Source organism: Collimonas sp. GW821-FHT07E08 (genome assembly GCF_059418905.1).
On sequence record NZ_JBWKQR010000001.1, the window covers coordinates 446,135 to 502,928 of the forward strand.

Below are 56,794 nucleotides of genomic sequence, written 5' to 3' on the forward strand. Positions count from 1 at the left end.
CTCAAATGCGCACATCAGTATTTTTGACTTTGATGTTTTGTTTTCGACGTTAATGACACAGGGTACGACTTGTGAACCTCATTTCTTCGCTTGTCCCATCTCTTTTTCTTTTATTTTCATGTTGAAACAAAAAAGTATCACAATGGCAAGAATAAAATAATAGTGCGATTGTTATTCCTGTATTTGTCTAAGGGAAGGGGCGAGCCGTAATCGGAAAGCAGGTAGTAGCATTTTTTTCTTACCGATTTTCTTACCAGTTACAGCTGAAAAGAAAAAGGGCTACAAGTCAAAAACTTGTAACCCTTTGAATTTATTGGTCGGGGCGAGAGGATTCGAACCTCCGACCCCATGCACCCCATGCATGTACGCTACCAGGCTGCGCTACGCCCCGACAAGCCTGATATTATATCAGGGCTAGTTGCTTTGTTACTCACCGAGAACAGAGAAATTTTATAAAATTTTCCCACCGATTGTCAGGCGGATTGCGCAGCCCCTTGCCGAAACTCGCGTTTCCGGCGGGCGCTGTGTCGGTCCGGGCGGCGATCCTCACCAAAAAATCCTATGTCGATAAAAATCAGCCAGCAGTTTGACGCCGCCGCCATTGAAGTGGTGCGCGCGGACAGTCCTCAGCAAATCGAATTGAAAATCCGCAAGGATTCGCACGCGGATTTCACCCAATGGTTCTATTTCCGCCTGCAGGGCGCGCGCGATGAAGACTGCAGCATCCGCTTCCTCAACGCCGGCGCCACGACCTATCCCAAGGGCTGGGAAAATTACCAGGCGGTGGCCAGCTACGACCGTGAAAACTGGTTCCGCGTGCCGACCAGCTTTGACGGCCAGGTCATGACCATCAGCCACACGCCGGACTACGACAGCGTCTATTACGCCTACTTTGAACCGTACTCCTGGGAGCGCCACCTGGCGCTGCTGGGGCAGGCCGAGCAATCGCCGCTGGCGCGCGTGCTGGATATCGGCAGCACGGTCGACGGCCGCGACATGAATGTGCTGGTGATCGGCAATCCTGACGCTGCCAAGAAAGTCTGGGTCATCGCCCGCCAGCATCCGGGCGAGACCATGGCGGAATGGTTTGTCGAAGGCATGGTCGACGCCTTGCTGGACAGCGCCAATCCGCTGGCGACCAAGGTATTGCAGCATGCGGTGTTCTACATCGTGCCGAACATGAACCCGGACGGCTCGGTGCGCGGCAACCTGCGCACCAACGCTGCCGGCGCCAACCTGAACCGCGAGTGGATGACGCCGTCGCTGGAACGCAGCCCTGAAGTGTATGCGGTCAAGAACAAGATCCATGAAACCGGCTGCGACCTGTTCCTCGACGTGCACGGCGACGAGGCGTTGCCGTACGTGTTTGTGGCGGGATCGGAGATGCTGGAAGACTTCAGTCCGCAGCAGGGCGCGGAGCAGCAGAAATTCATCGACGATTTCTTGCGCGCCAGCCCGGATTTCCAGACTGAATACGGCTATGCGGCGAGCAAGTACAGCAGCGACGTGCTGACCCTGGCCTCCAAATATATCGGCCACACCTTCAAATGCGTGTCCCTGACCCTGGAGCTGCCGTTCAAGGATAACGTCAACCTGCCGGATGCGCAGGTCGGCTGGGATGGCGCGCGCAGCGCCCGCCTGGGCGAGGTGGTGCTGCAGCCGATCTTGCGGGCGTTTGAATAAACCGCAGTCTTGTTTTCCGTTGTAAAAAAGCCGGGCATGTCAGCAGACATGCCCGGTTTTTTTTCATGCAACAGCGGCTGTCAGGCCGGTTCGGCTATCCGCGCAAAGCGCCCGCTGTTGAAGTCGGCGATCGCCTGGGCGATTTCTTCCTGGCTGTTCATGACGAACGGGCCGTGGCCGACAATCGCTTCATCGATCGGCTCGCCGCTCAGCACCAGCACCACGGCGTCGTTGTTGGCTTCGATATCGACGCTGTTGCCGTCGTTGTCGAGCAATACCATTTGCGCTTCGCGCGCCACGGTTTCGCCGTTGACCAGCACGGTTCCGCGCAGCACCACCAGGGCCGAATGCCAGCCGGCGGGCAGCGACAGCCTGGTGCTGCCGCCCTGGTTCAGGCGCATGTCCCACACGTTCATCGGCGTGAAGGTATGGGCCGGACCTGCCTGGCCGTCGAACTCGCCGGCGATCACGCGCACGCTGCCGGCGTCGCCAGGCAGGGCCACGGCCGGGATGTCGCGATCGGCGATGGCCTGGTAGCCGGGCGCCGTCATCTTGTCCTTGGCCGGCAGGTTCACCCACAGCTGCACCATTTCCAGCGTGCCGCCGGAACGGGTGAAAGCTTCCGAGTGAAACTCCTGGTGCAGGATGCCGCTGCCTGCGGTCATCCATTGCACGTCGCCGGGACCGATCACGCCGCCGTGGCCGGTCGAGTCGCGGTGCTCCACTTCGCCCTTGTAGACGATGGTCACGGTTTCGAAGCCGCGATGCGGATGCGAACCGACGCCGCGTGGGCGGGTGGCCGGGCTGAACTCGGCAGGGCCGGCGTAATCGAGCAGCAGGAACGGGCTCAGCTGCTTGCCGTGGCTGGTGTAAGAGAACATCGAGCGAGCAGGAAAACCGTCGCCGACCCAATGTTGGCGAGGTGCGCTGTAGACGCCGAGGACTTTTTTCATGAACGACTCCTTGTGTAGGCAACAAAATTTGTTGCTGGTAATAGATTAATCCAAGGACAATGCGAGCGGTAGCCTGTAAAATCGGCCATCAGTGTCCTATTTGGTGAACGATGAGGTGTTTATGCAAGGCTCGTCATGCAGGATTTGAACGATCTCTACTATTACGTCCAGGTGGTCGACCACGGCGGTTTTGCCCCGGCGGGGCGAGCCCTGGGCATGCCGAAATCCAAACTGAGCCGGCGCCTGCAACTGCTCGAGGAGCGGCTGGGCGTGCGGCTGGTCCAGCGCACCACCCGGCAGTTTTCGGTGACCGAAGTCGGGCAATCTTATTACGAACATTGCAAGGCGATGCTGGTGGAAGCCGACGCCGCGCAGGACGCCATCGAACTGACCCGCGGCGAGCCGCGCGGCATCGTGCGGCTGACTTGCCCGGTGGCGTTGCTGCATGCGCATGTGGATGTGATGCTGGCCGATTTCATGGCAGCCAATCCGCGCGTGACGGTATTGCTGGAAGCGACCAACCGCCGGGTCGATGTCGTCGCCGAAGCGGTGGATATCGCGATCCGGGTGCGGCCGCCGCCGATTCCCGACAGCGACCTGGTGCTGCGGGTACTGGCTGACCGCAGCCAGTGCCTGGTCGCCAGCCCGCTATTGCTGCAGAGCCGGCTGCCGCCGATGTCGCCTGCCGACCTGAACAGCTTGCCGAGCCTGGGGCTGGGGACGGCGCAGCAAAACCAAGTCTGGAACCTGTTCGGGCCGGACGGCGCCAAGGCCGCGATCCATCACACGCCGCGTTTTGTCACCGGCGACATGGTGGCCTTGCTGCGGGCGGCGGTGGCTGGCGTCGGCATCGTGCAGCTGCCGACCATGATGATCCGCGAGCAGGTGGCGCAGGGCACGCTGGTGCATGTGCTGGACGACTGGCGGCCGCGGCCCGAGATCATCCATGTGGTGTTCCCGTCGCGGCGCGGCCTGCTGCCGCTGGTGCGGACGTTGATCGATTACCTGGTGCAGCGCTTCCAGGCTTTGGAAGAAGACTAAGCCGGCCTGGCGGGCCGGCTTGGACGATCGTTGCGGATTGCTTGCGGTTTAGTGGAAGTGCGCCGAGCCGCCGGGCGGCGTATCGTCAGGCATTTCCGGATGCACCAGGTCGCCTTCGCGGTCCGGATAGAGCGGGGTGCCGCAGTCATCGCAAAATTCCATCGCAAACAGTTCAGCATGGCGCTGGATGTCGTCGATGCCGCATTCGCGCAGCAGGCTCAGGATCTGTTCCAGCGGGGTTTCCGGCTCGGCGCTGGCGGCGTCGCTGTCGCTGGCGCGGCTGACGATTTCTTCGTTGGCTTCTTCCGGGCCGTACAGCGGCCACACCACGCCGTAGATCACTTCGTTGGTCTGGCCCAGCGAGAAGCCGATGCGATACTCGTCAACCCGGCCGCTTTCCGGCTGTTCGCTGAAACGGCCGATGCTGGCGTGCAGGTCTTTGGAGGCGATGTCGAGCGTATGCGACAGGTAGTAGCTGGCGGCGCGCAGGGAAGCAGGGCGGATCTGCAGGTCGGCTTCGCGGCAAGCGGCGAAGTACGCTTCCGGCAGCAACAGCTGGATGCCGCAGCCCGGCAGCAGGTGCGTCATGTTGGGCGTGACCTGGTTGCGCCATTGCTCCAGCGCCTGTTCCTTGTCGGCGGCGATGTGGCCGACCTGGCCATGCATCATTTGCCAGCGGAACAGCGGCATGCCGCTGGGCGCCACCAGCGCCGCCAGCAGGTAGCGGGTGTCTGCCAGGAACGGCGCGGTCTGCGGCTGGTCGGCGGGGCTGCGCACCGGCGCCGCGGTCAGCGCCGCGTGCGACAGCTGCTGCAGCAGGGCGAAGGTTTCGCTGTGGCTGCGCGGCAGCTGGTCGATCGCATACAGCGACGGCACGATGGCGGTCATGACTTCCGGCGCCAGGATATGGGCGTGCAGGTGGGCGCCGAGGGTCAGCATGACGTCGCTCGGAATCGGTCCCGAGCCGATCGAAAAACGGGTCCACGCCAGCAGCGGGATGCCGACCAGCAGGCAGTCGTATTGCTGGCCCTGGTAGTCGATGGTGCTCGATTCGCTGCAGGCTTCGACCACGTCCATCAAGGCATCGTAGGCGTCGGGCTGGGCCGGGAACAGCTGTTCCAGCGCACCGTCGATGGGTTCCTGGTGGCGTGCCTTGAAATGCTTGTTGAGCAAGGCTTCAATCTCGCGTTCCCATGCGCGCTCCTCAAGACGGCTGGAGGCTTGTATCAATGCTTGCGCCAGCTCGGCCAGGCGATGGCTGTCGGCGGAAGATTTACGGGAAGGTTTTTTTGACGGACGGCGCATAGTGGATAGAGTAAGGGCTGACAACACAAAGTCAATGTCTTACTGCGCGACCGTAGCGGATGTTTGCATCCGAGGAGCGGCAACCGAGATGCTCACATATCCTCGCTGGACATGCTCCGCTGTTCTGCGCTGCCTTCTGGCCTACGACCGCTTGCTGTGAGTTTTTCTGGGACTCAAAGGCAGGAAGACTGCAAGCTTCTATTGTAGTGGATTTAACGCTATGTGGAATAACTACCTTGGATAACCCCGCATCCTGCCCGGAAATGAAAAAACGCCGGTCTGGCCGGCGTTTGCAGGTACTTCCAGCTGCCTGCCCGCCGCTCATGCGGAAGGCGGCGGGCAGGGCAGTTGTTATGCTGCCAGCAACTGGCGCAGCACGAACGGCAGGATGCCGCCGTGTTTGTAGTAGTCGACTTCGATCGGCGTATCGATACGCAGCAGGACCTTGACTTCCTTGGTTTCGCCGTCGGCGCGATGGATCACCAGGGTAGCGTCTTGCTGCGGCTTGATTTCGCCGTCGATGCCCTTCAGGTCGAACGTCTCGTTGCCGGTGATGCCGAGGGTCTGGACGCTGTCCGTGCCGAGGAACTGCAAAGGCAAGACGCCCATGCCGACCAGGTTGGAGCGGTGGATACGCTCGAACGAACGCGCAAACACGGCCTTCACGCCCAGCAGCTGGGTGCCCTTGGCAGCCCAGTCGCGCGAGGAGCCTGTGCCGTACTCTTCGCCGGCAAACACCATGGTCGGCACGCCGTCGCTGACGTACTGCATGGCGGCGTCATAGATGGAGGTCTGTTCGCCGCTTGGCTGTTGCAGCGTGATGCCGCCTTCAACCCGGGAGCCGTCCGGCGTCGCAGGAATCATCAGGTTCTTGATGCGGACGTTGGCGAAGGTGCCGCGCATCATGATTTCGTGGTTGCCGCGGCGCGAGCCGTAGGAGTTGAAGTCAGCCTTCAGCACGCCATTGGCGATCAGCCACTTGCCGGCCGGGCTCGATTCCTTGATGGAACCGGCTGGCGAGATGTGGTCGGTGGTGATCGAATCGCCGAACACGCCCAGCGCGCGGGCGCCGGTGATGCCGGTCGCTGCTGCCTTCGGCACCATGGTGAAGTCCTGGAAGAACGGTGGTTCGGCGATGTAGGTCGATTTCGGCCAGTTGTAGACTTCGCCGCCGGCGACGCCCTTGATGGCTTCCCACAGCTTGCCTGGCGCGCCCTTGACGTCAGCGTAGTTGGCCTTGAAGGTCTTGGCGTTCATCGCGAACTTCATCAGCTTGGCGACTTCTTGCGAGGTCGGCCAGATGTCGCCCAGGTAAATGTCCTTGCCACCCTTGCCCTTGCCGACAGGCTCGGTCATCAGGTCGCGCGTCATGTTGCCGGCGATCGCGTAAGCGACGACCAGCGGTGGCGAGGCCAGGAAGTTGGAGCGGATGTTCGGATGGATCCGCGCTTCGAAGTTGCGGTTGCCCGACAACACGGCCGATGCCACCACGTCGTTCTTGACGATGGCTTCGTTCATGGCTGGCGTCAGGTCGCCGGCGTTGCCGATACAGGTGGTGCAGCCGTAGGCGGTGACGCCGAAGCCGAGTTTTTCCAGGTACGGCAGCAGGCCGGCCGCTTCCAGGTATTCGGTGACGACGCGCGAGCCTGGGGCCAGCGAAGTCTTGATGTGGGCAGGAACCTTGAGGCCGGCTTCGACCGCTTTCTTGGCCAGCAAACCAGCCGCCAGCATGACGCTAGGGTTGGAGGTGTTGGTGCAGGAAGTGATGGCGGCAATCAGCACGTCGCCGTTTTGCAGCTTGACGCCGTCAGCGTTGGTGTAAGTCGCATCCAGGTCTTCGATCTTCTTGTTGAAGCCGTTTTCTGCGATAGGCTTGCTGAACAGTTCTGCGAAGTTGGCTTTGACGTTGCCGATTTCGATGCGGTCTTGCGGACGCTTCGGGCCAGCCAGCGAAGGCGCGACGGTAGCCAGGTCGAGTTCGACCACGGTGGTGTAGTCGATATCGCCGGCCTTTGGAATGCCGTACAGGTTCTGGGCCTTGAAATAGCCTGCGAAAGCGTCGATTTCGGCTTTGCTGCGGCCGGTGCCTTCGAAGTATTCGATAGTCGCGTCGTCGACCGGGAAGAAGCCCATGGTGGCGCCGTATTCAGGCGCCATGTTGGCGATGGTGGCGCGGTCGGTCAGGCTCAGCGAGGCGGTGCCTTCGCCGAAGAATTCGACAAACTTGCCGACGACCTTGGCTTTGCGCAGCAGTTCGGTGATGGTCAGCACCAGGTCGGTGGCGGTGACGCCTTCGCGCAGCTGGCCGGTGAGGTTGACGCCGACGACGTCAGGTGTCAGGAAGTAGACCGGCTGGCCCAGCATGCCGGCTTCCGCCTCGATGCCGCCCACGCCCCAGCCGACTACGCCGATGCCGTTGATCATGGTGGTGTGCGAGTCGGTGCCGACCAGGGTGTCCGGGTAATACACCGAATCCTTCTGGTGGACGCCGCGCGCCAGGTATTCCAGGTTGACCTGGTGGACGATGCCGAAGCCGGGAGGCACGACGCCGAACGTGTCGAATGCCTGCATGCCCCATTTCATGAACTGGTAGCGCTCGTTGTTGCGCTGGAATTCCAGTTTCATGTTGAGGTCGAGCGCTTTCTTTTCACGGAAATGGTCGATCTGCACCGAGTGGTCGACCACCAGGTCGACCGGCACCAGCGGCTCGATGTTCTTGGCGTTCTTGCCGAGCGAGGCGGCAACGTTGCGCATCGCGGCCAGGTCGGCCAGCAGCGGCACGCCGGTGAAGTCTTGCAGCACTACGCGCGCCACCACGAACGGGATTTCGTCGGTGCGGGCCGCAGTCGCGCCCCAGCTAGCCAGCTGCTTGACGTGTTCTTCGGTAACCTTCTTGCCGTCGCAGTTGCGCAGTACGGATTCCAGCACGATACGGATCGACACCGGCAGGCGCGAGATGTTGACGCCGAGTTTTTTCTCCAGTGCAGGCAAGGAATAGAACTTGCCTTTCTTGGAGGCGGAAATCTTGAATTCCTTGAGTGTATTCAACGTGTTGCGGGACATGATTTCTCCTGGGTTTTCAGTTTAATTACAAGCTATGTGCCGGATCAACAGGTGCGGCAGCCGGCATGGATTCTTGCTCTGCCGATTTGCATTCGTTGGCCAGCTGATGTCCTGTTTTTGAATCAAGCAAAATGCCCTTGGCCGGGATGCCGATCCAGAGCAGGCCGTATTTGCGGTTTTCAAAGCGGTTGGCGCCGGTGGTGGTCGGCACGCGCGACAGGCGGTGCAGGGTTTTGCCCCAGCGCAGTGCGATGTGCTTGTCGTCTTCAGCGTTAGTGAAAATTGTCAGGCTGTTGCCGAGCTCGCATTTGTAATTGACGGAAACCGCAGTCTTGACGTCCGGCGTGCCTTCATCTTCGCCGTCGTCGACTTCGGCCGGCGCTGCTTTTGCCGCCGGCTTCTTGGCGGATTTCTTGACGGTTTTCTTGGCGCTGGTCTGGGCTTGCACCTGCGGTGCTGCAACTGCCAGGCTGGCGCACAGCAAAACTAAAATAGACAGACTCTTTTTCATTTCCATTGCTCCATGATGCATCCCGCTGTCTTGGCAACGCGGGGCGCGGTTATAACAAAGTTATTGCATTTTCAGGTAGTGCGACGCCGTTGTTTTTTGCCCGCTGCAGAACACTCCAGTAATAACGGTAACTGGCGCGGTCGTGCAGCGTGCCCTCGTGTTGTATCGGTCCCCAGTCCGCCTGCCGGGCTGCAAGCAGGATCTGTGCCGCAGCGGCTATTTCCGACTGCGGCGGGGTGAATGCGTTCAAGATCGGCCTGATCTGCTGCGGATGGATGCTCCACATGCGGGTATAGCCGAATTCGCCGGCGGCGCGGCCGGCATCGGCAGCGGCGCTGGCGCCGTCCTTGATGTCGGTGGTGACGTTATGCGAAGGCACCTTGCCGTGCGCATGGCAGGCCGCGGCGATTTCCAGCTTGGCGCGGGTGACCAGCGGATGGCTGAACTGCGCCGGCGAGCGCATCGCTGCGCTGGGAATGGCGCCGTAATGCGCCGAAACGAAATCCATGATGCCGAACGACAGCGACTGCACCTGGGGCAGGGCGGCGATGGCGAACGCATCGGCCAGGGCGCCGTGGGTTTCGATCAAGACATGGACCGGCAGCGCCTGCCGTCCGGCCTGGCTGCTGTGGTGTTCTATCAGGGCGATGGCGGCGCTGACTTCGGCCAGGCTCTCGGCCTTGGGCAGCATCAGGTAAGCCAGCCGGCGCGCCGCGCCCTTGCAGATGATCTCTACGTCTTGTTCGAAAAAGGCGCTGCCGCTGTCGTGCACGCGCGCGCCGATGCGTTCAAAGCGGTTGTCGGCGCCGGCGATGACGGCGGCCACCAGCTGTGCGTGCGCTGCTTCGTTGCCGGCGCTGGCGCCGTCTTCGCAGTCGAGTGTGATGTCGAATACCGGACCCAGCTCCTGCTGCAGGGCGACCGACTTACGCATGAGCTTTTCAGCGCCGGCGTAATGATCGCAGACCGGTAGCGAGACCGGCTGCTGCTTGCCTAGGAATAAGACCTGGGTAGGATGCATTGCGACTTTTTGTTGGGTGTGGCGGTAAAGAATTCTAAATTCTGTATCTGTATTCAAGCGCTGCATGGCAATGGCTGTGTTGCCATGCAGGTGCTGCGGGTGTACGTGCCTGAGGGGATTAGCCGACCAGGTGTTTCACGCCGTCACGCTCTTCTTGCAGTTCTTTCAGCGTGATGTTGATGCGCTCTTGCGAGAAGGCGTCGATTTCCAGGCCCTGGACGATTTTGTATTCGCCGTTTTCAGTAGTGACTGGGAAGCCGAACATGGTGCCTTCAGGAATGCCGTAGGAACCGTCAGATGGCACGCCCATGGTAGTCCACTTGCCGTTGGTGCCGAGCACCCAGTCGCGGACGTGGTCGATCGCAGCGTTGGCGGCCGATGCCGCCGACGACAGGCCGCGCGCTTCGATGATCGCCGCGCCGCGCTTGCCGACGGTCGGCAGGAACACGTCCTTGTTCCAGACCTGGTCGTTGATCAGGTCCTTGACCGATGCGCCGTCGGCTGTCGCGTAGCGGTAGTCGGCGTACATGGTTGGCGAGTGGTTGCCCCAGACGAACAGTTTTTCGATGCTGGCGACCGGCTTGCCGATCTTGGCGGCGACTTGCGACAGGGCGCGGTTGTGGTCCAGGCGCAGCATCGCGGTGAAGTTCTTGGCCGGCAGGCCAGGCGCCGATTTCATGGCGATGTAGGCATTGGTGTTGGCCGGATTGCCGACCACCAGCACCTTGACATTGCGCGAAGCAACGGCGTCCAGCGCCTTGCCTTGCACCGTGAAGATCTGGGCGTTGGCTTCCAGCAGGTCCTTGCGTTCCATGCCTGGGCCGCGTGGGCGGGCGCCGACCAGCAGGGCGACGTCGACATCCTTGAATGCGGTCAGCGGATCGCTGTGGGCGGTGATGCCGGCGAGCAGCGGGAAAGCGCAATCGTCGACTTCCATGATCACGCCCTTCAGCGCTTTTTGTGCTTTTTCGTCAGGGATTTCCAGCAGTTGCAGGATGACCGGCTGGTCTTTGCCGAGCAGGTCGCCGTTGGCGATGCGGAACAGCAGGGAATAACCGATTTGACCAGCGGCGCCTGTAACGGCAACGCGCATTGGGGACTTAGCCATGTTGAATCTCCAGAGAGGTGGTAGAAAAGCGATGTCTGTTGGTACGTTTGCGTAATATGTCTATTGCAGCGATGCTGCGCAGCCTCTAATGATACCGGCGAAAGCCGCGTGCGTCAGTTTGTTTTGCTTGGACAGGGAGCCGGCAATTTGCAGCTTGCATCTCTGGCATCTAGCTTGGCATCAACGCGACGGCAGCCGTCAAGTAGTGCTTATGCCCGCGAGTTTAGGCTTGGCAACATGGTATGTCAATCAATATCTTATGTCTTATATAAGACATATCATTGCGTATTTTTTGCTGGACGACAATGGGTGTTTTATGGTGAAATCTGAGCTTATGAGTTCCATCCCGCCCAATGTGAGCAATGACCCCGCCAGCCAGAGCGCTGCTGCTCCCGCATCTCCCTCAGCATCGTCCCCGACCTTCAGTCCCCTCTACCAGCAGATCAAGGCGCTGATCATGCAGCGCCTGCAATCGGGCGAGTGGAAACCGGGCGAACTGATCCCCAGCGAAGTCGAGCTCGGCAACCGTTTCAAGGTCAGCCAGGGCACGGTGCGCAAGGCGATCGACGAACTGGCCGCGGAAAACCTGCTGGTGCGGCGCCAGGGCAAGGGCACGTTTGTCGCCACCCATCACGAAGCGCGCTCGCAGTTCCGCTTCCTGCGCCTGATGCCGGACAGCGACCAGCCGCAAGTTACCGATAAAAAAGTCATCGAGCTGAAGCGCCTGCGCGCGCCGGCGGAAATCGCGCGCCTGCTCGGCATGAAGTCGGGCGATTCGGTGGTGTATGTCAAGCGCGTCATGGCGTTCGACGGCGTGCCGACCATACTCGAAGAGCTGTGGCTGCCGGGCGCGCTGTTCAAGGCCCTGACGCTGGAGCGCCTGGTGGAATACAAGGGCCCGATGTACGGCCTGTTTGAAACCGAATTCGGCACGCGCATGATCCGCGCCACCGAGCAGATCCGCGCCGCCAGCGCCGACGCCGATGCGGCACAGTTGCTGGCGGTGGAAAAATCATCGCCTTTGTTGTGCGTGGAGCGCGTGTCTTTCACTTATGGCGACAAGCCGGTGGAAGTGCGGCGCGGCTTGTATGTAACCAATCGCCATCACTACCAGAACGAGCTGAGTTGATCTGGGCAGGGTTGGCGCGCCTGCTGCCTGTCGATACCGACGACTGGTAGCAAAATGGCAAAGCACCAGGGTGAGCGCCGGTGATTATTCGCAATATTGAATAATAACTATTGGTGTGCTGCACAAAAATCGGCGAAAATTGCGGGATTGCGCTTTTGTCGCAAATTTTTAAACTGAGGAGAACCCTGTCATGTCTGAAGCCGCGAAACCCAATCGGCCACAGTTTCGTAATATAAACATTACTCAAATTGTCGGTTACCGCTTGCCGCTGGCAGGCATTATTTCGATTTTGCATCGCATTAGTGGCTTGTTGATGTTTTTGCTGTTGCCTTTTATCTTGTTCATGCTGGATAAAAGCCTGGTATCTGAAAGTTCTTTCGAATACTTCAAAGGCTTTACGTCGAACTGGTTCGTAAAGCTTGTCATCCTGGCCCTGTCCTGGGCTTACCTGCACCACTTCTGCGCTGGCATCCGCCACCTCGTCATGGATAACCACATCGGCCTGGACAAGGACAGCGCACGCAAGTCGGCTGCCGGCGTCCTGATCGTCAGCGTGCCGCTGGCGCTGATCGTTGCATTGAAACTGTTTGGAGCATTCTGATGGCTGATAACAATATTGGCGGCAAGCGTCTGGTAGTAGGCGCGCATTACGGTTTGCGCGACTGGCTGGCGCAGCGCGTCACCGCCATCGTCATGGCGGTTTATACCGTCATCCTGCTGATTTCTTTCCTGACCGCCAGCAACTTCAGCTATGAAGGCTGGGCCGGTCTGTTTTCGCACCAGTGGTTCAAGCTCGCTACCTTCGTGACGCTGATGGCGCTGTTTTTCCATGCATGGATCGGCGTGCGTGATGTCTGGATGGATTACGTCAAGCCGGTCGCCGTGCGCCTGGTCTTGCAAGTTGCCACAATCCTGTGGTTGGTCGGTTGTGCCGGATGGGCGGCGCAGATTTTGTGGAGAGTGTAATCGTGGCAGCTATTAAATCCACAATTCCTACACGCCGCTTTGATGCGGTAATCGTTGGGGCCGGTGGTTCCGGTATGCGTGCTTCGCTGCAGTTGGCGGAAGCTGGTTTGAATGTTGCAGTCTTGTCGAAAGTATTTCCTACCCGTTCGCACACGGTTGCGGCGCAGGGCGGCATCGGCGCCTCGCTCGGCAACATGTCCGAGGACAGCTGGTACTGGCACATGTTTGACACCGTCAAGGGCTCCGATTACCTGGGCGACCAGGATGCGATCGAGTTCATGTGCCGGGAAGCGCCAAAGGCCGTGTATGAGCTGGAGCACTTCGGCATGCCGTTCGACCGCAACGCCGACGGCACCATTTACCAGCGTCCGTTCGGCGGCCACTCGGCCAACTTCGGCGAAAAGCCGGTAGCGCGCGCCTGCGCCGCTGCCGACCGCACCGGCCATGCGCTGCTGCACACGCTGTACCAGCGCAATGTGCGCGCCAAGACCCACTTCTTCGTTGAGTGGATGGCGATCGACCTGGTGCGCGATGCGGAAGGCGACGTCATCGGCGTCGTGGCGCTTGAAATGGAAACCGGCGACGTCATGATCCTGGAAGCCAAGACCACGGTCATGGCTACCGGCGGTGCAGGGCGCATCTGGGCCGCTTCCACCAATGCCTTCATCAATACCGGCGACGGCATGGGCATGGCTGCGCGGGCCGGCCTGCCGCTGGAAGACATGGAGTTCTGGCAGTTCCACCCGACCGGCGTGGCCGGCGCGGGCGTGCTGATCACCGAAGGCGTGCGCGGCGAAGGCGGCATCCTGATCAACGCCAACGGCGAGCGTTTCATGGAGCGTTATGCGCCTACCCTGAAAGACCTGGCGCCGCGCGACTTCGTGTCGCGTTCGATGGACCAGGAAATCAAGGAAGGCCGCGGCTGCGGTCCGCACAAGGATCACGTGATGCTGGACCTGCGCCACATCGGCGCCGAAACCATCATGAAGCGCCTGCCGTCGATCCTGGAAATCGGCCACAAGTTCGCCAACGTCGATGCCCTGAAAGAGCCGATCCCGGTCGTGCCTACCATCCACTATCAGATGGGCGGTATCCCGACCAATGTGTATGGCCAGGTAGTGGTGCCGAAGAACGGCATCCCGAACGCGGTAGTCAACGGCTTGTACGCCATCGGCGAGTGCGCCTGCGTCTCGGTGCACGGCGCCAACCGCCTGGGCACCAACTCGCTGCTGGACCTGGTGGTGTTCGGCCGCGCGGCCGGCAATCACATTGTCGACAGCAAGCTCAAGGAACGCAGCAACAAGCCGTTGCCGGCGGATGCAGCCGACGTCGCCCTGGCGCGCCTGGCCAAGCTGGAAACCAGCACCGGTGCCGAGCGCGTGCAAGACGTGGCCGGCGATATCCGCAAGACCATGCAGCATTATTGCGGCGTGTTCCGCACGGATGAACTGCTGCAGCAAGGCTACAAGGAAATCATGGTGCTCGACGAGCGGCGCAAGCATGTTTCGTTCAAGGACAAGTCCAAGGTGTTCAACACTGCGCGTGTCGAAGCGCTGGAACTGGACAACCTGATCGAAACCGCCAAGGCCACCATTACTTCCGCTGCAGCCCGCAAGGAATCGCGCGGCGCTCACGCGCACCGCGATTATGAAAAGCGTGATGACGAAAACTGGATGAAGCATACCTTGTGGTACTCCGAAGGTAATCGTCTCGACTACAAGCCAGTGATCACCAAACCGCTGACAGTTGATACGTTCAAGCCAAAGCCGCGCACATTCTGATTTGTCGCGGCAGGGCGGTGCGCCACCTCGGTGGTAGCCGGCAACCCTGCCGCGCAATTAACAAAAAGGTATAGCCATGTCATCACGTACTTTGAAATTCAAAATCTACCGCTACGATCCCGATAAGGACGCCAAGCCTTACATGCAGGACCTGACGGTGGAGCTGCTGCCAACCGACAAGATGCTGCTGGATGCTTTGCAGCGCATCAAGGCCGACGTCGACGATTCGCTGGCGCTGCGCCGCTCCTGCCGCGAGGGCGTGTGCGGTTCCGACGCCATGAACATCAACGGCAAGAACGGCCTGGCCTGCACCACCAACTTGAACGAACTGACCGAACCCATCGTCCTCAAGCCGCTGCCTGGCTTGCCGGTGATCCGCGACCTGATCGTCGACATGACGCAGTTCTTCAAGCAATACGAATCGATCAAGCCGTTCCTGATCAACGACAACATCCCGCCGGAAAAAGAGCGCCTGCAATCGCCGGAACAGCGCGAAGAGCTGGATGGCCTGTACGAGTGCATCCTGTGCGCATGCTGTTCGACTTCCTGCCCGTCGTTCTGGTGGAACCCGGACAAGTTCGTCGGCCCGGCCGGCCTGCTGCAAGCCTACCGCTTCATCGCCGACAGCCGCGACGAAGCCACCGGCGCGCGCCTGGACAACCTGGAAGATCCGTATCGCCTGTTCCGCTGCCGTTCGATCATGAACTGCGTGGATGTCTGTCCGAAGGGCCTGAACCCTAACGCAGCGATCGGGAAGATCAAAGAGCTGATGGTGCGTCGAGCGGTATAAAAAGAGAGTAAGCAGGGCGGGACGGCTCCCGAGTCTTCCCGCCCTTGTCGTCGCGGCAGTTTTAGAACTGTTCGTCGAAAGCGCCGAATGGCGATATCAAATAGAATAAGTGGGTTCCATGTCTATCATCCATCAAGCCGATCCTGCCAACCGAGCCCGCCTGCGCTGGCGTGCGCGACGCGGCCTGCTTGAAAACGACCTGATACTCACGCGTTTCCTGGACGCAAACGAAGCCAGCATGACGGACGACGATGTCGATGCCTTTTCGCGCCTGATGGAGTTGTCCGACAACGAACTAATGGATTTGCTGCTGGTCCGTAAAGAACCGGACGGCTTGCTGGATTTGCCGCAAGTGCATGCCCTGTTAGCCAGAATACGCACTGCTTAAGCCTGTATCTTCGCTGGCGGCGACGGCCGCGGAAGAAATGGACCAGCTTGCAGGCGCGTCTTTTGTTTTTTTGATTTAGAGTCACCTTTTGATTGAGGGAAGAGCCATGACCACCGCTGATACAAAAGCCACGCTATCGTTTTCCGATGGCAGTCCATCCGTAGAATTTCCTATTTACAAGGGCACCGTCGGCCCCGAAGTCATCGATATCCGCAAGCTGTACGGCGCTACCGGCAAGTTCACTTACGACCCCGGTTTCATGTCGACCGCGGCGTGCAATTCATCGATCACCTACATCGACGGCGACAAGGGCGAGCTGCTGTACCGCGGTTACCCGATCGAGCAGCTGGCGGTCAATTGCGACTTCCTGGAAACCTGCTACCTGCTGCTGAACGGCGAATTGCCGACTGCCGCTGAAAAGGCGAAATTCGACGCCACCGTGACCCAGCACACCATGGTGCACGAGCAGATGCAATTCTTCTTCCGCGGTTTCCGCCGCGATGCGCATCCGATGGCCGTGCTGGTCGGCACCGTCGGCGCCTTGTCGTCGTTCTACCATGACTCGCTGGACATCACCGATCCGCGCCACCGCGAAGTGTCGGCCATCCGCCTGATCGCCAAGCTGCCGACCCTGGTCGCCATGGCCTACAAGTACAACGTCGGCCAGCCTTTCGTCTACCCGCGCAACGAACTGTCGTACAGCGCCAACTTCATGCACATGATGTTCTCGACTCCGTGCGAAGAGTACAAGGTCAACGACGTGCTGGTGCGCGCGCTGGACCGTATCCTGACCTTGCACGCCGACCACGAGCAGAATGCATCGACCTCGACTGTGCGCCTGGCCGGTTCCAGCGGCGCCAATCCGTTCGCCTGTATCGCTGCCGGCATCGCTTGCCTGTGGGGTCCTGCCCACGGCGGCGCCAACGAAGCGGCGCTCAACATGCTGAAGGAAATCGGTTCGGTCGACAAGATTCCTGAATTCATCGCCAAGGTGAAAGACAAGAATTCCGGCGTCAAGCTGATGGGCTTCGGTCACCGCGTCTACAAGAATTTCGACCCGCGCGCCAAGCTGATGCGTGAAACCTGCTACGAAGTGCTGAACGAACTGGGCCTGCATGACGACCCGCTGTTCAAGCTGGCGATGGCGCTGGAAAAAGTCGCGCTGGAAGACGAATATTTCGTGTCCCGCAAGCTGTATCCGAACGTCGACTTCTACTCCGGCATCGTGCAGTCGGCGCTGGGCATCCCGACCTCGCTGTTCACCGGCATCTTCGCCATGGCGCGCACCGTAGGCTGGATCGCCCAATGGAATGAAATGATTTCCGATCCGGAACAGAAAATCGGCCGTCCGCGCCAGCTGTTCGTCGGTTCGCAGACCCGCGACGTGCCGCCAATCGAAAAACGCGGCTAAGCCGGGCGTGAGCAGGCAATAGCAACACAAAAACAGCGAATCCCAGGATTCGCTGTTTGCGTTTGTGCAGGTTATGCTATGCTCTTGTTCTGTGCCGTGTCATGCGGCCGGAAGCAGTGAGAAACGGTGGCAAAAGGCAGTAAAAAGCACGTGGTAAACGTGTTTTGAAGGGCAGGCAGCACCCGAATTTAGAAAAAAGCAGTTGGCAGCAAAGAACACAGCAATAGAGCCCTTCCCCACAACTTGATGTGCAATCCGCTAACCGGTCAGGCCGTGTCGCGGAAGGTTATGTTAACCCGCTAATCTCGCGAAACGCGAAGAAAGGTGAGCAAGATGATGCAACAATACCGCTCTAATTCTTATCTCTTCGGAGGTAATGCACCGTACATTGAAGAGCTGTACGAGTCATACCTCGACAATCCCGGTTCAGTAGCCGACAACTGGCGTGCTTATTTCGACGCCATGCAGCACGTGCCAGCCGTCGACGGCACCGACAAACCTGACGTAGGCCACGCTTCCGTCATCGCCTCGTTTGCCGAGCGCGCCAAACACGGTCCCATCCGCACCATCTCCGCTTCGGCCGACGCCGAAATGGGTCGCAAACGCGTTGCTGCAACGCAATTGATTGCCGCCTACCGCTACCTCGGCTCTCGCTGGGCCAACCTGGATCCGCTGCAACGCCAGGAACGCTCCGTACTGCCTGAACTGGAACCGAGTTTCTACGGTTTCACCGATGCCGACATGGACATCGTGTTCAACATCAGCAACACCTACTTCGGCACCGAAACCGCTACGCTGCGCGACCTGCTCAATTCGCTGCGCGACACGTACTGCCGTTCGATCGGTACCGAATACATGTACATCAGCGATCCGACTGAAAAGCGCTGGATGCAAGAGCGCCTGGAGTCGACCCGCTCGGCGCCGGTATTCACCGCCGAGAAGAAAAAGCACATCCTCGACCGCCTGACCGCGGCCGAAGGCCTGGAGCGCTACCTGCACACCCGCTATGTCGGCCAGAAGCGTTTCTCGCTGGAAGGCGGCGAAAGCTTCATCGTGTCGCTGGATGAAACCATCCAGCGCGCCGGCGAAAAGGGCATCCAGGAAATCGTGATCGGCATGGCCCACCGCGGCCGCCTGAACGTGCTGGTCAACACCCTGGGCAAGATGCCGCAGGAACTGTTCGCCGAATTCGAAGGCAAGCACGCCGACGACCTGCCGGCCGGCGACGTCAAGTATCACCAAGGTTTCTCGTCCGACATCACCAGCCCAGGCGGCCCGGTGCACCTGTCGCTGGCGTTCAACCCGTCGCACCTGGAAATCGTCAACCCGGTGGTTGAAGGTTCGGTCAAGGCCCGCATGGAACGCCGCGGCGATGCCGACGGTTCGCAAGTGCTGCCGATCCTGGTGCACGGCGACGCCGCATTTGCCGGCCAGGGCGTCGTGATGGAAACGCTGAACCTGGCGCAGACACGCGGCTACGGCACAGGCGGCACGGTGCATATCGTGATCAACAACCAGATCGGCTTCACCACTTCCGATCCGCGCGATTCCCGTTCCACGCTGTATTGCTCGGACGTGGTCAAGATGATCGAAGCGCCGGTGCTGCACGTCAACGGCGACGATCCTGAAGCGGTGGTGTACGCGACCCAGATCGCGCTCGACTACCGTATCGAGTTCAAGAAAGATATCGTGGTCGATATCATCTGCTTCCGCAAACTGGGCCACAACGAGCAAGATACGCCGGCGCTGACCCAGCCGCTGATGTACAAGAAGATCGGCCAGCATCCAGGCACCCGCAAGCTGTATGCGGACAAGCTGGTGGCGCAAGGCACGATCGGCGCCGACGATGGCGACGCCATGGTCAAGGCATTCCGCGATGCGATGGACGCCGGCAAGCACACCATCGATCCGGTCATCACCAACTTCAAGAGCAAATACGCGGTCGACTGGCTGCCGTTCCTGAACCGCAAGTGGACCGACGCCGCCGACACTTCGGTGCCGGTGACCGAACTGAAGCGCCTGGCCGCACGCATCACTACCGTACCGGAAAACTTCAAGGTCCACGCGCTGGTCGAAAAAGTACTGAACGACCGCGCTGCCATGGGCCGCGGCGAACTCAACCTCGACTGGGGCATGGGCGAGCACCTGGCCTACGCATCGCTGGTGTCGTCGGGTTATGCGATCCGCCTGACCGGCCAGGACGCCGGCCGCGGCACGTTCGTCCACCGCCACGCCGTGCTGCATGACCAGAACCGCGAACGCTGGGATGCCGGCAGCTACATTCCGCTGCAAAACATCTCCGACCAGCAGGCGCCGTTCAAGGTGATCGACTCGGTCCTGTCGGAAGAAGCGGTGCTCGGTTTCGAATACGGTTATTCCACCGCGGAGCCAAACACGCTGACGATCTGGGAAGCGCAATTCGGCGACTTCGCCAACGGCGCCCAGGTCGTGATCGACCAGTTCATCAGCTCCGGTGAAGTGAAGTGGGGCCGCGCTTCCGGCCTGGTCATGATGCTGCCGCACGGTTACGAAGGCCAGGGTCCGGAACACTCGTCGGCACGCCTGGAACGTTACCTGCAGCTGTGCGCTGACAACAACATGCAAGTGGTGCAGCCGACTACCGCCGCGCAGATTTTCCATCTGCTGCGCCGCCAGATGATCCGCCTGTTCCGCAAGCCGCTGGTGATCATGACGCCGAAGTCGCTGCTGCGTAACAAGGATGCCGGTTCGCCGTTGTCCGACTTCACCAAGGGCAGCTTCCAGACCGTGATCGGCGAAGTCGACGACAAGATCGATCCTAAAAAGGTCAAGCGCGTCATCGCCTGTTCCGGCAAGGTGTATTACGACCTGGTCAACGCACGCAAGGAACGCGGCCAGACCGACGTCGCAATCATCCGCCTGGAACAGCTGTATCCGTTCCCGCACAAGGCGTTTGCCGCCGAGTTGAAGCAGTTCCCGAACTTCAACGAGCTGGTATGGACCCAGGACGAGCCGCAGAACCAAGGCGCATGGCTGCAGATCCAGCACAATATTTTTGAAAACCTGGACGAAGGCCAGAAACTCGCCTATGCAGGCCGTCCAGCCAGCGCATCGCCAGCGGTCGGTTATTACGACAAGCACTATGCGCAGCAAAAAGCGTTGCTGGACACAGCATTTTCCAAGCTCAAAGGCTTTGTTCTTACAAAATAATTGATGACTGGGCACGCCATGCATGGCGTGCCCGACGCACACCCCAATATCGGAGAATTAAATGGCTCTTCTAGAAGTAAAAGTTCCGCAGCTGTCGGAATCGGTTGCTGAAGCGACTTTGTTGACATGGCATAAAAAAATCGGCGACGCTGTCAAGCGCGACGAAAACCTGATCGATATCGAGACCGACAAGGTTGTACTGGAACTGCCGGCGCCAGCCGACGGCGTGATCGTCCAGCTGATCAAGGGCGACGGCAGCACCGTGGTTGCGGATGAAGTCATCGCCGTGATCGACACCGACGCTTCGGCCAAGGTCAGCCCGATGGAAGTGGCGGCCGTGCCTGTGCCGCAGAGCGGCAACGCGCCGACGCCAGTGGCCGCGCCTGAACTGCAATCGAAATCGGCAGCCGGCATCGCCATGCCTGCGGCAGCCAAACTGCTGGCCGAAAACAACCTGTCGGCGGCGCAAGTCGACGGCAGCGGCAAAGACGGCCGTGTCACCAAGGGCGACGCCCTGGGCGCCATCGCCAACAAGCCGGCAGCGCCAGCACCGCTGGCAGCCGCTCCAGCCAAGCCGGCCCTGCAGCAAGTCGCAGCGCCAACCAAGGCCAGCCTGGACGACCGTCCGGAAGAGCGCGTGCCGATGAGCCGCCTGCGCGCACGTATCGCCGAGCGCCTGGTGCAGTCGCAATCGACCAACGCCATCCTGACGACATTCAATGAAGTCAACATGCAGCCGGTCATGGACCTGCGCACCAAGTACAAGGACAAGTTCGAAAAGGAACACGGCGTCAAGCTGGGTTTCATGTCGTTCTTCGTCAAGGCTGCGGTTGCGGCGCTGAAGAAATACCCGATCGTCAATGCATCGGTGGACGGCAACGACATCGTCTACCACGGCTATTTCGATATCGGCATCGCAGTCGGTTCGCCGCGCGGCCTGGTAGTGCCGGTATTGCGTGACGCCGACCAGATGTCGATCGCCGACATCGAAAAGAAAATCGGCGAATTCGGCGCCAAGGCCAAGGACGGCAAGCTGACGCTGGACGATCTGACCGGCGGCACTTTCTCGATCTCGAACGGCGGCACGTTCGGTTCGATGCTGTCGACGCCGATCATCAACCCGCCGCAATCGGCAATCCTGGGCGTGCATGCGACCAAGGACCGCGCGGTGGTTGAAAACGGCCAGATCGTGATCCGTCCGATGAACTACCTGGCAATGTCTTATGATCACCGTATCATCGATGGTCGTGAAGCCGTGCTGGCCCTGGTTGCGATGAAGGAAGCGCTGGAAGATCCGGCCCGCCTGTTGCTGGACCTGTAAGCGTCAAGTCTCGCCAGGCGAGAGCGCCCTGACTCTTGTTTCCCGAGGGGAAAGTGGAGCAGGGCGCATCGTTTAGGTGGCTTGGTAAATGATGAGCGCCTTGCCACTGTGATTTTTACCCGAGCCGCAAGCCGGCTGCCTGAGTTGACGGCATACGGGCATGAGTTGGCAAGGCAATAATTCGAAGGATGGAAATGAGCAAACAATTTGATGTCGTTGTGATCGGTGGCGGTCCCGGCGGCTATATCGCAGCAATCCGCGCCGCGCAGCTGGGCTTCAATACTGCCTGTATCGATGAATGGAAAAACGCCAAGAACGGCCCTGCGCCGGGCGGCACCTGCACCAACGTAGGCTGCATCCCATCCAAGGCGTTGCTGCAATCGTCCGAGCACTACGAACACGCCGGCCATGCGTTCGCCGACCACGGTATCGAAGTCAAGGGCCTGGGACTGAACCTGGGGCAGATGCTGGCGCGCAAGGATAGCGTCGTCAAGCAGAACAACGAAGGCATCCTGTACCTGTTCAAGAAGAACAAGGTCACCTTTTTCCATGGCCGCGGCTCGTTCGTCAAGGGCGATGCCAGCGCTTACGAAATCAAGGTCGCCGGCGCTGCCGAAGAAACCATCACTGCCAAGCACATCATCCTGGCTACCGGCTCCAATCCCCGCGCCTTGCCGGGCACGCCGTTTGACGAAAAACTGATCCTGTCCAATACCGGCGCACTGGCAATTGACGCGGTTCCGGCTAAACTGGGTGTTATCGGCGCTGGTGTAATCGGCCTCGAAATGGGGAGCGTCTGGCGTCGTCTCGGCTCGGATGTCAGCGTGCTGGAAGCATTGCCGACTTTCCTCGGCGCGGTCGACGAGCAGATCGCCAAGGAAGCCGCCAAGCTGTTCACCAAGCAAGGCTTGAAAGTCAGCCTGGGCGTCAAGATCGGCGCCATCACGGCTGGCAAGAACGATGTCACGGTGGAATATGTCGACGCCGCCGGCGCAGCGCAAAAAGCAGTGTACGACAAGCTGATCGTATCGATCGGCCGTATCCCCAACACCATCGGCCTGAACGGCGAAGGCGTTGGCCTGCAGCTGGACGAGCGCGGTTTCATCGCCGTCGACGGCGATTGCAAGACCAACCTGCCGAACGTCTGGGCGGTGGGCGACGTGGTGCGCGGCCCGATGCTGGCGCACAAGGCCGAGGAAGAAGGCGTGGCGGTTGCCGAGCGTATTGCCGGACAGCACGGCCATGTGAACTTCAATACCATTCCTTGGGTGATCTACACTTCGCCGGAAATTGCATGGGTCGGCAAGACAGAACAACAACTGAAGGCAGATGGAGTAGCATACAAGGCGGGTACTTTCCCGTTCCTGGCCAATGGCCGGGCGCGCGCCTTGGGTGATACCTCGGGCATGGTCAAGTTCCTGGCGGACGCCAAGACTGACGAAATCCTGGGTGTCCACATTGTTGGTCCAATGGCATCGGAATTGATTTCAGAAGCCGTGGTGGCGATGGAATTCCGCGCATCTGCGGAAGACATCGCCCGTATCTGCCACGCGCACCCGTCCTTGTCGGAAGCGACCAAGGAAGCGGCGCTGGCGGTCGACAAACGGTCCCTGAATTTCTAAGGGAGAAGCATATGCGCGATTCGTTATCACCGTTGATATTGTCGTTAGGCCTTGCATTGTCCGGCTGCGCGACTACAGCGTCGGATAACGGCCGCGTGCAGATCGAGGCCATCTCCGACAGCCAGCAGCTGGCTGGCGCGCGCTGCGTGGTGAAAACCGACAGCAGCCGCTGGAATGTGGTCACACCTGGCAATGTCCTGATTGTCGAAGCCGACGGCGACCTGCATGTGGTCTGCAACAAGCCCGGCTACCGTACGTCTGAAGTGGTGTACCGCGCGCCGCCCGGGCTGAATTCGCCGAGCATCGGCATCGGCGCCACCGGAGGCAGCGGCGGCATAGGTGCGGTCGGCCTTGGCCTGGGGGCAAACCTGCCGCTCAGTTTCGGCGGCAAGGAAAAAGCCTACCCTAGCCGGGTACTGGTAGAGATGGGGCGGTCATAGTTGCTGGATGTACTGCCGGTTTGATGTGGGTGAGCGAAAGCTCGCCCATTTTTATTTTTAGCGGCTTAATCAAACAACACGGTTGGTTTTTTGCCAATCCGTGAAGCCGGCAAACCGGTTTTGGCTTTTCATCAAGAATTGAAAACACAATGAACGTCTTAGAGTTTTATGAACAGGCACTGACGCAACGAGGTTTCCAGGCGGACGATGCGCAACGGCGCGCGGTCGATCGCCTGCAGCAGGCTTACGATGAATGGGTCGAGTACAAGGCGCAGCGTTCCAATTCCTTCAAGCGCCTGATCCTGCGGCCGGATGTGCCGCGCGGCGTGTACATGTGGGGCGGGGTGGGGCGCGGCAAGTCGTTTCTGATGGACAGCTTTTATTCGGTGGTGCCGGTGGTGCGCAAGACGCGCCTGCATTTCCATGAATTCATGCGCGCCGTGCACCGCCAGCTGGACGAGCTCAAGGGCGTCGCCGATCCGCTCGATGAAGTGGCGAAACGGGTCGCCAGGAAATACCGGCTGATCTGTTTTGACGAATTCCACGTGTCCGACATCGCCGACGCCATGATTCTCTATAACCTGCTGAAAGCCTTGTTCGACAACGGCGTGTCGTTCGTGATGACCTCGAACTACGAGCCGAGCACGCTGTATCCCGACGGCTTGCACCGGGATCGCATGCTGCCCACCATCAAGCTGCTGCAAGACAACCTGGACGTGATGAATATCGATGCCGGCATCGATTACCGCAAGCGCGCCCTGGAGCAGGTCGAGAGCTACCATTCGCCGCTCAACGCCGATACCGACCGCGCCTTGCGCCATGCGTTTGCCGGCGTTGCCGAGACTGCCGACGAAGATCCGATAGTCGATATCGAAGCGCGCAAAATCAAGGCCCTGCGCCGGGCCGGCGGCGTCATCTGGTTCGATTTCAGCACCTTGTGCGGCGGCCCGCGTTCGCAAAACGATTACCTCGAAATTGCCAGCCGCTTCCATACGGTGATATTGTCCGGTATTCCGCAAATGTCGGCGGCGATGTCGTCCGAGGCGCGCCGGTTTACCTGGCTGATCGATGTGTTCTATGATCACAAGATCAAGTTGATCATGTCGGCCGCGGTAGAGCCGGACCAGCTGTACACGCAAGGCATGCTGGCCAACGAGTTCCACCGCACCGTGTCGCGTATCATGGAGATGCAGTCGCGCGAGTACATGGATAGCGAGCGGCGTTCCGAGGCCGACTCTATCGTATAAGTTGTATAAGTAAGGCTGTAAAGAAAATAACGTATAGAAATGGATAGGTTTACGTGGAATTTGCCCCTTTGATCCTGGCCCCTTTGTCATCGCCGCTGGCGCCCGAGCGTCGCCAGCGCCCGCTCTTGCTGGGCATGGCTGCACTGCTGCTGGCGCTGTGCGCCGGCCCTGCCGTCCTGGCCGCCGACATCGAACTCAAGCCGGTAGACCAGCCGGCCGCCGAGCTGAGTGCGCGCTACCCGCTGGAAACGCTGACTTCGGTGGAAACCGCGAACCGGGCGCTGGCCGATGTCGCCGACGCCAAGGCTGAAGTCGAGGCGCGCGACCTGGAACAGCGCCGGGCCTGCTATCAGAAATTCTTCGTCAACCACTGCCTCGACATCGCCAAGGAACAGCGGCGCCTGGCGATGAAGACCATCCGTCCGATCGACATCACCGCCAACGCTTTCTTGCGCAAGGACCGGGCCGACGAGCGCGACAAGGCGCTGGAAGTGCACGATGCCGGGCAGCCGGCCGAAGCAGCGCAGAAAGCCCAGGATCAGCAGGCGAAAGAAGTGAGCAACGCGGAAAAGGTCAAGCAGGGCGCGGCAAAGGACAAGGAAGTCGCCGCCAATACCCGCAAGCACATGGGCGAGGCCGACAAGCGGGTGGCCGAGCATAACGCCAAACTGCAAAAAGCGCGGCAGGATGAGGCCGCGAAGGCATCGGAGCGGGCTGCGAATGTCGCCGCTTTCGAGAAAAAGGCAAAGGATTCGGCAGCACGCCAGAAGGAAGTTGCCGACAACAAGGCCGCCAAGGCCAAGGACCTGGCGGCCAAGAAGGCTGCCGCCGCGCCAGCGGCGCCGGCAGCAGCAACGCCGCCGCCGGCTTCCGCTCCGTAACCCGGGCCAGCCGTGCGGCTTACACCGCGCGGCGCATCTTCTTGACGGTGTAGTTCTGCGCTTCCTTGGGCAGCGCCACCAGTTTGACGATCGCAAAAGTGCAATTGTCGGCAGCATGGCCTTCGGCGCGCTTGCGAGTCTTGGTGATCAGCATTTCAGCCGCATCGCGCGGCTTGTTCATGGCGATGGCCGCACCCAGTTCATCTTCCGTAAAGTAGTGCCAAAGTCCATCCGAGCACAGCAGGAAGGCATCGCCAGCCTTGAGGCCGGTGTAGCGGCTGATGCTGACCGTGGGCGTATCGGTGCTCGACCCCAGCGCGTTGAGCAGGATGTTGGAGAGGTTGTGCGATTTCGCCTCGCTGCGCGATAGCTTGCCTTCGCTCACCAGCTTCTCGACGTAGGAATGGTCGATGGTGTGTTCTGCGAAATTGGGCCCCTCGAAGCGGTACAGGCGTGAATCGCCGACATGGCCCCAGGTAGCCGTGCCATCCGGCGACAGCACCAGGATCACCATGGTGGTATGCGGATCCTTGTCGTTGGAAAAGCCGCTCAGCTTGATGACGGTGTGGGTCTCCAGCGCGATGTTCTGCAGCATGGTCTCGACATTGTCGATCAGCGGCGAGAAACCTTCGAAGATCTGCTTGGCGGTGCAGATCACCTGCTCGGCAGCCAGTGCGCCGCCGCTGCGGCCGCCCATGCCGTCGGCGAGTACTGCCATCATGTAACCCGGTGCTTTTGGGGCAGTGAATAATGCGGTCCGGTCCTGTTGTTCCTGGCGGTCACCGATGTGTTGGCCGGTGCCGGCTTCGATCTTGTATTGGCTCATTCGTCTGGGTAGATTAAACTGCATCCTGTTCTAGGTAATTCTGGATCCGGCGTCAAATCGCCATTCATTCACAGTAATACAGTATGAAGTTGATGGGAAATATTATACGCAGGAATGATTTTCAACGTGTTTCCATATGTTAACATTTTCCAACGCTAGAATATGACCATGATCGATCGAGAAGAAATCCTGCGCCGCATTATAGAACTTGAAGTCGAACATCGCGACCTGGATGCGGCCATTCATACCATGACAAATCAGGTCTTGCACGAAGAATTGCAGTTGCGCCGCCTGAAAAAGCGCAAATTGCAACTGAAAGACCAGATCACGCTGTTAAGAATGCAATTAATTCCCGACATCCCTGCCTGATAGCCCACCCCGTGGCTGGTAGGATAACCGTCCAGCCTCAGCTTTAAGTAAGTTACCTTGACCGAAGATACATCCCCCATTGCCGCCGAAAGCGTCGCCGCTGTAGCCGCCGCTGCGCCAGCCGGCACGCACGACGCCGACATCGATCGCCTGTTCGCCAGTACCGGCCCGCTTGGGCAGGCGGTCGGCGGCTTCCGGCCGCGCCAGGCGCAGACCGAAATGGCGAAAGCCATCGCCGACGCCATCGCCCAGCAGCGCACGCTGATTGCCGAAGCCGGCACCGGCACCGGCAAGACCTTCGCCTACCTGGTGCCGGCCTTGCTGTGGGGCGGCAAGGTGATTGTCTCGACCGGCACCAAGAACCTGCAGGACCAGCTGTTCTTGCGCGACATCCCGACCGTGCGCAGGGCGCTCAGCGCGCCGGTCTCGGTGGCGCTGCTGAAAGGGCGCGCCAACTACGTCTGCCATTTCCACCTGGAGCGCACGCTGCAGAACGGCCGCATGACGTCGCGCGAGGATGTCGGCTACCTGCGCGAAATTTCCCGTTTCATGAAAACCACTTCGTCCGGCGACAAGGCGGAGTTGTCCAATGTGCCGGAAACCGCGCCGATCTGGAACCTGGTGACTTCGACCCGCGATACCTGCATGGGCGCCGAGTGCCAGTATTACCAGGACTGCTTCGTGATGAAGGCGCGCAAGGAAGCGCAGCAGGCTGACGTGGTGGTGGTCAACCACCACCTGTTCTTTGCCGACGTCGCCTTGAAGGATACCGGCGTCGCCGAGCTGCTGCCTTCGGCCAACACCATCATCTTCGATGAAGCGCACCAGTTGCCTGAGGTCGCCACTTTATTTTTCGGCAATACCGTCTCTACCTCGCAGATCCTGGAGCTGTGCCGCGACGTGCTGGCGGAAGGCTTGTCGCATGCGCGCGACGGCGCCGACTGGGGGCAGGTGGTGCTGCCGGTGGAAAAGGCCGCGCGCGACCTGCGCCTGGCTTTTCCGCAGGACGTGGTGCGGCTGGCGGTCAACCAGATTGCTGCCTCGAGCATATTCTTCCCGGCGCTGGAAACCATGCGGGCACAGCTGCACGGCATGATCGCCGTCCTGGAAAAGCAGGCGGAGCGGGCCGAAACCATCGAGCAGTGCCGCACCCGCGCGGTCGAGCTGGGCTACAAGCTGGACGGCTGGAACAGCGCGCCTGCTGCGGCTGGCGGCAAGCCGCCGAAGAAAGCCAAGGCCGCCGACGCAGAGGACGACGAAGGCAGCGTGCTGTGGGTGGAAGCCTTTTCTTCTTCCCTGCAGCTGCACCAGACGCCCTTGTCGATAGCGCCGATTTTCAACAAGCAGCGTGAGGGCGTGGCGCGTTCCTGGATCTTCACTTCGGCCACGCTAGCAGTGAAGAACGATTTCCAGCACTACGCCTCGCAAATGGGCCTGTGGGACGAGCCGGCGCAGTCCTGGCCCAGTCCCTTCGACTATGGCGAGCAAGGTTTGCTATACGTGCCGCAGAACCTGCCGCAGCCCAATTCGCCGGACTATACCGACGCCGTCATCGACGCTGCGCTGCCGGTGATCGAAGCCTCCGGCGGCCGCGCATTCCTGCTGTGCACCACAATACGCGCGGTGAACCGCGCGGCCGAGCGGCTGCGGGCCGAATTCGAAGCGCGCCACCTGGATTTCCCCTTGATGGTGCAGGGCGAGGCCGGGCGCACCGAGCTGCTGGACCGTTTCCGCGCCGCCGGCAACGCCGTGCTGATCGGCAGCCAGAGCTTCTGGGAGGGCGTCGACGTGCGCGGCGAGGCGCTGTCGCTGGTGATCATCGACAAGCTGCCGTTCTCGCCGCCGGACGATCCGGTGCTGGCGGCGCGCATAGACGCGCTGGAATCGAAGGGCATGAACGGTTTCATGCATCACCAGTTGCCGGCAGCCATCATTAACCTGAAGCAGGGCGCCGGCCGCCTGATCCGCGACGAAACCGACCGCGGCGTCCTGATGATCTGCGATCCGCGCCTGATTTCCAAGGGCTACGGCCGCCGCATCTGGCAGAGCCTGCCGCCGTTCAAGCGGACCCGCGAACTGAGCGCGGTGCAGGCATTCTGGAGCGGCGAGACGGTCGGCAGCTAACTGTCCGCGCTTGTGAGAGGATGTGGTCTGCCGCAACACCGTCGCGCTGTCGTTTCGGCTTGCCGAGATCGGTTGCGATCGGCTAAGCTGCCCTGACGGTTTGTCATCAGCATGTAATAATCCGGCTCTATTGTCGCAGTTCGTCGCAGTGTCTAATCCCGGCCGGCCAGGCCGGTTTTTCTCGAACGCTCGTTTGGATAAAGGTAAGCAATGTTTGCAGCAGTGGATTTGGGGTCGAACAGTTTCCGTTTGCATATAGGCAAATACAATGGTGATGCGATCCGTGTCATCAAGAGTGCGCGCGACCCGATCCGACTGGCTGCCGGCCTTGACGCCAAAGGTTACCTGACCGAACAGGCGATGCAGGTTGCGCTGGATTCGCTGTCGCGCTTCCGCAGCATCCTGGCCGACTACCAGCTGGAAGCGGTGCGGGTGGTGGCTACCAACACCTTGCGCGTGGCCAAGAATGCGGCGGAATTCCTGCCAATCGCCGAACAGGTCATCGGCTATCCGATTGAAATCATTTCGGGCGAAGAGGAAGGCCGGCTGATCTATATGGGCGTCGCCAGCATGCTGCGCCTGCCGAATGAAAAAAGGCTGGTGCTGGATATCGGCGGCGGCTCTACCGAGCTGATCCTGGGGCGCGGCCAGCAGATCGAACGGGTCGAATCGTTCGGCATCGGCACGGTCAACCAGAGCCTGGCGTTTTTCGCCGACGGCCAGATCACGGCCGAGGCTTACGACGCGGCCGTGCTGTCCGCCCGCAGTCATTTCGAAGACGCCGCGCCGCCGTACCGGCCGCAAAACTGGAGCCATGCGTATGGCTCTTCCGGCACGATCCGGGCGATTGCCGAGACTATCGAAAAAAACGCCCTGGGCGACCATCGCCTGTCGTACACCAGCCTGGAAGCCCTGCGCGCGCGTTTCGTCGAGTTCGGCCACGTCAGCCGGATCGACCTGCTGGGCATGAAGCCGGAGCGCGCCGCGGTCATGGTCGGCGGCCTGGCGGTGCTGATCGGCCTGATGCAGGAACTCGGCATCGAAGTGATCCAGCCGATCGAAGCCGGCCTGCGCATGGGCGTGATGTGGGACCTGCAGTTGCGCGGCACGCGGCTGGACCGGCGCGACCAGTCGGTGCACGATTTTTCCCAGCGTTTCCATGTAGACCAGCTGCGCGCCAGCCGGGTCGCCGAAACCGCAACCTCGCTGTTCGACATGCTCAAGCCCAGCAGCGACGGCCTCAGCCAGTACCTGCACTGGAGCGCCTTGCTGCATGAAGTCGGGCTGGTGGTGTCGCAGAGCGGTTATCACAAGCATGCCGCCTACCTGATCGAGAACGCCGACCTGTCCGGTTTCACGACCCGCGAACAGCGCGCCATGAGCATGCTGATCCTTGGCCAGAAGGGCAACCTGCGCAAGATCAGCGATGCGCTGCTGGATCCGGATTTTTCCAAGGCGGTGCTGGCTTTGCGCCTGGCGGTGATGTTCCTGCACTCGCGGATCGAGATCGACCTCGACGAATTGCGCCTGAAGATGAAGAGCAAGATCGAACTCGACATCAAGCGCGACTGGATTGAAGACCATCCCACCGCGACTTACTGGATGACCAAGGAGCAGGATTGGTGGCGCGAGATCGGCGTCGATTTTGCCATCCGCAGGACCTGATTGCCTGCAGCAGCCGGCGCGGCATCAAGCCGCGCCGGTTTTTTTTGATTTGTTCCCTGATTTGTCCTATTTGCCGCTGAAGTGCGGCTGGGCTGCTTCAGTAAGTCAGTCCGCTGGACTTGTTGAACAGCGCCATGTCGACATAGCTGGAGAGGTGGTTGCTGTCGGCGACGTCGCCCACCATGTAGCCGCCAATGTCGAAACCGCCGCCGGGAATGGCGTATTCGCCCTGGCCGGCGGCGCGTTTGCCGGCCGGCAGCAGGCGCAGCCATGATTTTGCCGCGGTAAATCCCTCCAGCGTCAATGCCGACACCGGCTCGTCGCGATACTTCCGCATCATGTTCAAATGTTCCAGCTGTATCGACGAGCTGCCGATGTTGGGGTTCGGGACGACTTGCGAGAACACCGTCCACTCCACCGCCTTGCCGCCTGCCAGCTGGCGCAGCGTGGTCAGGTTGGTGAGGGACGAGCCGGCGACGAAGGTTTGCGGCGCCAGCTTGCGGAATTCCTTCAGGAATACTCCCGCATTCACGGTATCGGCGATCATGATCACGAACCCCGGCTTGGCGCTGGCCAGCTGCGCCGTTTCGCTGCGCATCCTGGCGAGATCGTTGCCGAGGTGGACCGTGCCGCTAAGCCTGATGCCGCTTTCCTTCATCTGGTCGGCCAGGCGCCGGTAAGCGTCGGCGGTGGCGGCCGATTCCTGGTACACCACGCCGACGTCCTTGATGCCGAGCTTGTCGAAATGGGAAAATATATGGCGGATTTCCTGCTGGTAGCTGGGCCGCCAGAACAGGACTTTGGCGTCTTTCCGGTAATCGGCGCCGGCCAGCGGCGCGTACAGCGTCAGGCCGCTGCGCTTGAATTCGGCGGAGTCCAGCACGGCCCGGGTGACATCGTCGCCGACGCCGCCGAACAGGTAAGAGGCGTGGGCCTGGGTGATCAGCTCGGCGACCGCTTTCACCGCCTGGTCGGCCTGGCCGCGGTCGTCGCGCACCAGGTACTGGATGCGGCGGCCGTTGATCCCGCCTTTGGCGTTGAGCACGTCGAAATAGGTCTTGATGCCCGCCACGTAATCGCGCCCGAGGTCGGCATTGGGGCCGGACAGGTCGATGGCCTGGCCGACCACGATGGCGTCGGCCGCCGCATTCGCCAGCAGCGGCAGGCACAGCGCAAGGCCGGCCAGATACTTGCACAAAAAGCGTTTCAAGTTTAAGTTCATCGGAAAGTCGAAATATGGCGGAGGAGGAGTCGCGATTCTGGTTGTAAATTGTGACGGCTTGATGAATTTGTTGTGTTTGTTGAAGCTGTTCTTGCCGACGATGGAATAATTGTATATATTATTTATACGATTTAATTTTGGAGAGTTGAATGGTTACCAGTAAAATTGTGAAACGTGTCGTCAAAAAGCCGGTTGCAGCGCCAAAAGCCGTTGCCAAGGCCAAGCCTGTTGCGCGTCCAGCTGCCAAGCCGGCGGCAAAAACCGCTGCCAAGCCAGCAGTGAAGGCAGCCGCAAAGCCTTTGCCTAAGCCCTCGCTGGCTACCAAGCCGATTGCAGCCAAACCAGCGCCAAGCATCAAGTCGCTGCCGGATTTGAAAGGCAAGGTAAAGAAAGCCAAGCTGGTGCGCGACAGTTTCACCATGCCGGCCGATGAGTACCAGGTGCTGGGCGACGTCAAGAAAACATTCTTGAAAGCCGGCCTGGAAGTGAAGAAGAGCGAGCTGCTGCGGGTCGGCGTTGCCTTGATCCGCGAACTGGGCCTGGCCAACCTGAAACTGGCCGTGGCCAGCCTGCCGCCGGTGAAGGCGGGCCGTCCGAAGAAGGAAAAATAAGACAGCCCGGCTGTACCGCGCAGTGCGCTGAACGGGGTCCGGATTTGTGCGATGGCGAAAGCCGGCGTGCAAGTCCGGACCCCGTTTTCCTATGGGCGGCATATGCGCGGCCTATCGAAAAACAGCCGCACCCAGATCGTTTTGATTGCATTTTCGACACTGTTGCTATGTCATAAAACCGAAATAAACCTGTCATTTTCTTGAAGTAATCCGTGGTTAGGCTTGTCATCGTCACAATCAGAAAGGACGATGAATGCAACTACTAACGAATCCTGGCGAAGCAAGTACGAGTGTTTCCAAGTTGACGGTTAGTCTTGCCAGTACGCCGGAAGAAGTACGCGAGGTGCAGCGTCTGCGCTACAAGGTTTTTATCGAGACGATGGGCTTGTCCGCGCTGGCCAATGCAGATGGCCTGGACAGCGATGAATTCGATTCTTACTGCGATCATCTGATCGTGCGCGACACCAACACCTTGCGCGTAGTTGGCACCTATCGCGTCATGAGCCCGCATGCGGCAAGAAGCATGGGGCGTTATTACTCGGAACAGGAATTCGACCTCGGCCGCCTCGACAACCTGCGCAGCAGCATTGCCGAAGCCGGGCGCGCCTGCATCGATCCCGAATACCGCAGCGGCAGCGTCATCATGCTGCTGTGGGCCGGCCTGGCGGCCTTCATGCGGCGCGAACGCTGCGACTACCTGATGGGCTGCGCCAGCGTCAGCCTGGCCGACGGCGGGCACAACGCCGCTGCCTTGTACCACAGCCTGGAGCCGGGCAATTTCGCTCCGGCCGAATACCGGGTCACGCCGCATGTGCCGTTTCCGGTCCATGAGCGCGAAGCCGGCCATGTAGCACAGATGCCGCCGCTGCTGAAAGGCTATCTGCGCAGCGGCGCCTGGGTCTGCGGCGACCCCGCCTGGGATCCGGATTTCCACTCTGCCGATTTTTTCCTGCTGCTGCCCTTGTCCAAGCTGGACCAGCGCTATGCGCGCCACTATCTTAAAGAAACGAGGGCGACATGAAACCAGGCGAACAGTTTCTGGAAGCTGCGTTGTTTGGCGCCAATTCCGGCGCCGGCGTTAGCGCCGGCACCGGCGCCAAGCGAGATCCGATCCGCTTTCGCACCATCTGGATTTCCGATGTCCACCTGGGAACCACCGGCTGCCAGGCCGCTCGCCTGCTGGAATTTTTGCGCGCGACCGAGTCGGACACCCTGTACCTGGTCGGCGACATCATCGACGGCTGGCAGCTGAAGCGCCGCTGGTACTGGGACCAGGTCCACAACAACGTAGTGCAAACGGTGCTGAAAAAAGCGCGCAAGGGAACCGAGGTGATTTTTGTGCCCGGCAACCATGACGAGGCTGTGCGCCAATTCATCGATCTGGACTTCGGCGGCATCCGGATTCGCGATGAATTGGTGCATACCACCGCACAGGGAAAACGCATGCTGGTGCTGCACGGCGACCGTTTCGACGGCGTGATCGCCTGCGCCAAATGGCTGGCGTACGTGGGCGACAGCCTGTACACCGTGATCCTGAAATTCAACCAATGGTTCAACGGCTGGCGCGCACGCGCCGGCCTGCCTTACTGGTCGCTCTCGCAATACCTGAAGCTGAAGGTGAAAAACGCCGTGAACTACATTTCTTCATTTGAAGATGCATTGGCGGCGGAAGCGCAGAAGAAGGGCCTGGACGGCGTCATTTGCGGCCATATCCACAAGCCGGAAATCCGCGACATCAACGGCATCAAGTATTGCAACGACGGCGACTGGGTGGAAAGCCTGTCGGCGCTGGTGGAAGAAGCCAGCGGCGAATTGCGCCTGGTGACCTGGCAGGAAATCATGCAGCAAAAGAATCCGGTGTCCGGCAAGAAGGTTAAAGAACTATGCGAATTGCCATCGTAACGGACGCCGGGCAATCGCAGATCAACGGGGTAGTCAATACTTTGCGCGCCACCAGCGCGTGCCTGCGCCATAACGGCCACGAAGTGCTGCTGCTCAGTCCCGACGATTTCCCGACTTTCGCCTGTCCCACCTATCCGGAAATCCGCCTGGCGCACAAGCCTTACGCCAGGATCGCGGCCAGCCTGAAAGCGTTTGGGCCCGACTGCATCCATATTTCGACCGAAGGGCCGATGGGCCTGGCCGCCAGGCGTTTCTGCCTGCGCCAGGGAATAGGCTTTACGACCGCCTACCATACCCGTTTCCCCGAGTACCTGAGCGCGCGTTCGATCCTGCCCAAGGCGCTGACCTACCGCTGGCTGCGCTGGTTTCACGGGCCTTCGAAAGCGGTGATGGTGCCGACGCCGCATGTGCTCAAGGAGCTGGAACAGCGCGGCTTCCGCCATCTGGTGTTGTGGGGCCGAGGGGTGGATACCGAGCGTTTCAAGCCGGTCGACGAGGACCACGCTTGCATCGCCCGCCCGTTGTACCTGTACGTCGGCAGGGTGGCGGTGGAAAAGAATATCGAGTCGTTCCTGCAGGTTGACCTGCCGGGCAGCAAATGGGTGATCGGCGACGGCCCGCTGCGCGAAGAGCTGCAGCAGCGTTATCCGGATGTGCAGTTCCTGGGCGCCAAGCCGCACCATGAGCTCACCTCGTATTACAACTGCGCCGACGTGATGGTGTTTCCCAGCCATACCGACACCTTCGGGCTGGTCATGGTCGAAGCGATGGCATGCGGGGTGCCGGTCGCCGCTTATCCGGTCGCCGGTCCGCTCGATGTGGTGGCGCACGGGCGCTCCGGGATACTGGACGAGGACTTGACCTCGGCTTGCCTGCGGGCCCTGGCGCTGGACCGGCGCGAGGTGCGAGAACATGCGCTGGAATATTCCTGGGAGTACGCTACGCAGCAGTTCCAGCAGCATCTGTTCCAGATCCATGGGGTGAAAGCGCGTCCCAATAATCTGCTGGCCGGTAGGTCACGGCCCGCTTCCGGCCTTTGACAGGCCAAGCCGTTCAGGCAAGAAAGACTACTGGCCAGCGCGTGGCGACAAGCGCCGCCTCAAAATAAAATGCCCCGTTTGGAAGAACGGGGCATTTTTATTTAGTGCGAGCCTGGCTGTTACCAGAATTTCCACCAAGGCGCTTTGACCACCTTGGTGCTGTCGGTGCCGGTGCCTCCGACATACTTGCTGTTCGGGTAGGTTTTCTTCAGCACGCGCTCAGCGTCGTCATGCAATTGCGTCAGGCCCAGGGCTTCGTAAGACTGCACCATGATATGCAGCGCTTCTTCCACCGCCGGCGCATCGCGATATTGCTGGATGGCGCTTTGCGCACGGTCGGCAGCCGCTACATACGCGCCGCGGCGGTAGTAGTAGCTGGCGACGTGGACGTCGTACTGCGCCAGCGCATTCACCAGGTATTTCATGCGCGCCAGCGAATCGGGAGCGTAGGTGCTCTCCGGGAAGCGGACTACCACTTGCTTGAAGGCGTCGAATGCATCGCGCGCCGCTTTCGGATCGCGCTCGGTGGCGTCTTCGCTCGACAGGAAGTCGAAAATGCTGATCTTGTCGTTGAAGTTGACCAGGCCGCGCAGGTAGTACATATAGTCTACGTTAGGATGGTTCGGATGCAGCTTGATGAAGCGGTCAATCGCCGCCAGCGCCTCAGGCTGCTCGCCTTGCCGGTAGTGGGCATAGGCGATATCCATCTGCGCCTGTTGCGCGTAGGTGCCGAACGGATAACGCGATTCCAGCTTTTCAAAGTACTTAATTGCCTTATCGTAGCCGCCGCTGTTCATTTCATCCTTGGCCTCCGAGTATAATCGGGGAGCGGACCAGTTTGCGGTTTCATCGACTTTGTCTGGCAATAAGCCACACGCAGATAAGGATAGAGCGAATGCGACAGCAGCTAGTTTTAAGAGTCTTTTTTGCATAGTGGTTTGCAAGATTGCGCGTGTTTACGTGTATTAACAACGATTGATTATAGCTGATGGGACTTCAAGTGATGTCATTTACCAAGCCAAATTTGGCTGAAAGTCTGCCTGACGCTGATTTAGAGGCCGATATCGACTATGTCGACGACGGCGTCGACGATGGCGACGCGGCTACTGCCAGCGCGCCGATAGTACTGCAATTGACTCCGGATGTCTGCGGCACGCGCCTGGATAAAGTGGTTTCAACCCTGGTGCCGCAATATTCGCGCAGCCGCATCCAGCAGTGGATAGAAGCCGGGCACGTTACCGTCGACGGCAAGCCGGGCACCACCAAGATGACCACCTACGGCGATGAAACCGTGGTGGTGCTGCCGCAGCCGGCGCCCGACGAAAAGGCGTTCACGCCGGAAGACATGGCGCTGGATGTGGTTTACGAAGATGCGGCAATTATTGTCATCAACAAGCCGGCCGGACTGGTGGTGCATCCCGCCGCCGGCAACTGGTCCGGAACCTTGCTCAACGGCCTGCTGTTCCGCTGGCCGGCGTTGGCAGGAGTGCCGCGCGCCGGCATCGTGCATCGCCTGGACAAGGATACCAGCGGCCTGATGGTGGTCGCCAAGACGCTGGAAGCGCAGACCGACCTGGTGCGCCAGCTGCAGGCCCGTACCGTCAAGCGCCAGTACCTGGCGCTGGTGTGGGGCACGCCGCAGCTGAACGGGACCGTGGACAGCCCCATGGCGCGCCATCCGCGCGACCGCATCAAGATGGCGGTATCCGACAGCCTGATCGCCAAGCCCGCCATCACTCACTACCAGCGGCTGGCGACCGGTTTGCTGGACAGGCGTCCGGTCAGCCTCATGGGTTGCCGCCTGGAAACCGGGCGTACCCACCAGATCCGCGTCCACATGCAGTCGCTCGGGTTTTCGCTGGTGGGCGACGCCTTGTACGGCAAACAACACCTGATGCCGGCTTTCCCGCGCCAGGCCCTGCAGGCGTCGCGCCTGGGCCTGATCCATCCGAGCACGGGCAAGGCTTGCGAATGGCATGCGCCGCTGCCGGAGGATTTCGCGGCGCTGCTGGTGCGCGCCGGCATGAGCGTGCCGGAATGACGATCGCGGTTTTGTGAGTTAAACGGAAAGAAGGAGCCTTCGGCGCATGCAATTGATCATTCCGGACTGGCCCGGGCTGCCGCCGAATATCGGCGCTTTTGCCACCTTGCGCAGCGGCGGCGCCAGCCAGGGGCCGTATGACGACGGCAGCGGCGGCGGCGGCCTCAATCTCGGCAGCCATGTCGGCGACCTGCCGCCCGCGGTCGAATCGAACCGTGCGCAACTGGATGTCTTGCTGCCGGCGTCGCCGCTGTGGCTGGCGCAAGTCCACGGCCATCATGTGGTCGACGCCGGCGCTGCCGTCGCCGGCGTCGAAGCGGATGCCGCCATTGCCACCCGGGCCGGCGTAGTGTGCACAATACAGACCGCCGATTGCCTGCCGGTCTTGTTTGCCGATATGGACGGCGCCGTGGTCGGCGCCGCGCATGCCGGCTGGCGCGGACTGCAGGGCGGGGTGCTGCAAAATACCGTGGCGCGCATGCGCGCCGCCGGCGCCGGGCCGATTGCCGCCTGGCTGGGCGCCGCCATCGGTCCCGAACGTTTCGAGGTCGGCGCCGATGTGCTGGCGGCATTCGCCGACGCGGCGCCGGCTGGCCAGGCAAGGCAGCAGGCCGAAGCCTGCTTTGCGCCGATCGCGCAGCGGCCGGGCAAATACCTGGCCGACATTTATCAGCTGGCGCGGCTTGCGCTGCGCTCGGCAGATGTGCAGAATGTTTACGGCGGCGGATTGTGCACGGTCAGCGACCGGAGTTTTTATTCCTACCGCCGCGACCATGTGACCGGCCGCATGGCTTCGCTGATCTGGCTGAAATGACCGGCGCCGCTTATGGTTTGGCTGATTCCGGTTTTTCTTGCGAAGCAGGTGTCTCGGCGGTTGCGGCGGCGGCAGCTTTTTGCTGTGCCGCCAGCCTGTCAGAATTTTCAGTGCGCTGACGATTTCTCTTGCGTTTCGGCGTGCCCATCAGGTATAAAACAATTGTCAAAGGAAAAACACCGTACAGTAAAAAAGTCATCACGCCGGCAACTGGAGTAGCCTCTGTAATTGCCATCATGAAGACAACGTAAATCCATGCGATGGCGACGATATGCATTTTGGTTCCTGCTCTAGAGTCAATCCGATAAAAGATACACGAAAATAAGCCAAAACAACGGTCACCGCATGAATACGCCTAATTTTTCCGTCTTCGATCCTGCCGCATTGTCGCAACTCTCGCAGCAATTCAGTCAAGCCTTCAATCCCCAGTTCCTCCAGCAGCTCGGCCATATAGCCGACCCCGGCATGTTCCTCGGCTTCAATCCAGCCGCGCAAAACCAGAACGGCGCGGCGGGTTTCGGCGAGCTCGGCATTTCGCTCGATCCGGCGGTGCTGGAAAAGCTGCAGGCGGAATACACGGAGCAGCTGTCCGCGCTGTGGAAGGACATGCTGGCAGCGCGCATACCGGCCATCGCCGACCGCCGTTTCAGCGCCGCGGCCTGGCATGACAATCCGCTGCATGCGTTCAATGCAGCAGCCTACCTGCTGAATGCCCACTTCCTGAACGCGATGGTCGAAGCGCTGGACGCGCCGCCCAAGCTCAAGCGCAAGATCAGCTTTACCGTGCAGCAGATGATCGACGCCATGGCGCCTTCCAATTTTCTCGCGACCAATCCGGCGGCGCAGCAGAAAATTGTCGAAACCAATGGTGAAAGCCTGACCAAGGGCATTGCCCAGATGATCGCGGACATGCACAAGGGCCGGGTGTCGCAGACCGACGAATCGGCCTTCGAGGTCGGCAAGGATGTGGCCACCACCGAAGGCGCGGTGGTATTTGAAAACGACCTGTTCCAGCTGATCCAGTACACGCCGCTGACCGCCAAGGTGTACCAGCGGCCACTGCTGATCGTGCCGCCTTGCATCAACAAATTCTATATCCTCGACCTGCAGCCGCAGAACTCGCTGGTGCGCTATGCGGTGGAACAGGGGCACAGCGTGTTCCTGGTTTCCTGGCGCAACGCCGATGAATCGATGGCGCACGTCACCTGGGACCAATATATCGTCGATGGCGCAATCCGTGCGATCCAGGCGGTGCAGGAGATAAGCGGCCAGGACCAGATCAACACGCTCGGTTTCTGCGTCGGCGGCACGATCCTGTCGACCGCCCTGGCAAAGCTGGCGGCGGAAAAAAACAATCCGGTCGCCAGCCTGACCTTGCTCACTGCTTTCCTGGATTTCAGCGATACCGGCATCCTCGACGTATACATCGACGACCTGCAGATCCGCATGCGGGAACAGGCCATCGGCCAGGGCGGCCTGATGCCTGGACGTGAATTCGGTTCTGCGTTTTCCAGCTTGCGTCCCAACGACCTGCTGTGGAATTATGTCGAATCGAACTACCTGAAAGGCGAGCAGCCGACGCCTTTCGATCTGCTGTACTGGAACGCCGACAGCACCAATTTGCCGGGCCCGATGTTTTGCTACTACCTCCGCCACATGTACCTGGACAATGCGCTGAAGGAGGCCGGCGCGCTGACGGTAGGCGGGCAAAAGATCGACCTCGGCAAGATCGATGCGCCGGCTTTCATCTATGCCTCGCGCGACGATCATATCGTGCCCTGGACCTCGGCCTATGCCTCGGTTTCCCTGCTCAATCCTGGGAAACCGAAACAGAACCGCTTCGTGCTCGGCGCTTCCGGCCACATCGCCGGCGTGATCAATCCGCCGGCAAAGAAGAAGCGAAGTTATTGGACCGGCAACGCAGCCGGCAAGGCAGGCGCCGTGGATGCCGAAACCTGGATGGCGGCGGCAGTTGAGCATCCTGGCAGCTGGTGGACTGAATGGACCGGATTTTTATCCGAACATGCAGGAAAACAAGTGGCCGCGCCGCGCAAATTGGGAAATACTCAGTACAGCGTCATCGAACCTGCGCCGGGCCGGTATGTCAAAGTCAGGGCAGAATAAAACACAGCGAGAAGACTGTAGGGGAAGTTGTAGTCACGAAGCAGATGGATTTTTTGAATCGTTTTTTTGAAGGAGACAAGAGATGGCAAAGCGAATCGTTTATGTGACAGGGGGAATGGGCGGCATCGGTACCCCAATTTGTACTCGTCTTTGCACAGATGGTTTTACCGTGGTAGCCGGCTGCGGGCCGAATTCCACGCGCAAGGATAAATGGCTGGCCGACATGCGCGCCAAGGGTTTCGATATCCATGCTTCGGAAGGCAACGTCTCCAACTGGGAATCGACCAAGGCAGCGTTCGACAAGGTCAAGGCGGAAGTCGGCGAAGTCGATATCCTCATCAATAACGCCGGCATTACCCGCGACGGCCAGTTCCGCAAGATGTCCAAGGCAGACTGGGACGCGGTCATCGACACCAACCTGAATTCGCTGTTCAACGTTACCAAGCAGGTCATCGACGGCATGGCGGACCGCGGCTGGGGACGGATTGTCAATATTTCATCGGTCAACGGCCAGAAGGGCCAGTTCGGCCAGACCAACTACTCGACCGCAAAAGCCGGCATCCATGGATTTACCATGGCGCTGGCGCAGGAAGTGGCGACCAAGGGCGTTACCGTCAATACCGTGTCGCCGGGTTATGTCGGCACCGACATGGTGCGTTCGATCCGCCCGGACGTGCTGGAAAAAATCGTTGCCGGGATCCCGGTAAAGCGCCTGGGGGAACCGGAAGAAATCGCTTCCATCATCTCCTGGATCGTGTCGGAAGAAGGCGGCTACGCCACCGGTTCCGACTTCTCGCTGAACGGCGGCCTGCACATGGGCTGATGCGGTTTCCCGCATGGATTGCGAGTCCATGCGGGTTATTGCCATGCTTGTTTGTACTGCAATGCAATAAAACTCCCTGCACTGTCTTTGCACATGCATATAATGGAGATGTACTGTAGCAAAACGTCGATTGCTAAAGTAACAAATATAAAATGCGTTATGGGCGCAGCAACCTGGGACTGAAATGACTACACCAAAAAAAATGTCTGAACGTTTGATCAAGAAGTATCCGAATCGTCGCCTCTACGATACGCAAACCAGTTCATACATTACCCTGACGGACGTCAAGCAGCTGGTGCTGGACAACGAAGAGTTCGTTGTGCTGGACGCCAAGACCGACGACGACCTGACACGCAGCATCCTGCTGCAGATCATCCTGGAAGAAGAGTCGAACGGCACGCCCATGTTTTCCAGCGCGGCGCTGTCGCAGATCATCCGCTACTACGGCCACGCCATGCAGGGAATGATGGGTTCTTACCTGGAAAAGAACATCCAGGCTTTCATCGATATCCAGAACAAGCTCACCGAGAATTCCAAGGGTTTTTACGAAGGCAAGCCTTTCAGCCCGGAAATGTGGGCGCAGTTCATGAATGTCCAGGGGCCGATGATGCAGGGCATGATGAGCAACTACATCGAACAGAGCAAAGGCCTGTTCATCCAGATGCAGGAGCAGATGCAAAACCAGACCAAGAACATGTTCGGCACTTTCCCGTTTGCGCCGCCGCCGCCGGACAAGACAAAAAAATAATCATTGAGGCAAGCCCCGCGACAGGTTTTTACGAACCTTGCAGGGTAACCATGGCGGTGGAAGGGGTACAATAGCGACTTTGCTTTGACCCCATCTCCCGCCATGCCCAACGTCATCTCCGCCGCGCCAGCCGCACTCCCAGCATTAGCCGCCCCCAAAGTCGGTTTTGTATCCCTTGGTTGTCCCAAGGCGCTGGTCGATTCCGAACAGATCCTGACCCAGCTGCGCGCGGAAGGTTATGAAACTGCCAAGTCGTACCAAGGCGCCGACCTTGTAATCGTCAATACCTGCGGCTTTATTGATGCCGCAGTGCAAGAGTCGCTGGACGCCATCGGCGAAGCGCTGAGCGAAAACGGCAAGGTCATCGTGACCGGCTGCCTGGGCGCCAAGAAGGATGCCGACGGCGACGACATCATCCAGAAGATCCACCCGAAGGTGCTGGAAGTGACCGGCCCGCATGCGGTCGGCGAAGTCATGTTTGCCGTGCACAAGCACCTGCCCAAGCCGCACGCGCCGTTCTTCGACCTGCTGCCGCCGCAGGGCGTCAAGCTGACGCCCAAGCATTTCGCTTACCTGAAAATATCGGAAGGCTGTAACCACCGTTGCAGTTTTTGCATCATCCCGTCGATGCGCGGCGACCTGGTGTCGCGCCCGATCGCCGACGTCATGCTGGAAGCCGAGAACCTGTTCAAGGCCGGCGTCAAGGAACTGCTGGTGATTTCGCAAGATACCAGCGCCTACGGCGTCGACGTCAAGTTCCGCATGGGTTTCTGGAACGGCAAACCGGTCAAGACCCACATGACGCAGCTGGTCACCGCGCTGGGCGAACTGGCGGCCCAGTACGGCGCCTGGGTGCGCCTGCACTACGTTTATCCTTACCCGCACGTCGACCAGATCATCCCGCTGATGGCGGAAGGCAAGGTGCTGCCTTACCTGGACGTGCCGCTGCAGCATGCCCATCCCGATGTGCTGAAGCGCATGAAACGCCCGGCCAGCGGCGAAAAGAACATCGAGCGGATCCAGGCCTGGCGTGCGATGTGCCCGGACCTGACCATCCGCTCCACGTTTATCGCCGGTTTCCCCGGCGAAACCGACGCCGAGTTCGAATACCTGCTGGATTTCCTGAAAGAGGCGGAAATCGACCGCCTCGGCTGCTTCGCCTATTCGCCGGTGGAAGGCGCCACCGCCAACGCCCTGGACAATCCGGTGCCGGAAGAACTGCGCGAAGAGCGCCGCGGCCGCGTGATGCAGCTGCAAGAGGAAATTTCCAAGAAACGCCTGCAAGCCAAGGTCGGCAAGACCATGCGCGTGCTGATCGATTCGGTCGACCGCAACGGCGGCGTTGGCCGCTCCAGCGCCGATGCGCCGGAAATCGACGGCGTGGTGTACGTCAAGCCGCCGTATGAACCGCACAAGAAGCTGGTGGTCGGCGAGTTTGTCGACGTCACCGTCACCGCCTCCGATGCGCATGATTTGTGGGCCGCTGCATGATGGCAGGGAAGGTTGCTGTTGCACTGACCTTGCTGGCTGGTTTTGCCGCTGCCCCGGTGCTGGCGGATAACGGAAGTATTGCCGGCGCGCCGCTAACCGTGATTGCGGCGCAAGACCGGTTCGCCACGCCGCTGACCTTGCGCGGCACGCTGGGCGATGCCCAGATCGAAATGCATTTGCGGCAGAAACCGGATCCGAGCGAAGGCATCCAGGGCAGCTATGTGATTGCCGGCCAATCCGCTAAAATCCTGCTGGCCGGCGAAGCGGACAATGCCGATATCCTCATGGAAGAATCCGTCAACGGCAAGGACGTTTCCGGCGAGTGGGCTGGCAAACTTGTCGGCAATACTTTCATCGGCACCTGGTCCACCACCGACGATGCGGTGACCAAGCCTTTCGCCTTGACCATCCAGGCAACCAGAGCCGTCAAATAAAACCATCATTGAACATGGCAAAGAAGAATCCTCAAACCGCATTGATGCACAGCGACTACACCGCGCCGGCAGGTTTTGATGCTTTTCCGGTAGCGATCCACCACGCCTCCACCGTGCTGTTCAAGAATGTCGCGGCAATGCGCGCGCGCGAGTGGCAGGAAAAAAACAGCTATACCTACGGCCTGCACGGTACGCCGACTTCCTTCACGCTGGAAGCGCGCCTGGCGGAAATCGAGGGCGGCCAGCATTGCCTGCTGGCGCCTAGCGGGCTGGCGGCGATCACCATGGTCGACCTGGCCTTGCTCAAGAGCGGCGACGACGTGCTGTTGCCGGACAACGTGTACAACCCGAATCGCGAGCTGGGCAACTGGCTGTCCAAGGATTTCGGCATTACCGCCCGCTATTACGATCCCATGGTCGGCGCCGGCATCGCTGGCCTGATCCAGCCGAACACCCGCCTGGTCTGGACCGAGGCGCCGGGTTCGGTCTCGATGGAAGTGCCGGACCTGCCCGCCATCTGCGCCGCGGCGCACGCCAAGGGCGTGCCGGTGGCGATCGACAATACCTGGTCGGCCGGCCTGGCTTTGCGCGCTTTCGACCTGGGCGTCGATATCGTCATGCAGGCGCTGACCAAATACCAGTCGGGCGGATCGGATGTGCTGATGGGCGCCGTGATCACCAGGGATCCGGCCTTGAACCAGAAGCTGCAGATGGCCCACATGCGGCTTGGCTTCGGCGTCGGCATGGATGACGCTTACCTTGTCTTGCGCAGCCTGCCGACCATGAAATTGCGCTTCGACGCGCACGACGCCGGCGCGCGCACGGTCGCCGCCTGGCTGCAGCAGCAGGCGCAGATCAGCCGTGTGTTGCATCCGGCTTTCGCCGACTGCCCGGGACATGAACACTGGAAGCGCGATTTCACCGGTGCGGGCGGCCTGTTTTCGGTGCTGTTCGACGCGCGTTATAGCGAGGAGCAGACCGACCGTTTCGTCGACAGCCTGAAACTGTTCAAGATCGGCTATAGCTGGGGCGGCGCCAACAGCCTGTGCGTTCCTTACCGGATCCAGGCCATGCGCAAGAACTGGCAGGAGCAGGGCACGCTGGTGCGCTTCAATATCGGCCTGGAAGATCCGCAGGACCTGATTGCCGATATCGAACAGGCTTTCGCCCTGATGTAATGCGGTGCGTGGCCAGGCCACGACGGTTTCAGAAAGCAAAAAAGCCGATCCAGACCGATCGGCTTTTTTTCGCCTGCAAGTTGGGTCGGTAGTTCAGGTCAGCTGCTGAAGCATATAAACGGCAGCGCCATGATTTCCTTGCACTTGATAGCTGGCCAGGTTTTCCCTGGCCGGAGAAGGCAGTGATTCCACGGCGGCATAACCTAGCGTTTCCCAGAATGCCTGCGACTGTTGCACCGACACCAGCGCGCTCCAGCGCAAACCGTCTGCGCGCGCCTTTTCCAGTGCCGCCGCCGCCAGGGCATTGGCCGCCCGCCGGCCGCGCGCACCTGGCGCAACAGCCAGGTCATGCAGGTACAGGCAGTCGGGCGCCGCCGGAATCTTGAAGGGATGGTCCAGCGCGGTGACGGCGCCATTGCTTGAAGGGTAGCTGAACAGATAGGCGCCGGCGCCTTGCCCATGTCCTGGCCATATCCAGCAAGTAGCCGGAGCCAGGGCCAGGCGGGCGCGGAATACGGCTTCCGATTCGCACATCGGTTCCGGATAGCATTCCGCCTGGATCCGCATGACGGCAGGAATGTCGCAGTCAGACATCGCCCTGACCGCACCCTGGCTTGCCGCCGGCCGTTTTTTGCCAGATGGAATCAAGCAGGCATTGCCTTGTTGTCATTCAAATCCACTATGCCCTTGATCAGGCGATAGCCCTTCCACAGCCAGGCAATGCCCCATACAGCGAAAGCCAGCGGGATGCCAAGCACCGTCAGGAACAGGGCGCCGCCGACCACCATCCACAGCAAGTACCACCAGAACGAGCGGATTTGCCAGTTATGGTGGCTGTACACAAAGGTGTCCGCCGCATCCGAGCGTTTGACATAGTTGATGATCAGGGGGATCCAGGAAAGCGCTCCCAGGGAAAACAGCAGGCTGGCGGCGTGAAACAGGTAAAGCCACCAGGCTAGGTTCTTTTCCGAATGCAGTTTGCTATCGAAGACTAGTTCTTGTGCCATGACTGTCCTTTACGTTAAATGAGGCGCTGGATATTCCATGAATTACGCCAACAGAGGCAAGATGCCATCCAATCCGACAAAATTCAAGGCCACGCTCGCTTGCGCGCGCACCACAGGCTTGGCGCGGAAGGCTACCGACAGGCCGGCGATCTTCATCATGGCGAGGTCGTTGGCGCCGTCGCCCATGACAATCGCCTGGCTTGGCGCGATGCCCAGCTCGGCGCAAACGCGTTCGACCGTCGATTTTTTCTCCTCGGCATTGACGATGCCGCCCAGCACTTTCCCGGTCAGCTTGCCGTCGACGATTTCCAGCACGTTGGAATGGCTGTAATCGAGCCCGAGAACGGCCTTCATATGATCGGTGAAGAAAGTGAAGCCGCCCGACACCAGCAAGGTCTTGAGGCCGGCCGCCTTGACTGCCGCCAGCATGGTTTCCGCGCCTGGCGACAACTGCAGCCGTTCGTCCAGCACGCGTTGCAGCGCCGACGCATCCAGGCCTTTGAGCAGGGCCACGCGCCGGGTCAGGCTTTCATTGAACTCCAGCTCGCCGCGCATCGCCGCTTCGGTAATCGCCGAGACTTGCGGCTTCAAGCCTTGCATGTCGGCGATTTCATCGATGCATTCGATCGTGATCAGGGTCGAATCCATGTCCATCGCCAGCAACTTGAAATCATCCAGTTTCGGCGCTGCCGGCAGCCAGGCGCAGTCGATCCGGGCGCCGTAGCAGGCGGCGTCGATCAGCGTCTTCAGGCTTTCGGAATAGTCGACGCCGTCGCAACGCCAGGCATGGCGGCCGGCGCTGCTGATGTCGGTAGCGGGAACGCCGGCCAGGTTGGCGATACGGTCGATGGCGCTGCTGGTGCTACGTTCTGCGCCCAGGCTTTGCAAGATGAGATTCATGTGTCTGGTTTGGCTTCAGGAAAATTCAAATAATTGGATAACGGGGCTTATCCCGCCAGCGCTTTGATGGTGGCCTTGACCTGGATCAGGCGCGCCGCCAGGTCCGGCATGTTGACGGTGATGCGCAATTTGTCCTGGCCGTTGAGCTTGATATGGCGGTTCTTCTGGATCAGGTCGATGATGCGCATGGCGTCGATCGGCGGATTCGGCACGAACTGCAGCAGCGCGGAGTCGGTATGCGCATCGATCTTGACGATGCCTATCGATTTCGCCGCGATCCGCAAGCGATGGGTTTCGATCAAGGCCTTGGCCGGATCCGGCAGCTTGCCGAAGCGGTCGATCAATTCTTCCTGCAGGTCGTCGATCTTGTCCTGGCCGTCGCAATTGGCCAGCCGCTTGTAGATCGACAGCCGCTCGTGGACGTCGCCGCAATAATCGTTGGGCAGCAGGGCCGGCACGTGCAGGTTGATTTCGGTGGTGCTCGAAAGCGGCGCCGCCAAATCCGGCTCCTTGCCGTTCTTCAATGAGCGCACGGCTTCGTTGAGCATGTCGGAATACAGCTGGAAACCGATTTCCTGCATTTCGCCTGACTGGTTATCGCCCAGCACCTCGCCGGCGCCGCGGATTTCCAGGTCGTGCATGGCCAGGTAGAAACCGCTGCCGAGCTCTTCCATCTGCTGGATCGCATCCAGCCGGCGCTGCGCCAGCTTGGTCAGTCCCTGGACGTCATGCACCAGCAGGTAGGCGTATGCCTGGTGGTGGGAACGGCCGACGCGGCCGCGCAACTGGTGCAATTGCGCCAGGCCGAACTTGTCGGCGCGGTGCATGATGATGGTGTTGGCGGTGGGGACGTCGATACCGGTTTCGATGATGGTGGTGCACAGCAGGATGTTGAAACGCTGGGCGACGAAATCGCGCATGACTTTTTCCAGGTCGCGCTCATGCATCTGGCCGTGGGCGATGGCGATGCGCGCTTCCGGCAGCAACGCTTCCAGCATCGCCTTGCGGTTCTGGATGGTCTCGACTTCATTGTGCAGGAAATAGACCTGGCCGCCGCGCTTCAATTCGCGCAGGCAGGCTTCGCGGATCGTCGATTCGCCCTCGCTGCGGACGAAGGTCTTGATCGCCAGGCGCTTTTGCGGCGCGGTGGCGATGATCGAGAATTCGCGCAAGCCTTCCAGCGCCATGCCCAAGGTACGGGGAATCGGCGTTGCGGTCAGCGTCAAGACGTCGACTTCAGCGCGCAGCGCCTTGAGCGTTTCTTTCTGGCGCACGCCGAAGCGGTGTTCCTCGTCGATGATGACCAGCCCCAGGCGCGAAAACTTGATATCGTCGGACAGCAGTTTATGGGTGCCGATCACGATATCGAGGGTGCCGTCGGCCATGCCCTTGATCGCCTGCGTGACTTCCTTGCCGCTGCGGAAGCGCGACAGCTCCGCGATCTTTACCGGCCAGTCGGCGAAACGGTCGGCGAAGGTTTGCGCGTGCTGTTCCGCCAGCAAGGTGGTCGGCGCCAGGATCGCGACCTGCTTGCCGCCGAGCACGGCGACAAAGGCGGCGCGCAGCGCGACCTCGGTCTTGCCGAAGCCGACGTCGCCGCAGATCAGGCGATCCATCGGCTTGCCGCTGGTCATGTCCTTGATCACGGCATTGATGGCGGCAGCCTGGTCGGCGGTTTCTTCAAAGCCGAAACTTTCAGAAAAAGCCTCGTAGTCGTGCGCTGAATATTCGAACGCATGGCCTTGGCGCAAGGCGCGCCGCGCATACAGGTTCAACAGTTCGGCGGCGGTGTCGCGTACCTGTTGCGCCGCTTTGCGCTTGGCTTTTTCCCACTGGCCGGAACCGAGCGCATGCAGCGGCGCATCTTCCGGCGAGGCGCCGGAGTAGCGCGAAATCACATGCAGCTGGGATACCGGCACGTAAAGTTTGGTGTCCTTGGCGTATTCCAGGTGCAGGAATTCGGTTTCGCCTTCGCCCAGGTCCATGCTGAGCAAGCCCATGTAGCGGCCGATGCCATGGTTGACGTGCACCACCGGATCGCCGATCTTGAGCTCGGACAGGTCGCGCACCATGGACTCGACCTGGGTGACGCCTTCCTGTTTCTTCTTGCCGATGCGGCGGCCGGAGCCGGCGTACAGTTCGGTTTCCGTAATGAATGTGAATTGCGGCAGTTCAAAGCCGGCATGCAAGGGCGCCACGCCCAGCATCAATTTCTTGCGTGAACTGGCGAAATCGGCGTAACCGTCGCACAGCGCCAGCGGCAGGTCGTATTCGTTGAAATACTGCTGCAAGGTTTCGCGGCGGCCATTCGATTCGGCGCAGATCATCACGCGCCGCTCGCTTTGCAGCAGGTAGGCGCGCAAGTTGGTCAGCGGGTCGTCGATGCGGCGGTTGACGGCGATATTCGGGATGGGCGCCGACAGTTCGGAAGCGGCGTCGCTATGCTGGATTACCCAGCGGCCGTAGGGCTTGGCCAGGCTGAAAAAGTTCTCGTCGGTCAGGAACAGCGCTTCCGGCGCCAGCAAAGGGCGCTCGCGGTCCGATTTCAGGAACCTGTAGCGTGACTGGGTATCGCTCCAGAAGCGCTGGATGGCGCCGTCGATATCGCCGACCAAGGCAAACATGGCGGTTTCCGGCAGGTACTCGAACAACGTCGCGGTGTCTTCGAAAAACAGCGGCAGGTAATACTCGATGCCGGCCGAGGCGATGCCGTTGCCGATGTCCTTGTAGATCGCGGAGCGCGACGGATCGCCTTCGAACACTTCGCGCCAGCGGCTGCGGAAGGCCGAGCGCGCCGCTTCGTCCATCGGGAATTCGCGGCCCGGCAGCAGCCTGACTTCTTTCACCGGATACATCGAACGCTGGGTGTCGGCGTCGAACGTGCGTATGGTTTCGACGGCGTCGCCGAACAGGTCGAGCCGGTACGGCAGCACGGATCCCATCGGGAAAATGTCGATCAGGCCGCCGCGCACCGAATATTCGCCGGGCGACATGACCTGGTTGACATGGCTGTAGCCGGCCAGCGTCAGCTGCGATTTCAGGCGCGCTTCATCCAGCGTCTCGCCTTGCTTGAAAAAGAAGGTGTAGCCTGCCAGGAAGGATGGCGGCGCCATCTTGACCAGGGCGGTGGTGGCCGGGACCAGCAGCACGTCGCATTGGCCGCTCTGCACCTCGTACAAGGTCGCCAGCCGCTCCGACACCAGGTCCTGGTGCGGCGAGAAGGCGTCGTAGGGCAGGGTTTCCCAGTCCGGCAGCAAATGGCAGCGCAAGCCGCCGGGCTCGTCGCCGCCAGCCTGGAACCAAGGGATTTCAGTGCGCAGCCGCTGGCCGTCGGTGGCGTCGGCCACGATCACCACCAGCATCCTTTGCTGTGCCTTGAGCGCCAGCGCGGCTTGCGCCAATGCATATGCATCGGCCGAGCCGTGCAGGGCCGGCAAGACAAAACGGGATGCCGGCCTGGGCAGCAATTTTTCTAGATCAAAGGACATTGGGGCCTATTGTGCAAGCCTGCAAGCGTGTCGATAGTGGTCAAAAAAAGCCACAATACGCCTGATTTGACAGTTAAAATTCAGAGCCGCATTATAAACCACTGCCCTTAAACCGGATTCCCCCGAGATTGTGCATGAATTCATCCCGCTATTTTGCCCTGATTCCTGCCGCCGGCATCGGTGCCCGCATAGGCGCAGATATCCCTAAGCAATATATGCCGCTGGCCGGCCAGCCGATGCTGATGCATGTGCTGGACACATTTGCCGCCGCCGGCGCAATCAGCCACGTATTTGTCGTAGTCAGCGCCGATGACGGTTATATCGCTGACCTGATGGCGGCGGCGCCGCATCTGCAAGGACGGGTAACGCTGTTGTTCCACGGCGGCGCCACGCGCCGGGACTCGGTGTTGAACGGCTTGCAGGCGATCGGCGAAGAGGTTGGCGACGACGACTGGGTGCTGGTGCATGACGCCGCCCGGCCGGGCCTGACCTGCGCCCTGGTCGAGCGCCTGGTTGAAACCCTGCGCGACGACCTGGTCGGCGGTTTGCTGGCGTTGCCGGTGGTCGACACCCTGAAGCGCGGCGACCAGAACGCGCGCGTGGCGCAAACCGTGGAGCGCGCCGAACTGTGGGCGGCGCAGACGCCGCAAATGTTCCGCTACGGCCTGCTGCTGCGCGCCCTGACCCTGGCCGAAGCGGTTACCGACGAAGCCAGCGCGGTGGAGCAGCTGGGCCTGCAGCCGCGCCTGGTCGAGGGCAGTCCGCGCAATTTCAAGGTGACCTTGCCGCACGACGTGGCGCTGGCAGAGATGTTTCTAAAGGAAGAATTTTGAAGTCACCGAATTTGAAGGAGCACATATGAGCCAGCAGTTCCGCATCGGCCAGGGCTACGATTGCCACGCCTTGCAGGCTGGCCGGCCATTGATCATTGGCGGCGTGACGATTCCGCATAAAACCGGCCTGCTGGGACATTCGGATGCCGACGTGCTGCTGCACGCGGTCATCGACGCCTTGTTTGGCGCGGCGGCCCTGGGCGATATCGGCCGCCATTTTTCGGATACGGATGCGCAGTTTGCCGGCGCCGACTCGCGCAAGCTGCTGCGCGAAGCGGTGCGGCTGATAGGCGAAGCCGGCTACGTGGTCGGCAATATCGACTCGACCATCATCGCCCAGGCGCCGAAGATGGCGCCGCATATTCCGCAGATGGTGGCGCATATCGCCGCCGATTGCGGGATTGCGGTCAACCAGGTCAATGTAAAGGCCAAGACCAATGAAAAGCTGGGTTACCTGGGCAGGGAAGAAGGGATTGCGGCGGAAGCGGTAGCTTTGCTGCTTGCGCGCTAGCTCAGGTTTTTAGCTGCAGCTCGATCTGGGTAGCCAGGCCGCCGCCTTCGCGGTTGCTGACGCGCAGCTTGCCGCCGTGCTGCTTGACGATGCGGCTGACGATAGCCAGCCCGAGGCCTGAACCGTTGGCTTGCCCGCGCGCCACATCGAGCCGGGTGAACGGCCGCAGCAGGCGGTCTATCTCGCTGTCCGGCACGCCGGCGCCATGGTCGGAAATGTTCAGGATAACCTTGTCGCCGCGGATCTGGCAGCTGATGTCGACCTCAACGCAATCGTCGCCTTCTTTCTTGCCGTAGCGGCGCGAATTTTCTATCAGGTTGTTGAGCACGCGCCGGAGTTCGGTTTCATTGCCGGAAACGTGGACATTTGGCGTGATGATGGTCTGGATCCGGATGTCGGCATGGCGCGTGGCGGTTTGCACCACATTGTCGATCAGCGCGCTGAGGTCGATTTTTTCGAAGCTGCTGGTATCGGTTGGTTTTGCGTAGTGCAGGAACTGGCCGATGATGCCATCCATCTGCGCCAGGTCGGACTGCATGCCGGTGCGCGCATCGTCGGACAGGTTCGCCATTTCCACTTCCAGCAGCATGCGCGCCAGCGGCGTGCGCAAATCGTGGGAAATGCCGGCCAGGATGATCGCCCGGTCCGATTCGATGCGCTGCAGGTCGCTCACCATCTGGTTGAAACTGCGGTTGGCTTCTTCGATTTCAGTCGGGCCGGTTTCGGGCAGCGGCTCAGGCTGCAGCCCTTTGGCCACCGCGCGGGTGGCGGCGGTGAGGCGCGACAGCGGCTGGTTGATCAGGGTCGAAATGAACATCGCGCCCAGCAGCGACAGTACCAGCGCGACGCTGCCCCACTGCAGCCATTGCACGCCGGAACTGCGCTCGACCCGTTCGCTGTCGAGCATCAGCCAGTATTCGTCGCCGTCGATCTTGAAGCTGATCCAGAAGCCGTCGATGTCATTGACCTTGGATGAAAACCTGGTCTGGTTGCCGAGCCTGGCCCGGACTTCCCGTTCCAGGTCGGGCATCAGGGCGTTGTCGGGCGGCGGCTCGATCCGGTCGGTATCTTCCAGCGGATAGATCCGGATGCCTTCATTGCTGGCCAGGTCGAACAGCAGTTCGCTGCGCAGGTCCGGCGCCGAATGGGTGAGGGCGGCGCGGGTAATGGTGACGATGGAAATGATCTGCGCGGCGATCTGCTGCGCGCGCGGGCCGCGCTCGACGATCTTGAAGCTGGCGACCCAGGTCACCATGCTGACCGTGATCAGGAAGGCGATCATGAAAAAGGTCCGCCACATCAGACCGCTTTTCAGCCAGGCCAGCCGGTGCGGAGTTACCATGTGGCCGGACGTTGGCGAGGGAAGGACGATGCCGCGCAGGCTGGCATCAGCGCGGTTGGCCTTCTGGGATGAAGACATAGCCGAGCCCCCATACGGTCTGGATGTAGAGCGGGCTGGCGGGATCCGGTTCGATCAGCTTGCGCAGGCGCGAAATCTGGACATCCAGGCTGCGGTCGAATACTTCGTATTCGCGGCCGCGCGCCAGTTCCATCAGCTTCTCGCGCGACAGCGGCTGCCGCGCGTGCCGCGCAAACACCTTGAGCACCGAGAATTCGCCGGTGGTGAGCGGGATCGATTCGCCGTTCTTTTTCAGCGTGCGTGTGCCGAGGTCAAGGATGAATTCGCCGAACTCGAAAGACTGCGGCGTTTCCGACGGCGCGCCCGGCAACTCGTCCGGCCCTTTGCGGCGCAGCACCGCGCCGATGCGCGCCACCAGCTCGCGCGGGTTGAACGGTTTGGGCAGGTAGTCGTCGGCGCCCATTTCCAGCCCGACGATGCGATCCACATCTTCGCCTTTAGCGGTCAGCATGATGATCGGCGTCTGGTCGCCGGCGCCGCGCAGGCGGCGGCAGATCGCCAGGCCGTCTTCGCCCGGCAGCATCAGGTCCAGCACCAGCAGGTCGTAACGCTCGCGTATCCACAGCTTGTTCATGGCCTGCGCGTTCTCCGCGGTGACTACCTGGAAGCCTTGTTCCGTCAGGTATCGTCGCAGCAGGTCGCGCAACCGGATGTCGTCGTCGACCACCAGGATTTTATGTTGATGGGCGCTGCTTGTTTGGTTTGAGGTGTTGATCGTATTCATGGTCATATGGTAACGTCAGAGTGCGCATCAAAAATACAGTTAAGACCCATGGATTACAAAGTGTTACACACTTTACTAAAAACGTCTTATGCCGGTTCATAGGGAAGCTTACACTTAATTCGTGATGATTAAGCCTTAACCGTAGTCCTGAATTCACAGAAGAAGTCCATATGATGACGATGTTCCGGAAAATCAGTGTCTGTTTATTGTTGCTGTCGGCAATGATGAGCGCCTCTGCACGTTCCGACCGTATGCCTGACGACCGCGGCGGCGACCGTCGCGCGCCGCCTCCTTCGCAGTATGAACCGCGGCGCGGCCAGGCGCCGGATGAGCAATGGCAGAATCGCGGACGCGGCTCGGATCCTAATGAGGGACGCGGCCGGATGTCGCCGGACGAGCGGCGCGCCTTGCGCCAGCAGATCGACAGGGCCGGCCGGGATATTTATCCGCAGCGGCGCTGATATCGGCAAACAGGAAATGCCAGCTTGATTGCGCAGGGAACCGGTGATGAAGATCGCCGGTTTTTTTATTGGGTGCTGCTTTTCTAAAATGGGGGGGGGGCAGGGGATGGGAATGTCTGACGCAGTTTTGCGGGCAAATGAATGCCGGAGACGTAAACCAGAAAGGGGTTGCAAGATTTCTCTTGCAACCCCTCGTAATACTGGTGCGGCTGGCAGGAATCGAACCCACGACCCCTTGGTTCGTAGCCAAGTACTCTATCCAGCTGAGCTACAGCCGCGAAAAACAAAATTATATATTAGCTTTGTTAATTTTGGAAGAGGGAAATATCGTAAAACCTGATATTTCTTCTCGCTTACAGAGGTAAAACACTTTTTCTGCTTGCTCTCAACCAAGTCCGCTACTATGCCACAGACATTGTGTAATGGGAAGCTTTATTTGTGTTTTAGCTCAGGCTTTTTTGATCCTCTTTACTCCTTGTGCCAGAGGGCGCAGCCGATTTCATCGAATGATATAATCAAACAATAATCATTATCATTTATATTGCGAAAGGTTGATTACATGAGTGTGAAATTGCTTACGGCGGCCGCGCTTGTTTCTCTTGGGTTTGCCGGCGCCGCAATGGCAGCCGAATATCCGATCGGCAAGCAGCAGATCATGAATGGCCTGGAGATCGCTGCTGTTTACCTGCAGCCGATCAAGATGGAGCCGGAAGGCATGATGCGCAAGGCGGAACTGTCTGACATCCACGTCGAAGCCGATATCCGCGCCGTCAAAGATAATCCGAACGGTTTTGCCGAAGGCGACTGGATGCCGAACCTGGTGATCTCCTACGAATTCACCAAGGCCGGTTCGAACCAGGTGATCAAGGGCGACATGATGCCGATGGTGGCCAGCGACGGTCCGCACTACGGCGATAACGTCAAGCTGGCAGGGCCGGGAAAATACACATTGAAAATGATCATTTCGCCGCCGTCGGCTAATGCCAGCGCGCATTTCGGCCGCCACGTGGACAAGGAAACCGGCGTCGGCGCCTGGTTCAAGCCGTTCACCGTGGTCAACGAATTCACCTTCGCCGGCGTCGGTAAAAAGGGCGGATATTAATGCAGGAGAAATGCGCACCCATGAAATTCTTGTCGCAGGCCGCGGCCAACATGGCGGGCAAAACACGCGGCTTATTGGGCGTCGGCCTGCTGCTGGCGGCAACGGTTTCGTTGGCTGCCGATCTGCCGACCTTCAAGCTGGAAATGAAGGACGGCGTCCTGAATCCGGCGCGGATCGCGGTTCCTGCCGGCCAGAAGATAAAAATCGAGATCCACAACACCGGGCAGTCGGCGGTGGAGTTTGAAAGCGTCCAGCTGCGCAAGGAAAAAGTGCTGGCGCCGGGCGCGCAGTCGTTCGTGGTGATTGCCCCGCTGCAGCCGGGCGAATACAAGTTCTTCGACGACTTCCATACGCAGGCGCAGGGTGCGATTGTCGCTAAATAAGAGGCCGCCGGCGGCGGTTGCAATAGTTTGATGGAGTAACAAGCGATGGGTCAGGTTTTGTTCATAGTCTGGCGCGAGAGCGTCGAGGCTTTGCTGGTAGTCGGTATCTTGCACGCGTGGCTGAAGAACGGCGGCGATGCTGCGCGCCGCGGCTTGCCGTATCTGTGGAGCGGCGTCGGCGTCGGCGTCCTCGGCGCGATCGGCCTGGGCGCGGCGCTGCTGGGTTTCAGCGAACTGCTGTCGGGCGACGCCCAGGATTACTTCCAGATCGTCATGGTGATCCTGGCCGCGATACTGATCGTGCAGATGGTGTTCTGGATGCGCAAGCACGGCCGCACGCTCAAGCGCGAAATGGAAACCTCGCTCAGCGCCAACCTGCAAAGCGCCAACTGGTGGGGCGTATTCGCGCTGGCGGCTTTGGCGATCGCGCGCGAGGGCAGCGAAACCGTGATATTTCTTTACGGACTGGGCCTGGCGGACAAGGGCGATTCAGCCGGCGCGATGGTGCTGGCGGCGGCGCTCGGTTTTGCGCTGGCGTTCCTGACCTTCTATCTGCTGCAGCTCGGCGGCAAGATTTTCTCCTGGCGCCGTTTCTTCCAGGTCACTGAAATCATCTTGCTGTTCCTCGCCGCAGGCCTGCTGCTGACCGGCGTCGAACGCCTGATGTCGCTGGATATCATCCCGACGCTGGTCGATCCCGTCT

At 60.3% G+C, this 56,794-nt stretch carries 52 protein-coding genes and 2 tRNA genes (1 of these 54 only partly in view); 36 read left to right on the forward strand and 18 right to left on the reverse strand.

Annotated elements, in window-relative coordinates:
• Positions 1-314: 314 nt before the first annotated feature.
• A tRNA-Pro gene (locus AC07RZ_RS01970) sits at positions 315-391 on the reverse strand.
• 170 nt (positions 392-561) lie between these two features.
• Here AC07RZ_RS01970 and AC07RZ_RS01975 point away from each other — a divergent pair.
• Positions 562-1,683: a M14 family metallopeptidase gene (locus AC07RZ_RS01975; protein ID WP_494666696.1), complete on the forward strand. Its 1,122-nt coding sequence runs from the start codon at positions 562-564 to the stop codon at positions 1,681-1,683.
• Between the two features lie 80 nt (positions 1,684-1,763).
• Here AC07RZ_RS01975 and AC07RZ_RS01980 read toward each other — a convergent pair whose 3' ends face one another.
• On the reverse strand, positions 1,764-2,636 hold the full coding sequence (locus AC07RZ_RS01980) for a pirin family protein (protein WP_494666697.1): 873 nt from the start codon (positions 2,634-2,636) through the stop codon (positions 1,764-1,766).
• Positions 2,637-2,771: 135 nt separating this feature from the next.
• Here AC07RZ_RS01980 and AC07RZ_RS01985 point away from each other — a divergent pair, with 135 nt between their 5' ends.
• Positions 2,772-3,677 (forward strand): LysR family transcriptional regulator, encoded by a 906-nt coding sequence (locus AC07RZ_RS01985; RefSeq protein WP_494666698.1) that lies wholly within the window; start codon positions 2,772-2,774, stop codon positions 3,675-3,677.
• Positions 3,678-3,725: 48 nt separating this feature from the next.
• Here AC07RZ_RS01985 and AC07RZ_RS01990 read toward each other — a convergent pair whose 3' ends face one another.
• The 5 genes from AC07RZ_RS01990 to AC07RZ_RS02010 form a co-directional block, all read right to left on the reverse strand.
• A complete protein-coding gene (locus tag AC07RZ_RS01990; RefSeq protein ID WP_494666699.1) occupies positions 3,726-4,982 on the reverse strand; it encodes a DUF2863 family protein in 1,257 nt (418 codons plus the stop codon).
• Positions 4,983-5,333: 351 nt separating this feature from the next.
• Complete coding sequence (gene acnA, locus AC07RZ_RS01995; RefSeq protein WP_494666700.1) at positions 5,334-8,045, reverse strand: aconitate hydratase AcnA; 2,712 nt, start codon at positions 8,043-8,045, stop codon at positions 5,334-5,336.
• Positions 8,046-8,070: 25 nt separating this feature from the next.
• The gene (locus AC07RZ_RS02000; protein WP_144736152.1) at positions 8,071-8,556 is read right to left on the reverse strand and encodes a lysozyme inhibitor; all 486 of its coding nucleotides are present in this window, start codon (positions 8,554-8,556) and stop codon (positions 8,071-8,073) included.
• Between the two features lie 49 nt (positions 8,557-8,605).
• Entirely contained in the window at positions 8,606-9,577 is a 972-nt protein-coding gene (locus tag AC07RZ_RS02005; RefSeq protein ID WP_494666701.1) for an HpcH/HpaI aldolase/citrate lyase family protein, read from the reverse strand.
• Positions 9,578-9,695: 118 nt separating this feature from the next.
• Positions 9,696-10,685 (reverse strand): malate dehydrogenase, encoded by a 990-nt coding sequence (locus tag AC07RZ_RS02010; protein ID WP_144736154.1) that lies wholly within the window; start codon positions 10,683-10,685, stop codon positions 9,696-9,698.
• Between the two features lie 334 nt (positions 10,686-11,019).
• On the opposite strand from AC07RZ_RS02010, the gene AC07RZ_RS02015 reads away from it, so the two are divergent.
• From AC07RZ_RS02015 to AC07RZ_RS02075, 13 genes are all read left to right on the forward strand, one after another.
• Entirely contained in the window at positions 11,020-11,814 is a 795-nt protein-coding gene (locus tag AC07RZ_RS02015) for a GntR family transcriptional regulator (RefSeq protein ID WP_494666702.1), read from the forward strand.
• 190 nt (positions 11,815-12,004) lie between these two features.
• Positions 12,005-12,415 carry a succinate dehydrogenase, cytochrome b556 subunit gene (gene sdhC / locus AC07RZ_RS02020; protein ID WP_092392123.1) on the forward strand — a complete coding sequence of 137 codons (411 nt, stop codon included), beginning with the start codon at positions 12,005-12,007 and terminating at the stop codon, positions 12,413-12,415.
• On the forward strand, positions 12,415-12,780 hold the full coding sequence (gene sdhD, locus AC07RZ_RS02025) for a succinate dehydrogenase, hydrophobic membrane anchor protein (protein WP_092392125.1): 366 nt from the start codon (positions 12,415-12,417) through the stop codon (positions 12,778-12,780). Before sdhC ends, sdhD begins: the two co-directional genes overlap by 1 nt.
• A 2-nt stretch (positions 12,781-12,782) precedes the next feature.
• Positions 12,783-14,561, forward strand: a complete 1,779-nt coding sequence (sdhA, locus tag AC07RZ_RS02030) for a succinate dehydrogenase flavoprotein subunit (protein ID WP_494666703.1) — start codon at positions 12,783-12,785, stop codon at positions 14,559-14,561.
• Positions 14,562-14,637: 76 nt separating this feature from the next.
• Positions 14,638-15,351, forward strand: coding sequence for a succinate dehydrogenase iron-sulfur subunit (locus AC07RZ_RS02035; RefSeq protein ID WP_494666704.1), 714 nt, complete (start codon positions 14,638-14,640; stop codon positions 15,349-15,351).
• 118 nt (positions 15,352-15,469) lie between these two features.
• A complete protein-coding gene (locus AC07RZ_RS02040; protein WP_061539807.1) occupies positions 15,470-15,739 on the forward strand; it encodes an FAD assembly factor SdhE in 270 nt (89 codons plus the stop codon).
• Between the two features lie 106 nt (positions 15,740-15,845).
• Positions 15,846-17,150 carry a citrate synthase gene (gltA, locus tag AC07RZ_RS02045; protein WP_092392129.1) on the forward strand — a complete coding sequence of 435 codons (1,305 nt, stop codon included), beginning with the start codon at positions 15,846-15,848 and terminating at the stop codon, positions 17,148-17,150.
• 333 nt (positions 17,151-17,483) lie between these two features.
• A complete protein-coding gene (locus AC07RZ_RS02050; protein WP_092392131.1) occupies positions 17,484-20,339 on the forward strand; it encodes a 2-oxoglutarate dehydrogenase E1 component in 2,856 nt (951 codons plus the stop codon).
• Positions 20,340-20,400: 61 nt separating this feature from the next.
• Positions 20,401-21,660 (forward strand): 2-oxoglutarate dehydrogenase complex dihydrolipoyllysine-residue succinyltransferase, encoded by a 1,260-nt coding sequence (gene odhB / locus AC07RZ_RS02055; protein ID WP_494666705.1) that lies wholly within the window; start codon positions 20,401-20,403, stop codon positions 21,658-21,660.
• A gap of 194 nt (positions 21,661-21,854) precedes the next feature.
• Entirely contained in the window at positions 21,855-23,282 is a 1,428-nt protein-coding gene (gene lpdA / locus AC07RZ_RS02060) for a dihydrolipoyl dehydrogenase (protein WP_494666706.1), read from the forward strand.
• 11 nt (positions 23,283-23,293) lie between these two features.
• Positions 23,294-23,722, forward strand: a complete 429-nt coding sequence (locus AC07RZ_RS02065; RefSeq protein ID WP_144736158.1) for a hypothetical protein — start codon at positions 23,294-23,296, stop codon at positions 23,720-23,722.
• A gap of 149 nt (positions 23,723-23,871) precedes the next feature.
• Positions 23,872-24,969: a cell division protein ZapE gene (zapE, locus tag AC07RZ_RS02070; RefSeq protein ID WP_494666707.1), complete on the forward strand. Its 1,098-nt coding sequence runs from the start codon at positions 23,872-23,874 to the stop codon at positions 24,967-24,969.
• Between the two features lie 53 nt (positions 24,970-25,022).
• Positions 25,023-25,850, forward strand: coding sequence for a hypothetical protein (locus tag AC07RZ_RS02075; RefSeq protein WP_494666708.1), 828 nt, complete (start codon positions 25,023-25,025; stop codon positions 25,848-25,850).
• A gap of 19 nt (positions 25,851-25,869) precedes the next feature.
• Here AC07RZ_RS02075 and AC07RZ_RS02080 read toward each other — a convergent pair whose 3' ends face one another.
• Entirely contained in the window at positions 25,870-26,676 is an 807-nt protein-coding gene (locus tag AC07RZ_RS02080; protein ID WP_092392140.1) for a PP2C family protein-serine/threonine phosphatase, read from the reverse strand.
• A 162-nt stretch (positions 26,677-26,838) separates the two neighbouring features.
• Here AC07RZ_RS02080 and AC07RZ_RS02085 point away from each other — a divergent pair, with 162 nt between their 5' ends.
• The 3 genes from AC07RZ_RS02085 to AC07RZ_RS02095 all read left to right on the forward strand — a co-directional run bounded on the left by AC07RZ_RS02085 (position 26,839) and on the right by AC07RZ_RS02095 (position 30,834).
• A complete protein-coding gene (locus tag AC07RZ_RS02085) occupies positions 26,839-27,045 on the forward strand; it encodes a YdcH family protein (protein WP_170850937.1) in 207 nt (68 codons plus the stop codon).
• A 57-nt stretch (positions 27,046-27,102) separates the two neighbouring features.
• Positions 27,103-29,169, forward strand: a complete 2,067-nt coding sequence (gene yoaA, locus AC07RZ_RS02090) for a DNA repair helicase YoaA (protein WP_494666709.1) — start codon at positions 27,103-27,105, stop codon at positions 29,167-29,169.
• A gap of 210 nt (positions 29,170-29,379) precedes the next feature.
• Complete coding sequence (locus AC07RZ_RS02095; RefSeq protein WP_144736164.1) at positions 29,380-30,834, forward strand: Ppx/GppA phosphatase family protein; 1,455 nt, start codon at positions 29,380-29,382, stop codon at positions 30,832-30,834.
• 97 nt (positions 30,835-30,931) lie between these two features.
• Here AC07RZ_RS02095 and AC07RZ_RS02100 read toward each other — a convergent pair whose 3' ends face one another.
• Positions 30,932-32,044 (reverse strand): ABC transporter substrate-binding protein, encoded by a 1,113-nt coding sequence (locus AC07RZ_RS02100; RefSeq protein ID WP_494666710.1) that lies wholly within the window; start codon positions 32,042-32,044, stop codon positions 30,932-30,934.
• Positions 32,045-32,205: 161 nt separating this feature from the next.
• Between AC07RZ_RS02100 and AC07RZ_RS02105 the strand changes: the two genes are divergently transcribed.
• From AC07RZ_RS02105 to AC07RZ_RS02120, 4 genes are all read left to right on the forward strand, one after another.
• A complete protein-coding gene (locus AC07RZ_RS02105; protein ID WP_494666711.1) occupies positions 32,206-32,667 on the forward strand; it encodes a hypothetical protein in 462 nt (153 codons plus the stop codon).
• Between the two features lie 253 nt (positions 32,668-32,920).
• Positions 32,921-33,688, forward strand: coding sequence for a GNAT family N-acetyltransferase (locus AC07RZ_RS02110; protein WP_092392150.1), 768 nt, complete (start codon positions 32,921-32,923; stop codon positions 33,686-33,688).
• Positions 33,685-34,569 carry a UDP-2,3-diacylglucosamine diphosphatase gene (locus tag AC07RZ_RS02115; protein WP_494666712.1) on the forward strand — a complete coding sequence of 295 codons (885 nt, stop codon included), beginning with the start codon at positions 33,685-33,687 and terminating at the stop codon, positions 34,567-34,569. The genes AC07RZ_RS02110 and AC07RZ_RS02115 overlap by 4 nt, the downstream gene beginning before the upstream one ends.
• Positions 34,551-35,609 carry a glycosyltransferase family 4 protein gene (locus tag AC07RZ_RS02120; protein WP_494666713.1) on the forward strand — a complete coding sequence of 353 codons (1,059 nt, stop codon included), beginning with the start codon at positions 34,551-34,553 and terminating at the stop codon, positions 35,607-35,609. Before AC07RZ_RS02115 ends, AC07RZ_RS02120 begins: the two co-directional genes overlap by 19 nt.
• A 119-nt stretch (positions 35,610-35,728) precedes the next feature.
• On the opposite strand, the gene AC07RZ_RS02125 is transcribed toward AC07RZ_RS02120, so the two are convergent.
• Entirely contained in the window at positions 35,729-36,541 is an 813-nt protein-coding gene (locus tag AC07RZ_RS02125; protein ID WP_092392156.1) for an outer membrane protein assembly factor BamD, read from the reverse strand.
• A gap of 56 nt (positions 36,542-36,597) precedes the next feature.
• Between AC07RZ_RS02125 and AC07RZ_RS02130 the strand changes: the two genes are divergently transcribed.
• Positions 36,598-37,650: an RluA family pseudouridine synthase gene (locus AC07RZ_RS02130; RefSeq protein ID WP_144736174.1), complete on the forward strand. Its 1,053-nt coding sequence runs from the start codon at positions 36,598-36,600 to the stop codon at positions 37,648-37,650.
• A 46-nt stretch (positions 37,651-37,696) separates the two neighbouring features.
• Positions 37,697-38,464 carry a peptidoglycan editing factor PgeF gene (gene pgeF / locus AC07RZ_RS02135; RefSeq protein WP_494666714.1) on the forward strand — a complete coding sequence of 256 codons (768 nt, stop codon included), beginning with the start codon at positions 37,697-37,699 and terminating at the stop codon, positions 38,462-38,464.
• A 10-nt stretch (positions 38,465-38,474) separates the two neighbouring features.
• Here the strand turns inward: pgeF and AC07RZ_RS02140 are convergent, their stop codons facing one another.
• Positions 38,475-38,741: a hypothetical protein gene (locus AC07RZ_RS02140; RefSeq protein ID WP_494666715.1), complete on the reverse strand. Its 267-nt coding sequence runs from the start codon at positions 38,739-38,741 to the stop codon at positions 38,475-38,477.
• A gap of 68 nt (positions 38,742-38,809) precedes the next feature.
• Between AC07RZ_RS02140 and phaC the strand changes: the two genes are divergently transcribed.
• The 6 genes from phaC to AC07RZ_RS02170 all read left to right on the forward strand — a co-directional run bounded on the left by phaC (position 38,810) and on the right by AC07RZ_RS02170 (position 45,262).
• Entirely contained in the window at positions 38,810-40,588 is a 1,779-nt protein-coding gene (phaC, locus tag AC07RZ_RS02145) for a class I poly(R)-hydroxyalkanoic acid synthase (protein WP_494666716.1), read from the forward strand.
• An 82-nt stretch (positions 40,589-40,670) separates the two neighbouring features.
• Entirely contained in the window at positions 40,671-41,411 is a 741-nt protein-coding gene (locus AC07RZ_RS02150; protein WP_092392166.1) for a 3-ketoacyl-ACP reductase, read from the forward strand.
• Between the two features lie 184 nt (positions 41,412-41,595).
• Entirely contained in the window at positions 41,596-42,159 is a 564-nt protein-coding gene (gene phaR / locus AC07RZ_RS02155; RefSeq protein WP_144736180.1) for a polyhydroxyalkanoate synthesis repressor PhaR, read from the forward strand.
• A 102-nt stretch (positions 42,160-42,261) separates the two neighbouring features.
• A complete protein-coding gene (rimO, locus tag AC07RZ_RS02160) occupies positions 42,262-43,650 on the forward strand; it encodes a 30S ribosomal protein S12 methylthiotransferase RimO (protein WP_144736514.1) in 1,389 nt (462 codons plus the stop codon).
• Positions 43,647-44,084: a hypothetical protein gene (locus AC07RZ_RS02165; protein ID WP_494666717.1), complete on the forward strand. Its 438-nt coding sequence runs from the start codon at positions 43,647-43,649 to the stop codon at positions 44,082-44,084. Before rimO ends, AC07RZ_RS02165 begins: the two co-directional genes overlap by 4 nt.
• Positions 44,085-44,098: 14 nt before the next feature.
• Positions 44,099-45,262, forward strand: coding sequence for a cystathionine beta-lyase (locus tag AC07RZ_RS02170; protein WP_494666718.1), 1,164 nt, complete (start codon positions 44,099-44,101; stop codon positions 45,260-45,262).
• Between the two features lie 93 nt (positions 45,263-45,355).
• Here the strand turns inward: AC07RZ_RS02170 and AC07RZ_RS02175 are convergent, their stop codons facing one another.
• Genes AC07RZ_RS02175 through mfd form a run of 4 tightly spaced genes read right to left on the reverse strand, consistent with a single transcriptional unit; the run spans position 45,356 to position 50,657 of the window.
• On the reverse strand, positions 45,356-45,910 hold the full coding sequence (locus AC07RZ_RS02175) for a GNAT family N-acetyltransferase (protein WP_494666719.1): 555 nt from the start codon (positions 45,908-45,910) through the stop codon (positions 45,356-45,358).
• Positions 45,907-46,269, reverse strand: a complete 363-nt coding sequence (locus AC07RZ_RS02180; RefSeq protein WP_061539827.1) for a DUF4870 family protein — start codon at positions 46,267-46,269, stop codon at positions 45,907-45,909. Before AC07RZ_RS02180 ends, AC07RZ_RS02175 begins: the two co-directional genes overlap by 4 nt.
• A gap of 42 nt (positions 46,270-46,311) precedes the next feature.
• Complete coding sequence (serB, locus tag AC07RZ_RS02185; protein ID WP_494666720.1) at positions 46,312-47,169, reverse strand: phosphoserine phosphatase SerB; 858 nt, start codon at positions 47,167-47,169, stop codon at positions 46,312-46,314.
• Positions 47,170-47,216: 47 nt separating this feature from the next.
• Entirely contained in the window at positions 47,217-50,657 is a 3,441-nt protein-coding gene (gene mfd / locus AC07RZ_RS02190) for a transcription-repair coupling factor (RefSeq protein WP_494666721.1), read from the reverse strand.
• A gap of 134 nt (positions 50,658-50,791) precedes the next feature.
• Between mfd and ispD the strand changes: the two genes are divergently transcribed.
• A complete protein-coding gene (ispD, locus tag AC07RZ_RS02195) occupies positions 50,792-51,490 on the forward strand; it encodes a 2-C-methyl-D-erythritol 4-phosphate cytidylyltransferase (RefSeq protein WP_494666722.1) in 699 nt (232 codons plus the stop codon).
• A gap of 25 nt (positions 51,491-51,515) precedes the next feature.
• Positions 51,516-52,001, forward strand: a complete 486-nt coding sequence (gene ispF / locus AC07RZ_RS02200; RefSeq protein WP_144736192.1) for a 2-C-methyl-D-erythritol 2,4-cyclodiphosphate synthase — start codon at positions 51,516-51,518, stop codon at positions 51,999-52,001.
• 1 nt (position 52,002) lies between these two features.
• Here ispF and AC07RZ_RS02205 read toward each other — a convergent pair whose 3' ends face one another.
• Both AC07RZ_RS02205 and ompR read right to left on the reverse strand, forming a co-directional pair.
• Positions 52,003-53,343, reverse strand: coding sequence for a sensor histidine kinase family protein (locus AC07RZ_RS02205; RefSeq protein ID WP_494666780.1), 1,341 nt, complete (start codon positions 53,341-53,343; stop codon positions 52,003-52,005).
• Positions 53,344-53,389: 46 nt separating this feature from the next.
• A complete protein-coding gene (gene ompR / locus AC07RZ_RS02210) occupies positions 53,390-54,145 on the reverse strand; it encodes an osmolarity response regulator transcription factor OmpR (protein WP_092392704.1) in 756 nt (251 codons plus the stop codon).
• A gap of 170 nt (positions 54,146-54,315) precedes the next feature.
• Between ompR and AC07RZ_RS02215 the strand changes: the two genes are divergently transcribed.
• Positions 54,316-54,606 (forward strand): hypothetical protein, encoded by a 291-nt coding sequence (locus AC07RZ_RS02215; protein WP_144736194.1) that lies wholly within the window; start codon positions 54,316-54,318, stop codon positions 54,604-54,606.
• 201 nt (positions 54,607-54,807) lie between these two features.
• On the opposite strand, the gene AC07RZ_RS02220 is transcribed toward AC07RZ_RS02215, so the two are convergent.
• Positions 54,808-54,884 (reverse strand) — tRNA-Arg (locus AC07RZ_RS02220).
• A 281-nt stretch (positions 54,885-55,165) separates the two neighbouring features.
• Between AC07RZ_RS02220 and AC07RZ_RS02225 the strand changes: the two genes are divergently transcribed.
• The 3 genes in view from AC07RZ_RS02225 to AC07RZ_RS02235 are tightly spaced (at most 50 nt apart) and all read left to right on the forward strand, a layout consistent with a single transcriptional unit that may run on beyond the window.
• Positions 55,166-55,708, forward strand: coding sequence for an iron transporter (locus AC07RZ_RS02225; RefSeq protein WP_342827957.1), 543 nt, complete (start codon positions 55,166-55,168; stop codon positions 55,706-55,708).
• Positions 55,709-55,758: 50 nt separating this feature from the next.
• Positions 55,759-56,091 (forward strand): cupredoxin domain-containing protein, encoded by a 333-nt coding sequence (locus tag AC07RZ_RS02230; RefSeq protein ID WP_342828057.1) that lies wholly within the window; start codon positions 55,759-55,761, stop codon positions 56,089-56,091.
• Positions 56,092-56,136: 45 nt separating this feature from the next.
• Positions 56,137-56,794 carry the 5' portion of an FTR1 family iron permease gene (locus AC07RZ_RS02235; protein WP_342827958.1) on the forward strand. 173 nt of this gene lie beyond the right edge of the window, so 658 of the gene's 831 nt are visible here — the first part of the coding sequence; it begins with the start codon at positions 56,137-56,139; its stop codon lies off the right edge, out of view.

Excerpts from the sequence above, each read along its gene's own strand:
- AC07RZ_RS01975 (WP_494666696.1), top strand. The coding sequence starts at position 562 with ATGTCGATAAAAATCAGCCAGCAGTTTGACGCCGCCGCCATTGAAGTG.
- AC07RZ_RS01980 (WP_494666697.1), bottom strand. The coding sequence starts at position 2,636 with ATGAAAAAAGTCCTCGGCGTCTACAGCGCACCTCGCCAACATTGGGTC.
- AC07RZ_RS01985 (WP_494666698.1), top strand. The coding sequence starts at position 2,772 with ATGCAGGATTTGAACGATCTCTACTATTACGTCCAGGTGGTCGACCAC.
- AC07RZ_RS01990 (WP_494666699.1), bottom strand. The coding sequence starts at position 4,982 with ATGCGCCGTCCGTCAAAAAAACCTTCCCGTAAATCTTCCGCCGACAGC.
- acnA (WP_494666700.1), bottom strand. The coding sequence starts at position 8,045 with ATGTCCCGCAACACGTTGAATACACTCAAGGAATTCAAGATTTCCGCC.
- AC07RZ_RS02000 (WP_144736152.1), bottom strand. The coding sequence starts at position 8,556 with ATGAAAAAGAGTCTGTCTATTTTAGTTTTGCTGTGCGCCAGCCTGGCA.
- AC07RZ_RS02005 (WP_494666701.1), bottom strand. The coding sequence starts at position 9,577 with ATGCATCCTACCCAGGTCTTATTCCTAGGCAAGCAGCAGCCGGTCTCG.
- AC07RZ_RS02010 (WP_144736154.1), bottom strand. The coding sequence starts at position 10,685 with ATGGCTAAGTCCCCAATGCGCGTTGCCGTTACAGGCGCCGCTGGTCAA.
- AC07RZ_RS02015 (WP_494666702.1), top strand. The coding sequence starts at position 11,020 with ATGAGTTCCATCCCGCCCAATGTGAGCAATGACCCCGCCAGCCAGAGC.
- sdhC (WP_092392123.1), top strand. The coding sequence starts at position 12,005 with ATGTCTGAAGCCGCGAAACCCAATCGGCCACAGTTTCGTAATATAAAC.
- sdhD (WP_092392125.1), top strand. The coding sequence starts at position 12,415 with ATGGCTGATAACAATATTGGCGGCAAGCGTCTGGTAGTAGGCGCGCAT.
- AC07RZ_RS02035 (WP_494666704.1), top strand. The coding sequence starts at position 14,638 with ATGTCATCACGTACTTTGAAATTCAAAATCTACCGCTACGATCCCGAT.
- AC07RZ_RS02040 (WP_061539807.1), top strand. The coding sequence starts at position 15,470 with ATGTCTATCATCCATCAAGCCGATCCTGCCAACCGAGCCCGCCTGCGC.
- gltA (WP_092392129.1), top strand. The coding sequence starts at position 15,846 with ATGACCACCGCTGATACAAAAGCCACGCTATCGTTTTCCGATGGCAGT.
- AC07RZ_RS02050 (WP_092392131.1), top strand. The coding sequence starts at position 17,484 with ATGATGCAACAATACCGCTCTAATTCTTATCTCTTCGGAGGTAATGCA.
- odhB (WP_494666705.1), top strand. The coding sequence starts at position 20,401 with ATGGCTCTTCTAGAAGTAAAAGTTCCGCAGCTGTCGGAATCGGTTGCT.
- lpdA (WP_494666706.1), top strand. The coding sequence starts at position 21,855 with ATGAGCAAACAATTTGATGTCGTTGTGATCGGTGGCGGTCCCGGCGGC.
- AC07RZ_RS02065 (WP_144736158.1), top strand. The coding sequence starts at position 23,294 with ATGCGCGATTCGTTATCACCGTTGATATTGTCGTTAGGCCTTGCATTG.
- zapE (WP_494666707.1), top strand. The coding sequence starts at position 23,872 with ATGAACGTCTTAGAGTTTTATGAACAGGCACTGACGCAACGAGGTTTC.
- AC07RZ_RS02080 (WP_092392140.1), bottom strand. The coding sequence starts at position 26,676 with ATGAGCCAATACAAGATCGAAGCCGGCACCGGCCAACACATCGGTGAC.
- AC07RZ_RS02085 (WP_170850937.1), top strand. The coding sequence starts at position 26,839 with ATGACCATGATCGATCGAGAAGAAATCCTGCGCCGCATTATAGAACTT.
- AC07RZ_RS02095 (WP_144736164.1), top strand. The coding sequence starts at position 29,380 with ATGTTTGCAGCAGTGGATTTGGGGTCGAACAGTTTCCGTTTGCATATA.
- AC07RZ_RS02105 (WP_494666711.1), top strand. The coding sequence starts at position 32,206 with ATGGTTACCAGTAAAATTGTGAAACGTGTCGTCAAAAAGCCGGTTGCA.
- AC07RZ_RS02110 (WP_092392150.1), top strand. The coding sequence starts at position 32,921 with ATGCAACTACTAACGAATCCTGGCGAAGCAAGTACGAGTGTTTCCAAG.
- AC07RZ_RS02115 (WP_494666712.1), top strand. The coding sequence starts at position 33,685 with ATGAAACCAGGCGAACAGTTTCTGGAAGCTGCGTTGTTTGGCGCCAAT.
- AC07RZ_RS02120 (WP_494666713.1), top strand. The coding sequence starts at position 34,551 with ATGCGAATTGCCATCGTAACGGACGCCGGGCAATCGCAGATCAACGGG.
- AC07RZ_RS02125 (WP_092392156.1), bottom strand. The coding sequence starts at position 36,541 with ATGCAAAAAAGACTCTTAAAACTAGCTGCTGTCGCATTCGCTCTATCC.
- AC07RZ_RS02130 (WP_144736174.1), top strand. The coding sequence starts at position 36,598 with ATGGGACTTCAAGTGATGTCATTTACCAAGCCAAATTTGGCTGAAAGT.
- pgeF (WP_494666714.1), top strand. The coding sequence starts at position 37,697 with ATGCAATTGATCATTCCGGACTGGCCCGGGCTGCCGCCGAATATCGGC.
- AC07RZ_RS02140 (WP_494666715.1), bottom strand. The coding sequence starts at position 38,741 with ATGCATATCGTCGCCATCGCATGGATTTACGTTGTCTTCATGATGGCA.
- phaC (WP_494666716.1), top strand. The coding sequence starts at position 38,810 with ATGAATACGCCTAATTTTTCCGTCTTCGATCCTGCCGCATTGTCGCAA.
- AC07RZ_RS02150 (WP_092392166.1), top strand. The coding sequence starts at position 40,671 with ATGGCAAAGCGAATCGTTTATGTGACAGGGGGAATGGGCGGCATCGGT.
- phaR (WP_144736180.1), top strand. The coding sequence starts at position 41,596 with ATGACTACACCAAAAAAAATGTCTGAACGTTTGATCAAGAAGTATCCG.
- rimO (WP_144736514.1), top strand. The coding sequence starts at position 42,262 with ATGCCCAACGTCATCTCCGCCGCGCCAGCCGCACTCCCAGCATTAGCC.
- AC07RZ_RS02165 (WP_494666717.1), top strand. The coding sequence starts at position 43,647 with ATGATGGCAGGGAAGGTTGCTGTTGCACTGACCTTGCTGGCTGGTTTT.
- AC07RZ_RS02170 (WP_494666718.1), top strand. The coding sequence starts at position 44,099 with ATGGCAAAGAAGAATCCTCAAACCGCATTGATGCACAGCGACTACACC.
- AC07RZ_RS02180 (WP_061539827.1), bottom strand. The coding sequence starts at position 46,269 with ATGGCACAAGAACTAGTCTTCGATAGCAAACTGCATTCGGAAAAGAAC.
- serB (WP_494666720.1), bottom strand. The coding sequence starts at position 47,169 with ATGAATCTCATCTTGCAAAGCCTGGGCGCAGAACGTAGCACCAGCAGC.
- mfd (WP_494666721.1), bottom strand. The coding sequence starts at position 50,657 with ATGTCCTTTGATCTAGAAAAATTGCTGCCCAGGCCGGCATCCCGTTTT.
- ispD (WP_494666722.1), top strand. The coding sequence starts at position 50,792 with ATGAATTCATCCCGCTATTTTGCCCTGATTCCTGCCGCCGGCATCGGT.
- ispF (WP_144736192.1), top strand. The coding sequence starts at position 51,516 with ATGAGCCAGCAGTTCCGCATCGGCCAGGGCTACGATTGCCACGCCTTG.
- AC07RZ_RS02205 (WP_494666780.1), bottom strand. The coding sequence starts at position 53,343 with ATGGTAACTCCGCACCGGCTGGCCTGGCTGAAAAGCGGTCTGATGTGG.
- ompR (WP_092392704.1), bottom strand. The coding sequence starts at position 54,145 with ATGAATACGATCAACACCTCAAACCAAACAAGCAGCGCCCATCAACAT.
- AC07RZ_RS02215 (WP_144736194.1), top strand. The coding sequence starts at position 54,316 with ATGATGACGATGTTCCGGAAAATCAGTGTCTGTTTATTGTTGCTGTCG.
- AC07RZ_RS02225 (WP_342827957.1), top strand. The coding sequence starts at position 55,166 with ATGAGTGTGAAATTGCTTACGGCGGCCGCGCTTGTTTCTCTTGGGTTT.
- AC07RZ_RS02230 (WP_342828057.1), top strand. The coding sequence starts at position 55,759 with ATGGCGGGCAAAACACGCGGCTTATTGGGCGTCGGCCTGCTGCTGGCG.